The organism is Nostoc sp. DedQUE09, assembly GCF_034530915.1.
Taxonomy (GTDB): domain Bacteria; phylum Cyanobacteriota; class Cyanobacteriia; order Cyanobacteriales; family Nostocaceae; genus Nostoc.
The window spans coordinates 161-41,728 of the sequence record NZ_JAVRCE010000068.1; the positions used below are offsets into that span (position 1 = coordinate 161).

Below are 41,568 nucleotides of genomic sequence, written 5' to 3' on the forward strand. Positions count from 1 at the left end.
AGTCTTTGATATTCGCAGACGAGTCTTTGATATTCGTGAACAACTATAAAAACTCTACTTGCTCCAATACCCAATGCCCCATGCCCAATACCTATTAAATTTTAGGCGAATCGAGGGCATTTAATAATAGCAGTGACCACGGCAGTTTAATATCAGGTATGAGCCATGAGTACTTTCTCAGTATAGGCAATGCAGCCGGTAGTACAAAACGCAGAGAGCGTAATGATGCAGGCTGATCGCCATTTTCATCTACAAGATTATATTTTTTAGCTAATTCGGCAACAATCTGCACGCGTCCTGTACGGCGGATTATATTTGGCTCACCAGCAAGTGCAGCGATCGCTCGTCCAGTAAATAAGGGAGTTTCCCAGTTGTAGCGATCGCTTAAAAATGAGTTTTTCTGGTCAGTAGCATTAGTTTGATTCATTTCCGAAGCAAAACTGGAAAAAAGCTCAGTACCAACAATACCCGGCCAAATTGAAACAGAAGTGACGTTATGAGGCTTTAACTCAACAGCCATATTAGCAGCTAGGCGATCGCAAGCTGCTTTACCAACACCATAAACTGTATTAAATAGATAAAACACACTACCCCACGAGGAAATGGTGCAAATGAGTCCAGACTTACGCTTAGTCATCATCCGAGCCGCAAAAACACTTGCAACATAGTGGCTCCGAAGGCCAACGTTGTTGCTAGCATCCCAAAGACTTGGTTCAGAATCCCAAAAAGGCTGTCCCTGAGCGTCTTTTAATGCCTGAACTCCTGAGTAAGCATTATTTACCAGTAGGTCGAGTTGGCCATTCTGCTCATCTTGAATGCGATCGAAAAGCAAACGCACCTGCTCATCGTCGCTGTGGTCTACTTGGACGGGAATGCATACACCACCGACTTCCTCAATGGCTGATTTCGTTTCACTAAGGCTTCCTGAAACCCCATCACTGGAGGAGTTGTTGAGGCTGCGACCCGTAATGTATATAGTTGCACCTGCTTCACCAAGGCCAATGGCAATTCCCCTACCAATTCCCCGCGTAGCACCAGTTACTAAAGCCACTTTACCTTCAAGATGTTTCATGAGCGCTCATTTCTAATCTTTTAGCGTTAAATATTGATTATTACAATATTCTTTCGTCGCTGTGACTGAAACAACTTCTACTTCTATCGGTTTTTCTTTAGTTCCGTCAATCAGAAACTCACTAGCTCCTTCACGAGGTTTTTTGGGATTTCCCCAATCATAGGTGTAGCCTAAACCTGTCCAAGGATAATGTTCTTGGTTAGCAATTGCATAAGAAGTTGTATATATCTCTTGCAAAATTGGATAACTAGCAGGAATCGGAATCTCAAAAACATTACAACTAGAATCATTAATTTCTGGATCGACACATGGTCTACTTAAATCTTCAGCTTTCACCCACATTTCTACAAAATGCGTCTTATTTGAATTTCTATTTAAAATTAAGCCTAAATACTGCTGTAACCTCAGAGAAAGCATAATATTACCGGGAATATTTATACCGATTCCCTTACAATTTTGACAAAATTCTTTAACTTGAGGAACAGCTGTTAACCAAGTCCGTGCTTCTATGCTTTTTTTTGTACCTACTTTCCAATCCTCAGTTGGGTTTTTGACATATTTCCAACTCGCCATCAGATATTCAATTTTGCCGTTATTTTCTCTCCACTTTATTTGAGGATTAGTTTTTGACAATGGCCAAAGGTTTTTTACTACTTTATGTTCACTCGGTCTTTTTGCATCCTCAATCGCTGCATCTAACTGCCTTTTCAGAGCGTTATAACTTTCTGGTTTATTTTTCTCCAGATACTCATTGACATTCGGGTTAGTTTCTGACTGTGCTAATAAATCCTTTCTCAGGTTTGATGTACTCTGTATGGGAATTTCTCTAGCCAGCAAACTGGAGTATCCGACTGCCAAAAATGCACCTATCAAGCCTAAAAATACTTGAGTATTTAATTTTTTCATTAAAATAATCCTGTAGATTTCCAATAATAGGGTGAATGTTCTAGCCCATGTAATATATGGGTTAAATTCAAAGATTGAATCTGATTTTATATTTATGTTTGGCTGAGATAATATTGTGCTTAATATTTTTAATTAACTCTATCCGTATAAAAATAAATATCTATGAGCTAGTAGTACTCTGTCAATACTAAATTGATTGATAAGCAGTTGGTAGTAAGGACTTTAGTCCTTAAAGGCTATTTATAAAGTAAATATAAAGGTGGTGGGTTAAGGGAAATCGCAAAGATAGGATACTTTGAAGACAGTGTATGTACATAGAATAAATCTCTTGCAAAAATATATTTTTGCACTCTTAGGGAAAAGGAAAAAGGTTAAAGGGAAAGGATTTTGAGTTTCTTTACCCTTTTCCCCTGCCCCTTATCCCCTTCAGGGGCCCCACCTTCCCCTTTACCCCGACAAATGCCAAGAAGTCTAATATGCTTCCTGGAGACTTCCCACCCAGTTCAACAGTTTACAGATACTGGCTCAATCAGTATCATCGTCTCAGCAAGCATTACGAACGCCTTTGTGAAATGAGTAAGGCTACTATATATGTCGTTATGGCTCGCATTATCCTACATCGTCTAGCCGCTTAAAAATTTACTGTATAAATGGTCTCTCTTTCTCACTATTCCCTAAGATAGATTTTTTCCTCGCAAAACGTAATAAACCATTTAGGATTTGTATTCAACTCTGAATAGTCAAAACTATTACAACGAACAAGAAATTACTGTGACTTAAAATCACGAGTTTAATAACTGCCGAATCGATATGATTGATGGCACTTACAATGAGTCAAGAAAGATAGATTGTATTAAAGCAGATAAGGATTTTAACCAAATGGGTCGTCATTAGACTCAATGTATTTGCATGAAGATTACTTCTGATAACTAGAGTAAATTTTTTTTATTTTCAATGTTTAAAGTTAAATTAAAAACCTATCCAAATAATTAAAAATTAACGTTATGTCCAATACACCTAAGAAACCAGTCCCGAATTCTTCTAATACACCAGTCCCAAGTTCTTCCAATACACCAGACCAAAATTCTTCTAATACACCAGACCCAAGTTCTTTTAATACATCAGACCCAAATACTTCTAATACATCAGACCCGAATACTTCTAAGCAAAGTAATGTTTTTTATAACTTATTTAATAGTATTTTTCCTAACTCTCCTTATTTTAAGTTTATAAATAGTACATTTTTTGCACATTTTTTAAGTAATCATCCTTTTATTGCTAATTCATTAATATTTTTGATTGTATTCTTAACTAGTGGAAATTTGTATCAAAATTTTATAATCAATAGAATTTCCGATTCTACTTACCAAAATAAAATATGTCAAGAAACCATAAAACTGATAGAAGAAGAATTAGAAATAAAGAAAAAATCAGGTACTGTAACTGGTTCTTATAAAGCGTTCGAGGATAGTAAGAATGTGAATTTGTTACCATTTAGTTGTGAATACTCAATAGAAGATGAAAATAAAAATATATCTAAAAGGGAAGTTTATTTGAGATATACGCCTGTTTTTGGTGAATACATTAATGAAGAGTACAATAAAAAAGGTGCTGATAAAAAAATGGAAATAAACGAAGTATGTAAGCACAGTACTATAGTAGTGCAAATGGAAAAATATGCTAAAAATAACTCTCTTTTTGACAAGAGTAAAGGAGATACTATAAAACCAGGAAGGGCTGAGATTTTAACAAACAAACCACATGCTTATCCAGTACATCGATGGGTTTGTCATTTTTCAGTTTCAAAAAAAACCAAAGAAGTTAAACCTTCTTTAGGAGGTGGTAACGATTATATGATAGACCTCAATTTAGAACCATATTGCCGAATAAAAGCTTCTGAAGATAATAATAAGTTTACAGTACCTCACTATCGTGATTATGATAATCCTTATTCTTTCTATTGTACAAATCCTTTTTCGAGTTCTGATTCTGAATGATTTTATGTAAACAAGGGAGCGACTAGACCAAAAACATCGATGCAAAAATGTGCTTTTATATGTTTAGTTTTTATTAGGAAATAAGATGCGTTTGCTCTGGTAGTCGGATACAGGCATCACAACAGACAAATAGAGTGGTTTATTACCGCCGACCTGTACTATTATTTTTTACTCAGCACTTCTTTTTCCGGCTGACATATATATCTGCGATAGGAAGCGATCGCAGTTGAGCCAGAGGTCATACAATAACCGTATAATTACTTATAAAATACAGCATTTTTCAGATAAATCGACTATATCTTACGGATACAGCAATGCTCATTAGTGTGCCCTTGCAAAAACTTACAACGCAACACTAACAATCAGTCCTCTACGGAAAACATTGTTTTCTCGTTTATATGAGGGGTCTGACCCTCTATTTATCATCTGTATCCACCAAGGGGAAGGGGTTTTGCTCAAGCCATGCTTGTTGGTAATCAGCTTGAGCGTTTATTCACAGGATGACGCTGGCTAAACAAGCGATTAAACTATGGATAATGTCAAGCAATTGTTGCTTTTAACACCACTTACATAAATTTAATCTCATTGTTAAATCTAAAACCTCATTCTGTTATATAAAATACCAGTTATGTCAGCGTATCAAGGAAGTTGTGGGGAGACCACCGATTTGATTATTGGTGTTCACAACCAAGAAAACCTCGAATTACCAGCAAAATCTGCTCCTGTGGGTGCTCTTGCCACAAGACAAGGAACTTTTTCTACGTTTCTTGCTCCCCTGACTCAGGATACTTTTAAACAGGTCGTTAAGGATGTCGAGCAAAAATTACAGATTGTTCATCAAACCCTATCAATGCTTGATTCTCAAGGGTTTGAAACCATTCTGCAAGAAATGTTGCATTCGATTACCTTGAAAACCGGGGAATTACTGGGGGCAGACCGGACGACGATATTTTTATTGGATGAAGAAAAACAAGAACTTTGGTCAATTCTAGCTGAGGGTGAGGGCGGTCGCTCTTTAGAAATTCGCATCCCCGCTAATAAAGGTATTGGTGGTGAAGTCGCCACTTTTAAAGAAGTTATTAATATTCCCTTTGATTTTTATAACGATCCGCGATCGCATTTTGCCCAAGAGCAAGAAAAGAGAACTGGCTATCGCACCTACACCATGTTAGCTTTGCCACTCTTAAATGAACATGGGCAATTAGTTGCAGTAGTACAATTACTGAATAAATTAAAATCTGTAAATAATCACGATGCTCCACTTGCAGAGCGCATTGATACCAAAGGTTTTACTTCTGCCGACGAACAATTATTTCAAGAATTTGCCCCTTCGATTCGCCTGATTTTAGAGTCTTCGCGCTCTTTTTATGTAGCCACCCAAAAACAAAGAGCAGTGGCGGCGTTGATGAAGGCAATCAAGTCTCTCTCTCAAAGCAGTCTTGACTTAGAAGACACCCTCAAACGGGTAATGGATGAAGCCAAGGAACTGATGAATGCCGATCGCAGTACACTATGGTTAATAGATCGCGATCGCCATGAATTGTGGACGAAAATCACTCAGGATGATGGTTCAACAAAAGAGTTACGAGTCCCTGTAGGTAAAGGCTTTGCTGGGATAGTAGCGGCTTCTGGCAAGAAACTGAATATTGGCTTTGATTTATACTACGATCCTGACTCAGAGACAGCCCAAAAACTAGACCAGCAAAATGGCTATCGCACCTGTAGCTTGCTTTGTATGCCAGTATTTAATGCCGATCAACAACTGATTGGCGTTACCCAACTCGTAAATAAAAAGAAATCCGGGGATTTTCCCCCTTATAATCCAGCTGATTGGCCAAAAGCTCCCGACTGCTTCCAAGCTAGCTTTGACCGCAACGATGAAGAGTTCATGGAAGCTTTTAATATTCAAGCGGGAGTCGCGTTGCAAAACGCCCAGTTGTTTGCCACAGTCAAGCAACAAGAACAAATGCAACGGGATATTCTGCGTAGTCTTTCCAATGGAGTGGTTTCCACTGATAAAACTGGGTTAATTATCGCCGCCAATGAAAGCGCCCAACGTTTGCTAGGACTGGGAGTAGATGACCGTTTAGAAGGTAAATTAGTTAATGATGTCATTGGCATCAAAGAAGGCGACTTTAGCAAGTGGTATCAGGATGCTTTACATGCAGTTGACTTAAAAGGTCGCCAGCAATATTACCCCGATCGCACACTTCTCAGCACTGGTACAGAACAACATAGTATTAATTTATCGATTAACACTATTGCCGATGCTAGCGACCAAGAGCAAGTCCGTGGGGCGCTGGTGGTGATGGAAGATATTAGTGATGAAAAGCGGCTCAAGAGTACGATGTACCGCTACATGACCCAGGAATTAGCAGAAGAATTGCTGAAATTAGATGACGCTAAACTAGGAGGCGATCGCAAAGAAGTTTCGATTTTATTTTCCGATATTCGCGGCTACACCACACTAACAGAAAACTTGGAAGCAGAAGAAGTGGTGAGTATGCTCAATGAATATTTTGAATCAATGGTGGAGGCAGTTTTTAAACATAAAGGCACTCTTGACAAATATATCGGCGATGCCATCATGGCTGTATTTGGTTCTCCTCTACCATTAGAAGAACACGCTTGGATGGCAGTACAAACATCCTTAGAAATGCGCGATCGCTTGCACGAATTTAATCAACGTCGCCATACAGATGATAAGCCCAGAATTAAAATTGGCATTGGCATTAACTCAGATACCGTGATTAGTGGGAATATTGGCTCTAGTAAACGGATGGAATTTACCGCCATTGGTGATGGCGTTAATCTTGGCTCCCGATTAGAAAGTGTTAGTAAACAGTATGGTTGCGATATTATTATTAGCCATAACACTTTTAAACCTTGCCAAGATAATATTTGGGCTAGGGAACTAGATTACATTCGTGTCAAAGGTAGAAACGAACCAGTAGCCATATATGAATTACTGGGTTTGCGTTCCAATCCAATTGAAAGCGAAAAATTGCAGGTGATTGAGCATTATCACAAAGGACGCGAATATTACCTCAAACGCGATTTTAACCGTGCTAGAGCTGAATTTGCTCTAGTTTTGGCAGCAGACAGCCAGGACAAAGCTGCTATGTTGCATCTGTTGCGTTGTCAGCATTGGTTACAATCACCCCCAACAGAATCAGATTGGGATGAAGGAGTCTGGACATTTCAGGAAAAATAAACCTACCAACTTTTAGGTTAATCACTTATAGCCGTAGTCACATAGGTTAGGACAGTGTTGATTGCTCAAAGGCTTGAAACGACCGGGTTCTTACTCAGCACTCAGCACTCAGCACTTTGCTATACAATATGTCATTGCGAGTGGAACAGAGTGGAACGTTCGCAAAGCGTCTCTAAGAGTTGCAATCACTTCGGATGCGATTACTTTACTCCGTGATCGCTGCGATCGTAATGACAAATGACAAGTATTTAGCTGGACATGATATAAGCTGTTTACGGACGCGCTTGCTTCCGTTATAGATGGAAGAAACAAGTCAAATCTTCTTTCCTTCTGCCTCCTGGCTTATTTCTTAGGAGAGAATGACTAATTAAATTTAACTCACTTAGATAATATTCTATAACTATAATGATAGGGAAGCAGATAATATTCAACCTTAAATATCTAAAATAATAGGCTGTTTAAATGAAGTGACTTGCTATATTAGGAAATTAAACAATATGTTGAAAAATAACTTTTAGTAAATCTCCTTGTTTAAAAGGCTTAGTTAAATAGCCTGATGCTCTCACCATCTTAGCTTTAGCTCTATCTAGAAATCCTACTTTTTCTGACACCATAATCACAGGTGTATTTTTAAAATATGAGTGTTTACGCAGCAAAGAGCAGAGTTCATACCCATCGAGATTAGGCATTGATATATCCAACAAAATTATGTCGGGTTTTATCCGGATAATCTGCATTAGAGCTTTTAAGGAATCAGTGACTCCGATAACAGAAAAAGTCTGCTCATCTAAATAACTTTTAATAACATTCAATACCGTAGGACTGTCATCAATACACAAGATTGTGTAGATTTTTCTGTCAGCAGGCGGTTGGATTATTTGCTGACCTCTGTATTCATGGGTATTAATCGAGTAGGCTGCTGGTTTAGATCCGTGTATTTTAGGCAACTTTGGCGTAGTTTTGGCTTTAGATTGTAGCTCATTTATTTGGAAAAATTGTGAGGTATGTGATTGATAATTTTGTGATGTTTGACGATAAACCGCATCTGTTTCAGAGACGCTAACGCGAACATTTCGGGGCGTTAAACACCGTTCAACTAATAAACGAACATTTAGATGACAAAACTTTGGCATATCATCCAGAAAGCTCTCAGGAATAAATTCATAACTTCCCTCCTCTAAATTCAGAAATGACTCTATAACTTCTAGCGCCAATTGCTCTATCAGCATTGCTGCTTGAGAAGAACTAATATATTTCTGATTAACTAACCAACAAATCGCCAGATAATCTGGGTTCGGTATTGCCTGATTTTCAATACCAGTTTCAAATATCGCCCGCAACTGGTCTTTGATTCCGTCAGGGAGAGTAGAAATTTGCTGACTCAAGCGTTGCAAATTTCTGTAAAGCGGCTCAAACATTTTCTCTGAGTAGCTGGCATAAATTAATTTCCCTTCATCTACATATATTGACCAAGAGCCTGATGTGCTAAACACCTGTAAACACCCAGTAACCGACTTACCAGTGATTTTTTTCAACAAAGTTAGGGGCTGGAGCTTTTGAAAAAATCTGTATCTACTAATCGGAAGTGTTTTCATTGCGATCGCTCTGGAATAAAATTAATATTTGCAGGTAAAATTAGTGAATTACCTTTTCGGAATTCACCGTGACTTTCTTGGAAGCACTTTTCAGATAAATATAGCGGTCATATTTGAGTTAGTACAGAGATTCCACACCCCCCAACTCTTAGTTCCCCAATCTCTGTTAAGCTATAATCCACAACTTACAACTAAACCAATTCATGCTACTGACCAATAGCAAAATTGCCCGACTAGTTGCCAGGATATAGTATTTCAAAAATTAGATTGGTTTTCTGTATCTTTAACTAATCTAGCCAATCTAACAGTAACTCAAGTGCCACACAAAGACCATTGGCTCTCGCCCATCAGTCACAAAAGTATCATTGTTATCCGTATTTTGTAGCCTAAAATTATAGATACTTTAGTTCTCTTGCAAAAGTTTTTTGTCCCTAATCCTAAAGTCTGGAGCAACCTAAATTTACTTTAATGTAAACGTAAATGCTTCCCCATCAAGGCTTGTAGGCATTAAGTCCGCGCTGAGAAAGTATGTTTTTATATCCGTGACGAAAGTCATTGGGTACTTTTTCAAGAAGTTTATTCTTGAGGATAACTTCATAAGAGAAAAAGTATTATTGAAAACTAAGCATTCCAAAAGTTCAATATCTTACTTAAGTTTGTGATTGTAGAGCAACTCTTAGTGTCGGGATTCGGCAAAATTATCACTTGCACAAGAGAATGGCAAACTTCCGGCCAAGAATGAGCTTGCTGATAATTGTCGCCATGATGGTGTGTGGTGAGATGCACAGGCGACCAAATCAGCAGAAGGGAATCTCTTCATAAGTACTGGAAACGGGTTCTAATGTTATGTGGGGCTAAATAGTCATCCTGCACAAATTGGAGTGACAAATTCAAGAACTACAGAACAATTCTTGATTAGTAGTAGATACCTGCAAAATAGCTGTTTTCAGCTAGATGGTAGATAACAAGTAACATACTCACTAAAACTTAGGTTACTATAATTTTCAAAAAAAGTTAGCAGAAATATGTAAACTTCATGATAAATCAGTAAATTAAACATGAAAACTAATTGATATCATTTTCCAGAAAATTGTTATAAATATTTATTTGTTTAAATGTCCGGGAAAGCTGAAAATGTATAGTAAAAGATAATTATATGTCTGCTTATTGAATTACATTATAAAAAACTGAATCATTTTTATGGTAGGAATTTATCCAAAAAATCCCAAGTTTGAAAAATCACAAACATAAACACGAAATTGTACGCATAAGTGTAGCCCGTCGTAAACATCACATTCATTAACTCATAAGATATATGTAGCAAAAAGACGCAAAGAATTTCTTTGCGTCTTTGGCGTGAGATTTATAAGTGGAAACTCTCACCGTTATACTTCTCCATCTACTTAAAATTGCTCCCGCCAGCACCAGCTTAAAAGTGTACCACCAGCTACCAGCTTCACTACTTCCAGTACCCAATAACTAGCGTGTAGTAAATTCATTGTCGACGGAATAGCAGCAGCAGCTTCAAATAGGTTGAGTTGAACTCCTATAGCGCACATCTGCGGAGTTAAGAAATAGGTGTCAAGGACAGCTATAGTTAGCAGCAGTACAGATAAAACAATACTGCCAATACTCCAGTGATATCGGGTTTTGCTTAAAGCTAGTGTCCCAGTCAGGACTACAGCAGCTGATAATAATTCCATCCGATTGAAGTTCCAAAAAATCGTATAGCCTGCTGTCGTAAAACCAGCTTGACTCATCATCCCAGAAAGATAAAGGCTAGGCATAATTACCCAGTCTAAAACTAGACTAGCACTGAGCCAAAAGCCCAAGGTCAATATGATCGCGGTTTGCCAAATTGGTCGTTTGAATTCTAGGTTAGAAATAGCAGTCATAAAATAATTGCGTGTGTTGTATTTCTTTAGTTTCTAACTTCACCAGCGGTTTGACAACTAATATCAACTAACCTTTACAAAGCGATGCTCTTATATTCTGAAGCCAATACCAAGATTATTTAAACTAAGTTAAGAAATCTTAAGTTTTTATAAAAAGTAATTTATATCATGTCCGCTTGATTGCTTATTAAACCCGAAGAACCCCACCCCGCCAAAGCTATGCTTTGTCTCCCCTCCCCGCCTGCGGGGAGGGGCTGGGGGTGGGGTGCAATGACTGTGGAAATCATAACTAATTATACGGACATGATATTAAATAGGTTTTGTCTGCTTAGAAATACTCAATTTTTTCTATCGAAATTAACTTGTCAAGCAATATCGGATGTTGAAGCAGACACTTCAGTTATTTTGTACCTCATCTACTTGAAAACAGCTGTATAAAAATTCTTATTTGATTAGCTTCCTATTGGCTGATAGAGTAACCAAGAATATTCATCCATGAATTATCTCTGGGCCGACGATAATCCTACTATCACCCACAATAGTATTTTGGAACAACGCATTGTTTATATAGCCGAAATCACTAAGGTAAGACCCTTTGAGGTTGGCATTTTCAAATCTGACGCCAACTATGTCAGCATCAGTCACATTAGCACCCTCCAAATTAGTACCAATAAAACTAGTCAGACTCAATTTAGCATAACTAAGATTAGCCCAACTCAAATTAGCCTCACTCAAATTAGCCGCCAATAGATTAGCTCGACTTAAGTTAGCCCCGCTCAGATTAGCTCCACTCAAGTCAGCCTCGTCAGTTTTCAACGCAGATATGATACAAACACAGCGTGTGTTCCATGATTTCTTAAACTATACCAGTTGCGATCGCATATTGTGGCAATATTTTGCTATCTGTGTGAATTAGTGTACTGTTGATTTCATCCGCTAAACTGCGATCTTTTACCCGTGAACTATGTCCACGAAGGTGAAACATTGTATGTATGTGCATCTAGAACCGACAAAGCGACCGATTTCGGGCAACGCAACGCATAATTAAATTCACCAAATGTTTCTTAGTATAGATTCTGCACAAAATATCTTGTTGTATAAAATATCTATCTTCAGACATATCTTTTTGTCGATGTCTGGTTATCCAGTACCCTTCGTATGGTGGATTGACTTAAATATATTTACAAATGTTATGATTTGTATTAATGTAATGTTATGATTTGTGTTGAACTTTTCAGTAACCAACTAGTAAACTATTTGCTAGTTTAGCCTGAAAAGGCTTAATTTAGGACTAAGAAAGCAATTTAAGCAAACTTGGAAACCTTTAACACACACAACTGTTCCTTAAAAAAGTTAAAATTTTGTTACTAGTAACTCAGATATATTTAAATTCTGAATTTTCAGGAGTTGCTGAGGTAAGTATGTCAAATACTGAACACTAAATTGACTTAATAAGGAAGTACTCTACTGCTATTCTGAATAGAATGCAGTAAGTCATTTTTGTTTTGAGCCATTTTATGGTTTGAGACTAATGCAAAAAAACAGCGAGATGAGGATTAATCATGCCTGTAATATCAAGTGTCAGCCTGGAGATAGATAATGATAAAGAATATGAGTAGTTTACTAGGACATAAGTTTTGTAAAGTCTAATGCTTGGAAAGCTGCTAGAGACAAATATATTGGAGTTAATAAAAACTCAGATAAACTTCAGTTAAACTTCCTAAAAGTCCACTGTTATTCTGAAGCAAATAGAATGTAGCGAGTTTAGTAATATAAGGTTTGAGACTAATGCTAAGAAACAGCCAACTAACGATTAATCAAGGTTCTAATCTCAAATTAAAGCTTGGAGAGCAACTATATAATCAGTTGTCTCGGCTAGAATTCTTACGGAATCGTACAGTTGGAAAGCCACTATATTTAAATATAGTGGAATAAATCTGAATTCAGATGAATTTCCCAAAATTAAAGTCAATAATCCACAGAAGAAGCAGGCAAGTATTATGCCAATATATTGCTAGTGGATCAAGTTGTCTTGCTTGAGGTTATGCCGAATTAAAGGTTAACCCATCTATAGAATTTACTCAAATGAATGATGTTGTTTAATAACATTACCAGTCAGCAATAAACGTTAGCTTTTTATTAAAAGCTAATTTTGGTCTGTCTTTTATCTGAAAGAGTGAAAGGCGTAGTTATTTGCTGGCATACATTAGGGTAAATCGCAATTATTACCTAAATCTCACAATTTTGTAATTGAAATAAGGTCAACACACATGAATAAAGTTCAAGCATCATTTGAAGCTACTGAATCTGCGTTTCACGTGCAAGGTTACGAAAAAATTGATTTTAGTCTTGTCTATGTCAACGGTGCATTTGATATTGAAAACAGAGAAATTGCAGATAGCTATGCAAAATTTGGTCGCTGTCTGACTGTGATTGATGCCAATGTCCATGAACTTTATGGCGATCAAATCAGGTCATATTTTAGACACTATGACATTGAACTGACGGTATTTCCAATCATCATTACAGAGCCAGCTAAAACCCTGGCAACGTTTGAAAAAATTGTTGACGCTTTTTCGGATTTTGGCTTAGTTCGTAAAGAACCAGTCTTAGTTGTCGGTGGTGGTCTAGTTACTGATGTGGCTGGTTTTGCTTGCGCTTCTTACCGTCGCAAGAGCAACTATATCCGCATTCCTACTACGTTGATTGGTTTGATCGATGCAGGTGTAGCGATTAAGGTAGCAGTTAATCATCGCAAGTTGAAAAATCGCTTGGGAGCATATCATGCACCTTTAAAAGTAATCCTGGATTTCTCATTCTTGAAAACCTTGCCAACGGCTCAAGTTCGTAATGGAATGGCAGAGTTAGTAAAAATTGCGGTAGTGTCTAACTCTGAAGTTTTTGAACTGCTATACGAATATGGCGAAGAACTGCTGTCCACTCACTTTGGACACGTGAATGCAACACCGGAAATTAAAGAGATTGCCCATAAAGTCAACTACGAGGCAATCAAAACTATGTTGGAGTTAGAGACTCCTAACTTGCATGAACTAGACCTCGATCGCGTCATTGCCTACGGTCATACTTGGAGTCCTACCCTAGAATTAGCACCTCAAATACCTCTATATCATGGTCATGCAGTCAATATAGATATGGCTTTGTCTGCAACCATTGCAGCACAACGCGGCTATATTTCAACAGGAGAGCGCGATCGCATCCTAGACTTGATGAGTCGCATCGGTTTATCACTCGATCATCCTCTACTGGATGGGGATTTGCTCTGGGATGCTACTCAGTCTATAAGCTTGACACGAGATGGCAAACAACGTGCAGCCATGCCTTGTCCGATTGGTGAGTGCTTCTTTGCTAACGATCTGACTCGTGAAGAACTTGATGCTGCCCTAGCTGAACACAAACGTCTTTGTGCTAAATACCCTCGTGGCGGAGAAGGGGTTGACGCATACATTGAAAGTCAAAAAGGCAAGCTAGTAGGGGTGTGAAGATATGACGAGTGTTTTAGGACGAGAAACAGCTAGACCGATAACGCCACATAGCATCTTAGTAGCGCAGCTACAGCAAACCCTAAAATTAGCAGAAGAGAAGAACATTCCCGTAGAGATATTAGATTCTTTGCGGCAGGGAGTTCAATTAGCGGCGGGTTTAGATCCCTACTTGGATGATTACACCACCCCCGAATCGAGCGCATTGACAGCATTAGCGCAAAAAACAAGTATTGAAGACTGGAGCAAACGCTTCAGCGATGGTGAAACAGTGCGCCAACTAGAGCAGGAAATGCTCTCAGGACATTTGGAAGGACAGACATTGAAAATGTTTGTTCATATCACCAAAGCAAAGCGCGTTCTAGAAGTAGGAATGTTCACAGGGTATTCAGCTTTAGCAATGGCAGAAGCATTACCAAGTGATGGGCAACTTATCGGTTGCGAAGTAGATCCTTATGTTGCTGAATTTGCTCAAGCTTGCTTTAGTGAGTCTCCCCACGGCAACAAAATCGTTGTAGAAGTAGCACCTGCCTTAGAGACACTCCACAAGCTGGCTGCGAGAAAAGAAGTATTCGATCTGATCTTCATTGATGCAGATAAAAAAGAGTATGTAGATTACTTCCAGATCATTTTGGATAGTAACTTACTGACTCCCGACGGGTTAATCTGTGTGGATAACACTTTGTTGCAGGGACAAGTTTACCTACCACCCGAACAACGTACTGTTAATGGTGAAGCGATCGCTCAGTTCAACCGTATTGTCGCCGCCGATCCTCGTGTCGAGCAAGTTCTATTACCCATCCGAGATGGTGTAACCCTAATTAGACGCGTGGTGTAGCGAAGTTTGTAGAGACGTTGCAATACAACGTCTCTACAATAAACACAAAGGAAAGACTTATGGCACAATCAATTTCTTTATCTCTACCTCAATCTCCAACGTCATCAACAGGTGTTAGCGTAAAGGTAGTAGCTCTATTCAAGACTCTCGGTACTCTGACATTATTACTAATAGCCTTGCCGTTCAATGCTTTGATAGTATTGATATCTTTGCTGTGGGGCATTGTGCGCTCGCCGTTTACGAAAAAAGCTGTCGTAGCTGCTCATCCTCAAACTATCTTGGTAAGTGGAGCCAAGATGACTAAAGCGTTGCAACTTGCTCGCTCTTTCCATGCCGCAGGACACAGAGTTATTTTGATTGAAGGTCACAAATACTGGTTGTCTGGTCATAGATTTTCAAAGGCGGTAAGTCGTTTTTATACGGTTCCGGCTCCACAAGAAGATCCTGAAGGCTATATCCAGGCGCTAGTAGAAATCGTCAAAAAAGAAAAGGTTGACGTTTACGTACCTGTATGCAGTCCTGTCGCTAGCTATTATGACTCTTTAGCAAAGCCTGTATTATCAGAATACTGCGAAGTTTTCCACTTCGATCCAGATATAACCAAAATGTTGGATGATAAATTTGCCTTTACCGATCGGGCGCGATCGCTTGGTTTATCTGTCCCCAAATCGTTTAAAATTACCGATCCTCAACAAGTTATCAATTTCGATTTTAGTCAAGAAACCCGCAAATATATTCTTAAAAGTATTGATTACGACTCCGTTCGCCGCTTAAATTTAACCAAACTTCCCTGCGACACCCCAGAAGAAACAGCAGCCTTTGTCAATAGTTTACCCATCAGTCCAGAAAAACCTTGGATTATGCAAGAATTTATTCCTGGTAAGGAGTTATGCACACATAGTACAGTGCGCGATGGGGAATTAAGATTGCATTGCTGTTCAAACTCTTCTGCGTTTCAAATCAACTATGAAAACGTCGAAAATCCCCAAATCCGTCAATGGGTGCAACACTTCGTCAAGAGTTTGGCACTGACTGGGCAAGTTTCTTTCGACTTTATCCAAGCTGAAGACGGTACTGTTTACGCCATTGAATGCAATCCCCGTACCCATTCGGCAATTACAATGTTCTACAATCACCCCGGTGTTGCAGATGCCTATCTTAGTGAAACTCCCCTAGCTGCACCTCTAGAACCTCTAGCAAGTAGCAAACCGAGTTACTTCCTCTATCACGAAATCTGGCGACTAACTGGTATTCGTTCTTGGAAACAACTGCAAACATCGGTTAATACTTTAGTGCGGGGCACTGATGCTATTTACAGTCTTGATGACCCTATACCATTTTTGACTTTGCATCATTGGCAAATTCCTTTACTGTTACTGAAGAATCTGCAACAACTCAAAGGATGGGTAAAAATAGACTTCAATATTGGCAAACTAGTGGAATTAGGTGGCGATTAAAATAATTCGTAATTCGTAATGACGCTCTCTACGAGACGCTAAAAGCGAACGTGGACTCGCTAACGCTACGCTAACGTAATTCGTAATTGAAGAATTCAGTAGATCATAGCCCCCTCTTCGCTTGCGGGGAGGGGGTTGGGGGTGGGGTTCTTATAGCCCACTCAACTAATAACCGCTATATAAATACTAACAATACATAGGAAGATGAATTATGCCAGTACTTCGTATCCTTCATTTAGTTGGGTCTGCATACAATAATTTTTACTGTGATTTATCACGCCTTTATGCCCAAGACTGTCTCGCGGCAACGGCAGATCGATCGCAATATGATTTTCAAATTGCATACATCACACCCGATCGCCAATGGCGATTTCCTCCCTCACTCAGCCCGGAAGATATTGCTGACACCAAACCGATGACTCTATCCCATGCCATAGAGTTTATAACAGCGCAAAACATTGGCCTCGTGTTACCACAAATGTTTTGTATTCCTGGAATGACTCACTACCGCGCCCTATTCGACCTGCTGAAGATCCCTTATGTCGGCAATACTTCAGAGATCATGGCGATCGCGGCACACAAAGGCAGAACCAAAGCAATTGTTGAAGCCGCAGGGGTAAAAGTGCCTCGTGGAGAACTGCTTCGCCAAGGAGACGTTCCGACAATTACACCTCCAGCGATCGTTAAACCTGTAAGTTCCGATAACTCTTTAGGGATGGCCTTAGTCAAAGAGGCTATTGAATATGACGCTGCTCTCAAGCAAGCATTTGAATATGCTTCGGAGGTTATTGTAGAAGAATTCATCGAACTCGGTCGAGAAGTCAGATGCGGCATCATTGTCAAAGATGGGGAACTAGTGGGTTTACCCCTTGAAGAGTATCTGTTAGACCCTGACTCCAAACCCATCCGCAACCATGCTGATAAACTCCAACAAACGGACGATGGTAACTTGCGTTTCGCCGCTAAAGATAATAAGAAGTCTTGGATTGTAGACCCTAACGATCCGATCACCCAAAAGGTTCAGCAAGTAGCTAAGAAATGCCATCAGGCTTTGGGTTGTCGTCACTACAGTTTATTTGACTTTCGCATCGACCCAAAGGGAGAACCTTGGTTTTTAGAAGCTGGGTTGTATTGTTCTTTTGCCCCCAAAAGTGTGATTTCCTCTATGGCGAAAGTGGCGGGAATCCCTCTAAATGAGTTATTAATTACAGCTATCAATGAAACTTTGGGCAGTAATCAAAAGGTGTTGCAGAATTGCTCGTGAATTTATCACCATAGGTTTTCTGCTTGTAGTGGGTAGGAGAGCGATCGCTATATTAAAAGTCGGTTGAGACTGCGATCGCTCTCCAATCGTTATTTGAATATAGCTAAAACCTTATTTAAATAATCACAAATATTTATTTATATAAATATACATATTTTAAAATATTTTCAATCTATACAACTTAAGCAAATGTCTGACTCCTCCAGAAATCCGATAGGTTTTATTTTACTAACTCATACAAAACCTCTACAAATTTATAGACTAATAAATAAGTTAAATAGTATGTTTAACTTTCCTCCAATTGTGTGTCATCATGATTTTTCAAAATGTAATTTATCTGTAGATGTTCTATCAAAGAATGTTTTATTAGTACACCCTCATCTTCAAACAAAGTGGGCAGATTTTACTTTAGTAGAAGCCACAATACAAGCACTTCTATTAATGTATGAGGTTCCAAATCCACCGGATTGGTTTGTATTACTCAGTGGCGCAGACTATCCCATTAAAACTGCAAAGCAAATATTGGATGAACTAGCCTCAAGTCAATATGATGCTTATATTCAATACGAGCAAATCACATATAAAACTTATAAATCTGATGTAAGCCCGAATATGTTGTGGCTGAAAAATTCTTATCAACGATACTGTACAAAATCGTTTTCTTTTCATTACTCAAAAAAACATCTGGCACATCTGAATGTAGAAATATGCTTGGAACATCCGTTATTGACAAAACCATTCCTTCCTTTTTCCAAAAAACTTGCTTGTTTCAGTGGAAGTCAATGGTTTTGTGCTAATAGCAAAGCTGCTAAGTACATTATCGATTTTCACAGCAATAAAAATGCATTAACCTTGTACTACAGTAAGCTTAAGTATACAGATGAGTCGTATTTTCAAACTGTACTTGCTAATGCATCTCATCTGAAGCTGCAAAACGACCGACGACGCTATATCGATTGGTCAGATGGAGGCTGTCATCCCAAAACATTACTTATGGAAGACTTGCCAAATTTACTCGCATCATCTGCTCATTTCGCTCGAAAATTTGATATTGATATAGATAGCAACATTCTTAATGAACTTGATAGGATTACATCCTAGCTGACTTTTCACGCTATCTGAAAAATTCTCTCTTTCTAGGAGAGAGACTTTAAATTTTGTCAAGCTAGTAATGAAAAGTTTGTAGTAAGCACTTTAGTGTTGAAAAAATAAGGACTAAAGTCCTTACCACAAACTTGCTTATCGATTAATTTAAAGTTGATACAGTAGTAGCGATTTCTCCAACTAGCGATGCAGTTCAACTCTAGGAAATATATCGCAGTCTATCGGCTCACCAGGTTTTTTGGCTTTGAATGAATTTAATTCTGGTAGATCAATTTCTTCAACAGGTCGGAAAGGCCATGCTTTCGGGCGTTCATAGTAAGTAACATCATCACCAGTCCAATTCGTTACTACTGCACGTCGTTGTGTGGAAGATATGTTGGTTACTGAATGATGAATTGTCAGAAAATGATGAATCAAGCAATCTCCAGGCTCCATATCCCAAGATAAAATTTCCTGCGGTTCTGGCTCTACAAACCAAGAGGGGTTTGATCCTTCACGCAACTCTTTGCCCCATCGATGAGAGGCTTTGATATACTCTAATCGACCATTTTCTTGGTTGACACTATCTAAAGCCAGCCAAATTTTACAACACTGCCAGCCTTGTATTGGCCAGTAAGGTAGGTCGTTATGCCACCCAACACGGCTGTTTGTTTTCGGCTTTTTAACAAAGAAACCGTCAGTCAAAAAGTTCAGTTTTTCTGATTTCAAGACTTGAGCAGCGAGCGTTGCTAGCGGAGATTCAAAAGCCAAAGCACGGAAATCAGCATCAGTGAGCCATAAGCTACTGGTATGTTCCACATGACCTTCCGATCTGGGAATGCCCTTAACTTCTAAAGGGCCAGGGATTAATACATTCTTGTCAACGGCTGTTCGCATCCGTTCTACCCAGATGTCATCCAAAACATTTTTGACGCAGATAACACCGTCTCGCTCGAAAGCTTCAACTTGTTGGGTGGTGATTTTTGATGTGTATACCTTAAGCATTACGAAAAAATGAATAAAGTCAGATTTATGTAATAACAGATTTCTATAATCTGCTTTACTGACATTAACTTGGTCACTATGTTATGAATCTTTTTTACTGTAGAGTAAAGATGTAAGTTAGCAATTCTTCCTATAGGTGGATAAATCTCCAGGTTGAATACAACATTTTTTGCTCATCTCTGTAACAAAGAAATTTCATGTTAACTACCCAAATCTTTTTTAACAATGAGTGGGACAAGTGAAGCTAATCGTAATACACCAGATACAATAAATACTTCTGCTATGCCAAAAGACCCAGCAAATTGAGCAATGAAGCCACCGATAGTTGCTCCTAAAGCACCACTTGCTCCAGCGACAGCTGCTGCTGTGGCAAAATATATAGACTGATTTTTTACAGGTGCAATCTCTATCTGAAGATTGTTGTTACACAAGTCAACTCCTCCCCAATTAGCCCCAATGAAAATGTGTAACAGTGGCAACCACAGCCAGAGGTCGAGAGGACTAGAACCCATCTTCAGCCACAGCCAAGGTATAACTGCAATGAGAATTCCATTAAAAATTAGAATCGGACGATTGCCTATTTTATCTGCTAATCTACCCCACACGATGAGCATGAGCATGTGTGCCCCTGCTCGCAGGCTGTTGTAGAAAGTTACCCAACTCACATCCAAGTTCAGCGTATCTAGCAAGTAGAGATTAAAAAATGGGGCACTCAGGTTAACAGCAAACGTCCATAAGCCGAAATAAAGCAGAAACACCAAAAAATTAGAGTTTTTCCAAATGCTGCTATCTATCTGGTTTTGAGGAGTTGGCATTTGCGGCAGAGAGATTGGTTCAGATATCTCACTAGGTTCATTTGATGCCGAGTCTGATTGAATCTCACTGGTTTGAGATGAGTTAGCATAATAAGTATTTTCTAATTGAGGATTTATATCAACCTGGAAATACTGACACCCCAAGCTTACAATTCCAAAGATAATGCCTAAGAGCAAAATCACCCCATAACCTTGGATAGGCCCCCCGTACCAATGTGATACAGCTAGACCCGCGATTGGCAAACCGACCAACTCGGTTAAGTTGGCAAGGCTATTGCGTAGCCCGAAATATCTACCTCGTAATTGCCGTGGGACTAACATTGCTATCCAACTCAACCAAGATGCGGCTCCTAGTCCTCCTAAAAAATGGCTGCATACGAGAATCAAAAGCGACAATATCACTAATTGGTTGGAATTCAGCCCTCCCCAACTAAAGCTAATAATGCCAATTACTAAAATCAGCCATAGTAGCCGACCAATCCCATGAGTGCGAAGGGAATACTGAAAGCGGCTAGTGCTGCGTTCAGACAAATAAGCACCCATCGGCTGAAAGAGATTCACCAACATGGGGATAGAACTCACCATGCCAAATACCACTGGACTGGCATCCAACCCCACCAAGAAATTACCTAGCAAAATTCCACCAGTACCAATAGAGAAAACTGCTGCGAAAACACCATCGACAGTAGAAGCCCTCAAACTCCTGCGAATACCATCTTTAGAAATACGAGGGCTGAATGTTGAAGTAGGAGAGAGTGTTGTTGATGGTGAAGCAATCTGAGCAATTTCTATAGAAAGAGGCGCACCTGTTTCAATTTGAGAAGAATCCATAAATCTGTATTTCAGAAAATAATTAGGATTTACGCATCATACATATGTACTATACTAACTTTGGGCTTTTGATCTGTGTCTAATACCCAAAAGAGTTACAGTCAGCACCTGATTAAATCTATTCCCACTTCTTCTTTTGCTTCTCTGACTACAGCCTGCACAAAAGTTTCATTTCCATCTACTAGACCGACAACACTATACTTTCCATCTTCATAGCCTGTGTTAACACGTCTAATAAGTAATATTTTCTCATTCTTAATCAAAATTATGTAAGAAGCTGGTATCAGCTTAAATGGATTATTTTTCATCAGATTCATTATGAATGCTTTTTATAAATTGTATGAGACTTAGTATCTGCATTTCTTATTAAAAATGAAACGCGCTTCAGATTCTAAGTTCTCTAAAGGTTTGACCTAATTATTTAATAGTTATTTTGGCAGTTTTTGACTCCTTTTTTCTCAGGTTTTGTATCAATCTGGGGTTAGAATATTACGAATTGATCTAACGTTTGTAAACTAAGAAACCCGCGATCGCATCCAAAAGTGCTTCTGGCTCATCTGCGCGGATCAAATGACTGCTATTCTCAAAAATTCTCAAATCTGCATTAGGAATTGCCTGAGCAATTTCTTCAGAAAATTCTGGGGCGCAAATCCAGTCATGCCGACCTGCAATCACTAAAGTAGGTGCAGTAATTTTGTGTAACTGGTCAAGAATATTGTAGTTGCGGAGGAAACCGCCAAAAGCAACGTTAATCGCATCAACTGAGAGAATATTCCGCTGCCAAGCAATGGCTGAGGTGGTGGGATTATATTTTAGCGAATACATTGATCCCAACACTTGAAAATATTGTCTTAACTGTTCCTCATTTTCAAAATTCCCATCCCAAAGCCGTTGAGCGCTTGCTTTTTGTTCTTCAGTTCCCTTTGATGCAAGGATTTCCTTAGCCCGTTCTAAAAAGCCACTATGGGCTGCCGTGGCAATCACAATCAGATGAGAGACATTCTGAGGATAGCGGACTGCATAAGTCAGAGCCACCATACCACCGTAAGAACCGCCAATCACAACGATTTTGTCCAGACCAAGGTGTTGGCGCAACGCTTCCATATCTTCAACATTATTGTCTAGAGTATAGGTTTCTTTAAGTCCACGGGCAGACCTTCCTTGACCGCGATGGTCAAAATAGACTAGTTGAAGTTTTCGGCTTAAAGCCGAGAAGGTTGGTTTGAAGGAAGTATGATCTGCACCAGGCCCCCCGTGAATTAGAAAGGCGACAGGTTTAGAGCAGATGTTTGCACCATCTACTACTAATGCAGAACCTTCCACATCAAAGAAAATCTCTGTATTTCGTATTTTCGCTCGCATTTTTGGAATTGTATAAAATTACATGACCTACGCATAATATGAATTAGGAAAAAAGGCAAGAGAAGTAAGAAAATGAAAGTTATCAGCTTTTCAAATCATACTTCCCACATTTAGCATAGACCTTGGAACGCTGATCACAACAATCTTTGTCACATTTGATCAGTTCTTTGTCTTGGTTGGATAGTTCAGCATGGGAAAAGCGACCCCTTGCAGATATCTTGAAGCGCTCGCCCATATTCAAGTTAGTAGTTATTGGTTGCTATTTTCTTACATATTGGGACAGGTTGGCATATCATCTCCAACGAGTAGCCTTGCGAGACTGGGCAAAGCCTCACCGTAAGTTGGGTGAATATGAACCGATTGTTAGAGTACCTGCCACGTTGCTTTAGCTTCCATCAGCGACAAAAAGACATGCACGAGTTCAGCCGCTTCGTATCCAACCAGCGTTGCTCCTAAAATCAAATTCGTCTGGGTGTCGATGACCATAATGGAATGGCACTAAGTTAAGATACAGCCCTTGCCCTGACTGGTTCCCAGCCTCCAGGCTGGGAACCCATTCTGGGAGGCTCTGCCTCCTCTTTCTTGACGAGAGGCAGAGCCTCTCTGAATACATTCCCAGTCTTAAGACTAGGAACGAGACTAAACAAGCCTTTGGGCTTTTCTTAGTGCCATTCGACCATAATGTTTTGGGCTATTTTATTTGTTTTTTTGGCGTTGCATAATTATGAACAAAGGGTGCTGAAACATGAATTGTCCTTAATGCGGCTCGAATCATATCCGTAAAAATTTCTAATTACGTAGCTTTTACACCTAATAGCGGTATTATAAATTACGAATTATGTAACTTGCTTCTTGCATGATTGCACTCCCAAGGAATGTTTCCTAAAAAATGAAAGTTCAAAAATCTGACTTAACGCAGATTACTGCTCAAGCTAGCTGTTTATCTGAACGTCTGGGCAAACAGTTACAAGTTACTGATAGTGAACAACAGCTAACATCACGTCTTCACCGCTGGTGTAAGGTAAGTGCTCACGGAAACTGGGAAAAATTCCAGAAGCGGCTACTTTGGGATGGGTTAGATGTTGAGCAAGTACAGCAGGCTTTGCGATCGCTCCCTGTGGTGGATAGTCAAATTTTACCAGTTTGGTCAGAGACTTTGAGGGCAATGATTGAAACTGCTTCTAATTTTCATCCCCCATCATTGACTCCGATTAATCCGCAAACCTTAGCTTTTCAAGAACTATTGCTACCGGCAATCTTTGTGGCGCGACAGCAGTTATTAATTCGTTTGGGTACTAATTCCCTATCTAATGAACATCTACCTTTAAAAATACTCTCTGAGTCTTCTTACCTCACTTTTGAGTGTAGCTTGTTGGAAAAACTACTCAATCTCAGTGCCAAAACTTTGACAGCAGAATATTCCCGTTTTGTTGCCTTGGAGCAGAAATTTCCTGATCGGATGGGAATAGAATCACAAAATCAGATTAATCCTCAAGATAAATACAATACTTTTGTGGAGAAACTCTTAGGGGATGGAATGTTAGGGTTTTTCCAGCAATATCCTGTTTTAGGACGCTTAATGGCAACTGCTGTTGATTTTTGGGTTGAAGCAATCGCAGATTTCCTGCAACGTCTGCAAGCAGATATTCCAGCAATTCAGCAAATATTCTCATCATCCCAGCCTCATCTAGGAAAAGTCATTGACATTCAGCCTTCCCTTTCCGATCCCCATCATCAAGGAAGAACGGTAATTGCCCTCACCTTTAAATCGGGACTAAAACTAGTATATAAACCCAAAGGCTTAAGGGCAGAAGTAGCTTTTACTCAGTTCTTAGATTGGTGCAATCAGCAGGATATTTCCTTACCTTTCAAAGTTCTGAAAATATGCGATCGCTCTGATTATGGTTGGGTAGAGTATGTTGAGCATCTACCCTGTATGGACAAAGCAGCAGCACAGCGATTTTACCAGCGATCGGGAATGCTATTGTGTTTACTGCATATCTTAAGAGTAACTGACTGCCATCATGAGAACTTAGTCGCCAATGGGGAACATTTTGTCCTGGTGGATATGGAAACCCTCATGCAACCAGAGGCGAAACTGATGGCAGACTTTCCCCAAGCAACGAAAGTCGAGAAAATAGTAGGTAAACAATTCTGGGATTCTGTATTACGTACCGGATTTCTGCCTCGTTGGGATTTTCTAGAAAATGGCTGCATTGCTTATCAAAATAATGCCCTCAGCAGATGTCAGAATCATCCCTCTCCTGCACTAACGAACATACCCATGTTAGATGGTATTCCTCTGGAAGGTGGGGACTATCTTGATGAAATCGTGTGGGGATTTGAACAGATGTATCGTCTGTTAATTTCCCGTAAGCATATTTTACTAGCTGAGGATAGTCCTTTGGCGGCATTGAAAAATGTGCAAGTACGATTTATGTTTAGGATGAGTCAGGTTTATGCAAAAATTTTACAACATATTCAATCCCCCAAATGGCTGCATAATGGAATTGATAGAAGTATAGAAATTGATCACCTAAGTCGAGCATTTCTGGTTGTTGACGAAAAACCCCATTATTGGGGGATTTTATCAAAGGAACTCCAAGCAATGGAGCAGTTAGATATTCCCTATTTTAGTGCTTGTCCTGGCAGCGCTGAACTAGTGTTAGATCTGGGGAAATCTATTGCAGAGTATTTCCAGGAGCCAAGTTATAAAACTGTGCAGACTCAGCTAGAAAACTTGAGTGAAGCAGATTTGGCGCGACAAGTAGAAATTATTAAAGGTTGTTTTTATGCCGAAGGAAAGGCAGTAAATTTACAGATAGCTTCATTCACTCAAGATTCCGTAAAAAGTCAGAGCCAAAGCCTGCTTCCTTTGACAAAAGAACAGTTACTTCAAGAAGCAACGCGAATAGCAGAGGAAATTCAAGCACGGGCAATTTGGGGAAGTGATGGTAGTGTGAAGTGGATTGGTTTTAACTACTTTCCCAATGCTAAGTGTTTTCAGTTTGAACCTTTAGGTGACAATCTCTACAATGGTAATAGTGGTATTGCTCTATTTTTGGCAGCTTTAGATTATGTGAGAGGAACAAACCAGTTCCGAGAATTGGTGATGGGAGCGTTGTTTTCTACCCGCAAGTTTTTACAGACATTTGATTTTGAGTCCCATCGCAGATTTGTCCGACAGGGAATTGGGGGTGGTATGGGTTTAGGTTCCCTTATCTACGGTTTGGTGACAATTAGCCAATTTCTTAGAGAACCTGCACTTGTGGAAGATGCAACGGGGATTGCTAATTTCATTACCCCCGAATTGATTGCGACTGACCAGCAATTTGACATTATTTATGGGGCATCAGGGGCTATTTTGGGGTTATTGTCTCTTTATCACCACACTCAAGAGCCAAAGATTTTAGAACGGGCTATTAACTGCGGTCAGCATTTATTAAAGCATCAAGTGAAGGTGGCAGGAATACCCCAAGCTTGGAATATTTTACAGCAAGGGCAACATCCGGGTTTCTTTCATGGTGCAGGGGGAATTGCTTATGCTCTACTCAGGCTCTATGCTGTCACCGCAGATTCCGCCTTTTTAGCAGCAGCAAAGGCAGCAATTACTTATGAGCGGAGTGTCTTTCTACAACAACCAGAAGAAAATATTCAATTCAGTAGGTTTGATCTTGCAGGGGAAATTCTTTTAGCGCGTTTAGCTAGTTTATCTATTTTAAATACAGATGATGTTTATCAAGAATTAGAAATAGTTTTAAGAACTACACACACAAATGATTTGATTGATGTGGATTCTATTGAGTGCGGTAATTTTGGCAAGATAGAGATGCTATTACTAGCTGCACAAAAACTTAACCGACCAGAGTTACGAGAAGAGGCACTTATCAGAGCTTCTCATATAGTCAATCATGCTCAAATTGCTGGAGGTTATCAGTTTTTGCAATTGCCAATTTCTGTGTTTAATCCTGGTTTATTTCAGGGGACTGCGGGGATAGATTATGAGTTATTGCGGTTGGTTGAAGATTCGCTTCCTTCAGTATTATCCTTTGTGCTTTGATGAATCTAGATGTTGTTGGAGGCCTGTCAGCTATAGTTACAGCCGTATCGGTAGCCAATGTCACTATACCCAAAATTCGTCAGTATGAACAGACCCAAAAGTTGTCAGGGTCTGGAAGTATAAGCTCGGATTTAAGTGTAACTTTAAAGGATCTTAAAGGATAAAGTAACCGTTCTTAAATCATAAAGTGGCCGCAGTCCAAAACTAAGGTATTCGTGTATTTGAGAGATTTGAATATGATCGCTTGCAAATCATGTACAGCCGGACAATAAGCGTTATAGCTTCCTTGGGGCGGCCATTTTATCCTTTAAGTTACAGACAAAAAGGACTTTACCTGTTCTTCTTACCACCCTATTTTTCCGAGATGAATCGAATGAAGGATGAGTGGTATCAACTTAAAAATCATGAGATTGCTGGACAAACTTTTGACAATAACTATGATTTAGCGATTGCAATTATTGATGGCATAGAAGCTAGAAGCGTCAAGGGTGGATATGCCCTTGAGTTTCTTATATTTAATTGTGCCTAACTAAGTACCCATTTTATAGTACAACCAGGAGTATCAAGATAACATAATTTACCACTACGAAGGTTAAAAATAAAGCCTTGATGTTGAGCTTTTCCCACTCTGGGAGCTTGGTGTCTAAGTTGCTGCGATAGTTCTCGGGCTGCTATATCTGTAATATGTCTCCCAAATCGGTTCTTGATGAGTTGAATTAGTCCCTCGTGGTTTTTCTCATAATACAGAACCTCATTAAGAGATATTATTCTTCTGTTACCTACGATGACATCTGAACGATAACTTTTGGCAACTATTGAAGGACCAGCTATTAATTCTAACTCTTCATCATTTAATTCTACATCTACATTCTCATCTAAAACTGTTGTTCCATACACTTGCTGCAATAAATGATTGGGTGTAAATCCTTCAATATTAGACATAGCCACTGATCTCACTTGATTAGTCGATAGAGACATGGGGAGATCGGCAGTTGGGGAGGTAAGTACAAATAAAACGATGTCTAGCATGATTTTTCGTATTTGGTATTAATTTGCAGTAGTTATCTTCTGAATTTACACCGATCAATAGGAGTTTAGTTAGAAAGAAAATCTAAAGAAGGAAGCTTTGTCCAAAGTCCAATTGCCAATTATCACCTAGCCAAGCAGTAATGTTAGTGATATGTGGCTGAAGTTTTGCGATCATAGAAGCAAACCCTTCAGCTTTCTTTGCATAGTCAAAAGCTCGGTCTAATGCCTTACCCACCTCGTCTTTATCTGGTTGTGGCTTATTTAGCTCCTCCTGAGCATCTTCAAAGGCATTGTCAATTTTATGACGGTCTGAGGTTTCTAACTTCGCTATGATCTTACATAAGGCATTGAGTTCTGCTTGTATATTGACGCTTGCAGGAATGCCTACACCGTCGCACAGATGCTTATCGCTTTCATTATCAGGGGGATTGGTTTTAAAGTACTCACGCATAAAATTGCGCCCTTCTTCGAGTAAATAGTCAAAATCCCATCTCCACAGTTTCACTGTATTGTCAGCACTTGCAGAAGCCAGCATTTTTCCATCGGGGCTGAAACTGACCCCCAAAACCCAGTCTGTATGACCAGTTAGGGTTTTAATTTCTTTGCCTGTGGAAGTATCCCACAGTTTTACCGTGTTGTCAGTACTTGCAGAAGCCAGCATTTTGCCATCGGGGCTGAAGCTGATCCTATTAACCTCCTTTGTATGCTCAGTCAGGGTTTTAATTTCTGTGCCGATGGAGGTATCCCACAGTTTCACTGTGTTGTCAGCACTTGCAGAAGCCAGCATTTTTCCATCGGGGCTGAAACTGACCCCCCGAACCTCATCTCTATGCCCAGTTAAGGTTTTAATTTCTTTGCCGATGGAGGTATCCCACAGTTTCACTGTGTTGTCAGCACTTGCAGAAGCCAGCATTTTGCCCTTGGGGCTGAAGCTGACCCCCCAAACGGCATCTCTATGCCCAGTCAGGGTTTTAATTTCTTTGCCGGTGGAAGTATTCCACAGTTTCACCGTGTTGTCATCACTGGCAGAAGCCAGCATTTTGCCATTGGGGCTGAAGCTAACCCACTTAACCCATTTTGTATGTCCAGTTAGGGTTTTAATTTCTTTGCCGGTGGAAGTATTCCACAGTTTCACCGTGTTGTCATCACTGGCAGAAGCTAGCATTTTGCCATTGGGGCTGAAGCTAACCCCCCAAACCCAGTTTGTATGCCCAGAAAGGGTTTTAATTTCTTTGCCGGTGGAGGTATCCCACAGTTTTACTGTGTTGTCAGCACTTGCAGAAGCCAGCATTTGACTATCGGGGCTGAAACTGACCCACCCAACCCCTTCTGTATGCCCAGTTAGGGTTTTAATTTCTTGTCCGGTGGAGGTATCCCACAGTTTTACCGTATTGTCAACACTGGCAGAAGCCAGGATTTTAGCATCGGGGCTAAAGCTGACCTCCCAAACCTCGTTTGTATGTCCAATTAGGGTTTTAATTTCTTGTCCGGTGGATTTATCCCACAGTTTCACCGTCTTGTCATTACTGGCAGAAGCCAGCATTTTCCCATCGGGGCTGAAGCTGACCCCCAAAACGCCTTCTGTATGACCAGTTAGGGTTTTAATTTCTTGTCCGGTGGATTTATCCCACAGTTTCACCGTCTTGTCATTACTGGCAGAAGCCAGCATTTTCCCATCGGGGCTAAAGCTGATCCCCCAAACCGCATCTCTATGCCCAGTCAGGGTTTTAATTTCTTTACCCGTGGAAGTATTCCACAGTTTCACCGTCTTGTCATGACTCGCAGAAGCCAGAATTTTACCATCGGGGCTAAAGCTGACCCCCCAAACCTCCTTTGTATGCCCAGTCAGGGTTTTACGTTCTTTACCGATGGAGGTATCCCACAGTTTCACCGTCTTGTCTTTACTGGCAGAAGCCAGCATTTTCCCATCGGGGCTGAAGCTATTCCTATTAACCTCATTTGTATGCCCAGTCAGGGTTTTACGTTCTTTACCGATGGAGGTATCCCACAGTTTCACCGTCTTGTCTTTACTGGCAGAAGCCAGCATTTTCCCATCAGGGCTGAAACTGACCCCCCAAATCCAGTTTGTATGCCCAATCAGGGTTTTAATTTCTTGTCCGGTGGAGGTATCCCACAGTTTCACCGTGTGGTCATCGCTTGCAGAAGCCAGCATCTTACCATCGGGGCTGAAGCTGACCCCATTAACGGAGTTTGCGTGTCCTCCCAAAGTGTTGGGTGCGGCAACATTGTGAACTGTATTTAATAACGCCAGTTCTACCTGGATGCGGGTATCTGCATCTACGTAAGGTAAACCAAGCATTTTTTCAGCAGCCATTACACTTGATTTGACAGCTTTCCGTCTATCTGAGTACAAAAATCCATCAGAAACTTGAGCTAAGGTATTAATTTGATTGATTTCCTCACTCCACCTTCTGCGTTCTTGCTCCTTTTGTTCGCGATCGCGCAGTGCTACACTAGCTTGGATAAATTCTTGCTCCTCTTCGCATAGATACTCTCGGCGTTGTTTCAGCTTTTCTTCCGCCTCCACCAATGCTGCACCGCGTAGCAATGCCCCTTCATCTTGCTGCGTCTGTTTCCATTGATTGATTCCTATCCGCAACCAATCTTGCCAAGCGCGAAAACTACGGTCTGTGTCCATCCATTGTCGTAATTCACTCCAATTACGAATCAGCGCTTCATGGACAACCTCCACTGTTTCTTGATCTTCAGGATTACGACTAGTAACTACTAATCGCGCATCTGCCAATTGTTTCACCAATCCCCAGCTTGCTTCACCCAATTCGGCTTTCGTCGCCAATCGCCGCGTATCTTCCGTTCCTTCCCCTGGATGCACTAATTGGATGAAGATTCGCCGTACTTTTTTCTTCTCGTCATCTGTCAAGTTGCCATATTTTTTATCAGCATGGCGAGCTAGGGCACCTTTTACTTCACCAATGTCCTCATAAGCTGCATGAGTTAACTGTTTTCCCTTGCGCCGTTTCCACAATTCCGTTAATGCAAACTCCAACAGAGGTAAATTACCTGGTTCTGACTCTACATCATCCAAAATGCGTTTTACCAGTCCCTCTTGAAAAGTTACCCCTAACTTCTCAGCAGGCTTGACAATTACCTGTTCAAGTTCTTCATAATTCATCGACCTAATAAGCTTGATATCAGTTTTCAATAAATCTCCAAAAGGGGGATATAACAGCGCATTTCCCAAGAAATCTGCCCGCATTGTTGCAACAAGTATATGCTTGTAGTGTGATTGAGAAGGGCAAGATGGAAAGCTAGCTAATAAAGTGTCCAGGAAACTACGGCGAATTTTCTGATCCGTACATAGAGTGTAAATTTCTTCAAATTGATCGGCAATTAGCAAGACCTGATGCGTGGGATGATTTTGGTGAATCTGGCCAAATACATCAGCTAGAAGCACATCCCTATTCTGCAAGTATTTTGCTAACTGACGAGCTTGAGCTATCCGTTGAGTAGCATTCAAATCTAGAGTATAAAGTGGAACTAGCGCCAAAGCCAGGGCATGGAAAGGATCTGAATCGGGACGGAAGTGAGTAAATAGCCAGTGACCTTCATTTTGAAGTTTGGGCACCAGTCCCGCCAAAACTATCGAAGATTTGCCGCTTCCAGAAGCACCCAAAACTGGTATAAAATTGCAGCTTTGAGTTGCTGCGAAAAGTTCTCCTGTACATACGTCACGTCCAAAGAAAAACTCCGCATCATTGGGACTAAAGTGAAACAAACCGCGATAAGGGCAGGGAAGAATTTTGTCAGCAGCATCAGTCGATTCAACAGGTACTACCTGAGTACCTTCACCGTAATGGTAGTTGTATATTATTGATATACTGCCTTCGACTGTACCAAATGCAGTACCGCCACTCATATCTCCAATAGCTTGGTTCTTATTACCTCCCAAAACTTGTTGAATTTCACTTGAAGGCTGTTTCGGTTGAGGTGTTGGCTCAGTTGACATAAGTTATAGCTACCTTCATTACATACTTACGTTGCCGTGTACTTTACCAATTGCCTTGGCATTACCCTCCATTTTTCCAATCACTTGGTTGCCACTTCCACTGACATCTTGCTGGATATTATCACCACCAGTCTCTGTAGTGGATTTTTCTGATAAAATTTGAGCGATTTCTGCTGCTAGTGTGGGTTCCCCTTCTAAAATTTTCTTCAGTTGTACCCGCAATGCAGTTTGTAAATCTCCGTCTTCTGGATCATTTGCTACATCCTTAGCTGCTTCCAAAGCCGCTGCTTTACCTTCTACCTTTGGTTGCAATTTACTCCAAACAACAGTCGCTTTTCGCCAAACATCTTCACCAAGCTTCTGGGATGCTCCTTCCACCGCCTTATTGCCCACATTCAGTAGAAATGGCAGACAGGGCGTTAAAAATTTTACTAATAAAGAAATATCCATTGGTTTATGTGGTTTATCTATATTGATTCTTGTTGTAATAACTGGAATCTCGGCTTGGGAAAGGTTTTCTAGTTTAATCGCCACTAAACCTTCCTGAAAGGCTCTTGGAAATACATCTTGAATTTTTGAAGTTGCGTAACCCAATCCATCATAAAAACCTTGAGCGAACTGGATTGCGGATTGATCCTGAATCTCCTGGTTCATGCCAATGGCATAATTAATATATTTACTAATTGCCTCAGCAGATTTGACAGAGTGACAAGCATTTAATAGCACACAGTTTACATAATCTGCGTGTAATTCAAAAAGAGATGCCAGCCCTTCTGGTGGCACAGCTTTGTTCTGTCCCCCATTATCTTCTAACAGCAAACTTCCATCTTCTAAACCGTGTCCGCAGAAATGCACAATTTGGGGTTTTTCTTCTGCGATCGCCCTGCGAATATCCTGGGGTCTAACAGCAGTCCTAATATCAACATCAAATATATCCCGTCTTACAGCACGTCGGATACATTCTTCAACTTCTCTAATTTCTTTATCCAAGCGCAAACCGTGGGGAATTGCTGCCAGAATCAAAATTTTTTGTGGCTGAGTAGCTTGTTCCTTAACCATCTCCCACCCTTGATGAATGTATTAAACCCTGCCAGATTGGCAAGGGATAAATGCTACTCCAAAGCTAAACTTAAGAATTCCGGAAAGCTGTTCTTTAGGACTTACGCATTGACAGATTGCTAAGATAATGCAGTTAAAAATGAGTGTCGTCAAAAGCAGGTATCGGACAATTTGTGACAATTCCTGATACTCATTGGAGAATTGAAATTTTTCACAGAACGATAAAACAAGAGACCTCTTGCATAAGTCGAATCGACCCCCCTTAATCCCCCCTTATAAAGGGGGGAAACTTGAAATCTTGCTCCCTCCCCGTATGTATTGGGGAGGGTTGGGGAGGGGTGATTCAACGATTTTTGCAATAGGTCTAAGTATGTGGTATTTGTCTATTCATGGTTAGAGATAGCCATGCAATTAAAACACACATATTTTGTTCACTTCAAGCATTTTTTTGTTGAGAAAAAATGCGTTCTGAAAATATAATTTTCAATTAGTTATGAGTTGCAAAGGAACTTATTCACTTTAGTGGTGCGTGAGTATATTGTGGACAATCCCACTAATACTTATGCTGCTTCGTACACATGGGTAATATTTTTTGTCAATTTGTAAGTCCTAATCTTAATAAAATAAATATAATAAAACTTATTCAGTCTTGCCCTATTGGCAGATATTGGAGAAAATTTAACGTCTCAAGCAATAACCAGAGTCGCTGATAAGCCTACTCAGTAATGCTTGCAGTTCAGTGTAAGAATATATCACGATTAAGAATTTGGAGGGGCAATTGACTGATATCGTAGTTGGCTTAGACTTGGGTACAGAAGGAGTACGAGCGATCGCAGTTAATCTGCAAGGGCAAATTATCGCTCAGTCAACTAGAAGCTATCCTTTGCTAACTCCACAACCCGGTTGGACGGAACAGAACTCATCGGATTGGATCGAAGCAAGTTTGGATGCTCTATTTGATGTCACTCAACAACTAAACGGACATCGACCGATTGCCCTCGGTTTGTCTGGACAAATGCATGGTATGGTTCCTCTCGATGTGGAGGGCAAAGCAATCAGACCGGCAATTTTATGGAATGATCAGCGTACAGGTAAAGCTGTTGCTGAGATTGAAGCCACGATTCCCCGTCAGGAGTTGATCCAGCGAACTGGAAATCCAGCAATTACCGGGTTTCAACTGCCGAAGCTCTTGTGGTTGCGGACTGAAGAACCACAAGCATACACTCGGTTGTGGCAGATTCTTTTGCCCAAAGATTATCTGGGATATGTGCTAACGGGCGAAGCAGTGACAGAACCATCTGATGCTTCTGGTGTGGGCTGTCTGAATTTGGGTAATCGGCAATGGGATACAGATATTCTCCATGCTCTCAATATAAAACCAGCGTTGTTCCCTCCGGTAATCGAATCTACCGCGATCGCTGGACGGCTAAAATCAGAAATAGCCGCGCGCGTGGGATTACCTGTGGGATTACCCGTAATCGTCGGTGGAGGTGATAATGCCGCAGCAGCGATTGGCTTGGGCATCTCATCAAGCAACCTGAGCCGGGGTAGTTTGAGTATTGGCACATCAGGAGTGATCTTTGCACCCTGCGATCGCCCAATTCCCGATCCCGAAGGTCGGGTACATTTGTTCTGTCATGTAGATGGTGGCTATCATTTGCTAGGAGTAACCCTAGCGGCAGGTGGTTCTCTGCGTTGGTATCGAGATTCATTTGCACCGCATATATCCTACACCGAGCTAATGGATATGGCAGAGCGATCGCAGCCTGGGGCGCGTGGTGTTCTATTTCTACCCCACCTCGCAGGAGAACGCAGTCCCCACCTCGATCCAGATACTCGCGGTGCTTTGGTGAATTTATCATTAGCTCATACGCAAGCAGATATAATTCGCGCTGTGCTGGAGGGAGTTGCATTTAGTCTGCGAGAAGCTTTGGAGGTAATTAGTGCGATCGCTCCGGTTGATCAACTCTTAGCAACGGGGGGAGGCGCACGTTCTCACATCTGGTTACAAATTTTGGCAGATGTTTTGCAAACAAAACTCATTGCTCCCAAAGCTGAAGAAGGAGCTGCTTACGGAGCGGCTATTTTGGCAATGGTGGGGATTAGTGTTTATCCCAATTTAGCAGCTGCACTCAAGATTTTACCGCAGGCTAGTAATGTAGTACAGCCGCGGGCAAATCCTTTGTATGAAGCAGGGTTTAAGCGCTACAAGTTACTTTACGATACCCTGAAAGCTGTGCGTTGATAACTGCTGAAGACCAGAGCGATCGTTTCGCTCTTTGTCAGGTGGAAAAAATATTGAGCCAAACTCAGTCATAGAGGCACGACCCTAGTAGATGGAGAAACTCATGCCAAGTGGATATATTAAACGAAAGAAGCTACTAAGTAGGTAGACATAATTAAATATAAAATAAACTCCTAGTTTGTAGTGAGCGATTTATCGCTCAGAACAAGGATTATCAGGACTAAAGTCCTTACTACAAACTTTAAATTTATTTATGCCTCGATACTTAACTACAATAAGCCAGACTGCTTAATCCAGGAGTATTCACTAAGTCAGTATTGACCATCCAACCATTACCAGATAACTCTCCAGGAAAACTTCTGGAAAGGTCGATTTCTACCCAAATATAATTTTCAGATTTATATGACTTAACGACATTACCTGTAACCAAGTTCACAAACACAACTGTGTTTGGATAAAGTGTTGTAATAAAAGGTTCTTTTGTAGTTGGTTGGCGACGTATAGTTTCCTGTCGTACAATTTGCCGACACACACTGCCAATAGTAGGTTTACTCCATAGATTTTGAGCGTTGTTATTCGGCTGACAAAATCTCAGCGCAGCAGTTTGAATAAACCCTGAAGTCGGAGCTTTGATTCTGACAAATCTATCTCCACTAACTGGTATATATGCTAAAGTAACTCTTGTTTTTGCCGACAATATTCTGATAGCGTTGGATGATGTTGAAGGTTCTTTGAAAATTGGAGTATTTACTTTAGTTGCACGACAATTTGACTGTGCAGAATTAAAGGGAGTCTGCGCGATTTGAGCAAATACAGGTACACCCAGAGTAAATGTAGCAATATTTACTAGAGTAAAAATATACAATAACTTCTGAAATTCCACGTTTTTTCCTCAATATCATTTACGAAAAACTGTACATCAGATTCGGAACTTAATAAACTCTGATATTAAAAGAGCATAACCAAATTATTTTTAACTATTAGAATATCATATAATGACTTATTACTACTAATTATCAACTACGCGCCATCTCTTAATTATGAATAAATCAAAGAATACTGGAATAGTTGAACAGTTTGTTAATACAGTGATGGGGGTAAAATCTGGGAATCAACAACAGTCTCTAAACACATCAATAGCTACTACACAAGAACTAGATATTAGAGCAGTTTTAGTTTATACACTAGGGACTATCCTACAAATAGCGGTCATGATTCTCGTGTTACTGGGAATGGAAAAATTAGTAATGTTGATTAATAACAATTCTTCTTTTCCCAGTTGGGTTAGCACTTCATTGACTGGATTATTTTTTGCTCTATTAAGTATCCGTTCTCGAATTTTTTCTCTTTTAGATAATACCCGTTCTCGTCAGACCTATGACCAGGTAATCAGACCAAGATGGTCGCCTCCACCTTTAGCATTTCCCATAGTTTGGATGATAATTGCTGTTTTGCGAGTAATTTCTTCTGTATTGGTTTGGCAGCAAATGAATCACCAGTTTTTAGTGTTGCCTTTAATTTTGTTTGTGGTACATCTGGCTTTAGGGGATACTTGGAATACGATTTTTACTGTAGAACGGAGATTAGGTGCTGCTGTACCTGTAGTTATTTTAGGCCCTTGGTTATCTGCTGTAGTGGTGACGGCAATTTATTGGCAAACTAATGCTGTAGCAGGAATGACTTTATCATTTTCTTGTGTGTGGTTAACTGTAGCTGCTGTTTTGGTATTTAGAATTTGGCAGTTAAATGGATCTGAGCCATTGTATCCTTTAAAATTAGCACCTGTGGATCAATAAATATCCAAAGTTAACCTTGAGACGAAAGCCAATTCAAGATACATAAAAAACGATAGAGCAGTTAACCATAGACCTCTTGCAAAAATCGTTGAATCACCCCTCCCCAACCCTCCCCTTCACAAGGGGAGGGAGCAAGATTTCAAGTTTCCCCCCTTTATAAGGGGGGATTAAGGGGGGTAGATTCGACTTATGCAAGAGGTCTAATCTACCGTTTTTTAAACTCTTTCAGGGAGTTAGCTTCTAAAGCAATTTTATCTAAATCTTTTTTTAATCATAATGAGAAGCATCGCCAAGTTCTAAATAGTGCCGAAAGTAACACCCTGTTGTTTGAGCCACTTCCGGTATGCTATGGAATAGCGATCGCTCGGTAAATGTACTTCTGATTGCAAATCTAAAGGTAAGCGTCGGGGTTGCTGGGACTCGACAATGGCAATATCTTGACTAGCAACTTGATTTTGAATATCTAGATACACTTCCACTTTTACTTCACGGACATTCTTTACCATTAACCAATATTGCGCCACGCACTCATCTTCATCGACTGGCGTAATTGTATAGAAGATATTTAAACGATGATCTCCAGGCCCAAGTTTAAAGTATGCCACTAGCGGACGAAAAATGCGGTAATCGTAAGTGTTGAAAATCATTGGTGCTGACAGAGGATTACCGGAATTAAAATCTAGTTCCCACAAACCACATTTGAAACTAATCCCATCTGGAAGAGACTCTAATTCATAGTGCGTCAACTCAGGACGACTGGCGTGGGCAAATAATCCCGAATGCATAATTGGGAAGTGTGCCGGATCGATGAAATTTTCCAGCACCCGCAGAGGGCTAGAGTGATAGTAGTAAGGGCCACAGAAAATCTTTTGATAGACCGGATCGTACCACTCAGAAAAGGGAGCTATGTCTTGTTTTGGTGTCCCTAAACAAACCCAGAGCAGATCGTAACGCTCTTGAATTTGGTAAGTTTTAACACAAGCTTGGGCGGGGGGCGATTGTTCGGGATTAGCCGGAACTTGTAGACATTTTCCCTCGCTATTAAAGGCTAAACCGTGGTAGGGACAAACAAGAGTCTCTTTATTAACATATCCTAGAGAAAGACGGGCACCACGATGAGGGCAAAGGTCTTGCCAAGCTAAAACTTTGTCGCCATTATGCCAAAGTACTAGATTTTCGCCTAATAAGCGCTTGTGCAGGACTGTTCCAGGTTGGAGGTCTTGCGATCGCGCTATTACATGCCAATCATTCAGCAAAATCTGGTCTTGAACCATGAGTATCGACACCCGTCAGGTCAAATACCTATATCTTAATTATCCTGTGGAAAAACTATCAAAGCACTTTTAGATTTGTTAACAGATAAATGTGCGATCTCTATGTATGCAAAAACTCAAAGTGGCGGGGAATTCAGGTTAATGCATAAGTCTTAAAAGATATGCCAACTGAAGATTAGCTCGAAAAACTTAGGCAAATACTTGCTCTTCTACGTGAGCATACTGACGAGTAACTTGATGAGTGCTGTAATTGAGCGTCAGACAACCTAATTACCCCCCTTAATCCCCCCTTGTAAAGGGGGGAAATAAGAAAAATCTGGTTCCCTCCCCAATACATACGGGGAGGGTTAGGGTGGGGTAAAATATGTACTTAGATGCAAAATGCTGTATGCCATCATTGTTAATTTAGAATAGGTTGCATCGCCCGTGGAGTGAGAAAAGTCTATTTACCAGAGGGAAGCTTTAGTTCGATATTTAATTTGTTTCCTATTTCCATAACATTATTTGTAAAGTCTGTCATACCTGCGATCGGGGCAGCGACTACACTAGCAGCAGTTAGTAAAGCTACTAGACGCTTTTTGAGTTTGGGTAAATTGCGTTCTTTTTCTGGCTTTTGAATTTCTGCTTCTACATCATCAATATCAATGATCATGTCGTCGCGGGTTTCTGGTGGGAATTGGGCGGCAGTTTGGCGCAGGTTGCCGATCAGTTGTAGAATTTCGCTGATGTTTGCACCGCTTGTTTGGTTGAAGTTAGAGGCTTGCTGTCTGGCGTTGTCTTTGACTTCGTTGGCAAAGTTGCCGATGTTTGCGCCTTGAAAGTTGTTTGTGTTTTCTGTCATGGGTTTATATTCTCCTTGGTGATTGTTATTGTAAATCTGGTTGACAATTGTAAAGCGATCGCTTTCTGGATCTACTTTTTGTGATTTTCGACGCGATTCTAGGGATTCATAGCCATCTAAAAGTTGACGCAGATCGAGTTTTAATTTTAGTTTGCCAATGGTGATTGTGCTTTCACCCATTGCCTCAAGTCCGAGTAGTTCTTGGTAGTCGAGGGGCGGGTGGTTGGGGTGGTTGGGGACGGGAACCCATTCGGTGATTTCGAGATTGGGGAGACTTTTGTGGATTTTTTGGAAGACATCGCGGAGGATGCCGAGAAATAAGCGGCGGGTTTCTTTGCGTCTGCTAATGGTGATGAAGATTTTTTTGTCTTCGGGATCGGCTTTGATCCGAGCGATGTTGTAGATTTCGTTGTTTTCTTGATATTGCAGCATTACGCCACTGCGCCAATAGATTTGGTTATGAATTTTTTCGTGGGTGATGACGATGAAGCGAGAGATGATGCTTTCGGGGAGAACTTTGTAATGGTATTGAAATTCCAGGGTTTCGCCTTCTAGTTCTGTTTCGTCTGGTTGGTCTTTGGGCAGAAGTCCCGCAATTAGAAATTGTGGTGGGTTACAATCTAATGCAAAGCAAAGCTCAAATTCTTTCATCAGCCCGATCAGATAGCGATGGCGCTCGGTAGGATAACGCTCTGGATTGAGGATGCGGGTGAGATCGGCGGGGGTGAAAATGCCTTTGGTTTTAGTTTTGAGGTTTTCATCGCTCAGGAGCGCGTAAATGCCTTCTGTAACCCAGTTGGGTTTGAGGACGTTGGTATCTTTGAGGATGGGATGCTCGCGGAAGTTGAGAACTAAGCCAAGTCGATGGAGGAGATCGATGAGTTGATCTTGGTTTTGTTCTTCGGGAATATTGTTTTTGTAGCAGATGCCGATATAGCTGCTGTAGGTGATGAAGTCTTCAGTCATGGCTTCGAGTTGTTGTTTAACCTCAAACCATGAGAGTGGTAGAAGGTCGTAAACTTCTTTGAGTTTGGCGATTTGCTGCAAAATGGCGGTGCGAAGTTCATCAATGCCGATATTCTCTTGGCAGGAGGTTTCGATAATCGCTTGGATGTTAGGATATTTTTCGCGTAACGCCTTGCGGTTGATGTCGAGGGGTTGTTCGTCTTTTTTGTTGCCAACGATAATCACGGGGGACTCTCCGCCGAAGCTTTCGATTAGTTTTAGCCAATATTCGATGCGGTTTTCTTCTTCGCTAGTGCGACAATTACAGACTAGGAGATAGAGGCTGCGCTTAGTCAGAAAAAACTGATGGGTGGCATGATAAATTTCCTGCCCGCCAAAGTCCCAAACATTGAGGCGGATGTCTTTACTATTGACCTGCACGTTCCAAGTTTCTACATTGAGTCCGTCGGTTTGAGGTTGATTTTTATCATATTTATTGTGGATTAGTCGCTCGATGAGGGATGTTTTGCCGACGCTACCTTGTCCGATGAGCAAGAGTTTGGCTTCGTTGAGTGGACGCACTTCACCGCTACGGAGTAATCGCAAGTAATTAAAAATATCCTTAACTGAACCAACATCATCAGAAGATCCTAAAATCTCTGGTGAAATAGGAAGCGGATTTCCCCGTAAATCTAGTGTTTCCAATTTCAGCAAACTTTCGATCACCTCTGGAATCTGGGTTATTTTGTTGTAACTGAGGTGAAGCTGCGTCAGATTGGTTAAATTCGCGATCGCCTCTGGAATCTGGGTTATTTGGTTGTCACTGAGGTGAAGCTGCGTCAGATTGGTTAATTTAGCGATCGCCTCTGGAATCTGAGTTATTTCGTTGTAACTGAGGTGAAGCTGCGTCAGATTGGTTAATTTAGCGATCGCCTCTGGAATCTGGGTTATTTTGTTGTAACTGAGGTTAAGCTCCGTCAGATTGGTTAAATTAGCGATCGCCTCTGGAATCTGGGTTATTTGGTTATCACCGAGGTAAAGCTCTGTAAGATTGGTTAAATTAGTGATCACCTCTGGAATCTCGGTTATTTGGTTGTAACTGAGGTTAAGCTCCGTCAGATTGGTTAAATTAGCGATCGCCTCTGGAATCTCGGTTATTTGGTCGCCACTGAGGTGAAGCGAAGTTAAATTGGTTAATTTTGTAATCGCTTCTGGAATCTCTGTAATTTGGTTGCTACTGAGAAAAAGGGTAGTCAGATTGATTAAATTCCCTATCACCTCTGGAATCTGCGTAATTGGGTTCAAACTGAGTAGAAGCGAAGTCAGATTGGTTAAATTCGCTATCACCTCTGGAATCTGAGTAATTTTGTTGTTATAGAGGTAAAGCGAAGTCAGATTGGTTAAATTCGCGATCGCCTCTGGAATCTGTGTTATTTGGTTGTTACTGAGGGAAAGCACAGTCAGATTGGTTAATTTAGCGATCGCCTCTGGAATCTG

The 41,568-nt window shown here is 40.5% G+C and carries 29 protein-coding genes and 1 pseudogene; 13 read left to right on the top strand and 17 right to left on the bottom strand.

Going from position 1 to position 41,568, the window contains the following annotated elements; all coding sequences use genetic code 11:
• Positions 1-94: 94 nt before the first annotated feature.
• Positions 95-1,072 (bottom strand): SDR family NAD(P)-dependent oxidoreductase, encoded by a 978-nt coding sequence (locus RMY27_RS29435; protein WP_322668377.1) that lies wholly within the window; start codon positions 1,070-1,072, stop codon positions 95-97.
• Between the two features lie 12 nt (positions 1,073-1,084).
• Positions 1,085-1,978: a hypothetical protein gene (locus RMY27_RS29440; protein ID WP_322668378.1), complete on the bottom strand. Its 894-nt coding sequence runs from the start codon at positions 1,976-1,978 to the stop codon at positions 1,085-1,087.
• Positions 1,979-2,982: 1,004 nt separating this feature from the next.
• On the opposite strand from RMY27_RS29440, the gene RMY27_RS29450 reads away from it, so the two are divergent.
• The 3 genes from RMY27_RS29450 to RMY27_RS29460 all read left to right on the top strand — a co-directional run bounded on the left by RMY27_RS29450 (position 2,983) and on the right by RMY27_RS29460 (position 7,430).
• Complete coding sequence (locus tag RMY27_RS29450; protein WP_322668379.1) at positions 2,983-3,975, top strand: hypothetical protein; 993 nt, start codon at positions 2,983-2,985, stop codon at positions 3,973-3,975.
• Positions 3,976-4,603: 628 nt separating this feature from the next.
• Positions 4,604-7,189 (top strand): GAF domain-containing protein, encoded by a 2,586-nt coding sequence (locus tag RMY27_RS29455; protein WP_322668380.1) that lies wholly within the window; start codon positions 4,604-4,606, stop codon positions 7,187-7,189.
• A 73-nt stretch (positions 7,190-7,262) separates the two neighbouring features.
• Positions 7,263-7,430, top strand: coding sequence for a hypothetical protein (locus RMY27_RS29460; RefSeq protein ID WP_322668381.1), 168 nt, complete (start codon positions 7,263-7,265; stop codon positions 7,428-7,430).
• Between the two features lie 247 nt (positions 7,431-7,677).
• Here the strand turns inward: RMY27_RS29460 and RMY27_RS29465 are convergent, their stop codons facing one another.
• The 4 genes from RMY27_RS29465 to RMY27_RS29480 all read right to left on the bottom strand — a co-directional run bounded on the left by RMY27_RS29465 (position 7,678) and on the right by RMY27_RS29480 (position 11,664).
• Positions 7,678-8,784: a response regulator gene (locus tag RMY27_RS29465; protein ID WP_322668382.1), complete on the bottom strand. Its 1,107-nt coding sequence runs from the start codon at positions 8,782-8,784 to the stop codon at positions 7,678-7,680.
• 1,403 nt (positions 8,785-10,187) lie between these two features.
• Entirely contained in the window at positions 10,188-10,679 is a 492-nt protein-coding gene (locus RMY27_RS29470) for a hypothetical protein (RefSeq protein WP_322668383.1), read from the bottom strand.
• 489 nt (positions 10,680-11,168) lie between these two features.
• On the bottom strand, positions 11,169-11,495 hold the full coding sequence (locus RMY27_RS29475) for a pentapeptide repeat-containing protein (RefSeq protein ID WP_322668384.1): 327 nt from the start codon (positions 11,493-11,495) through the stop codon (positions 11,169-11,171).
• Positions 11,496-11,535: 40 nt separating this feature from the next.
• The gene (locus RMY27_RS29480) at positions 11,536-11,664 is read right to left on the bottom strand and encodes a hypothetical protein (RefSeq protein WP_322668385.1); all 129 of its coding nucleotides are present in this window, start codon (positions 11,662-11,664) and stop codon (positions 11,536-11,538) included.
• Between the two features lie 1,285 nt (positions 11,665-12,949).
• Between RMY27_RS29480 and RMY27_RS29485 the strand changes: the two genes are divergently transcribed.
• The 5 genes from RMY27_RS29485 (at position 12,950) to RMY27_RS29505 (ending at position 18,839) form a co-directional block, all read left to right on the top strand.
• Positions 12,950-14,179: a sedoheptulose 7-phosphate cyclase gene (locus RMY27_RS29485; RefSeq protein ID WP_322668386.1), complete on the top strand. Its 1,230-nt coding sequence runs from the start codon at positions 12,950-12,952 to the stop codon at positions 14,177-14,179.
• Between the two features lie 4 nt (positions 14,180-14,183).
• The gene (locus RMY27_RS29490) at positions 14,184-15,017 is read left to right on the top strand and encodes an O-methyltransferase (protein WP_322668387.1); all 834 of its coding nucleotides are present in this window, start codon (positions 14,184-14,186) and stop codon (positions 15,015-15,017) included.
• A gap of 59 nt (positions 15,018-15,076) precedes the next feature.
• Entirely contained in the window at positions 15,077-16,474 is a 1,398-nt protein-coding gene (locus RMY27_RS29495; protein ID WP_322668388.1) for an ATP-grasp domain-containing protein, read from the top strand.
• Between the two features lie 211 nt (positions 16,475-16,685).
• Positions 16,686-17,738 carry a D-alanine--D-alanine ligase gene (locus RMY27_RS29500; RefSeq protein ID WP_322668389.1) on the top strand — a complete coding sequence of 351 codons (1,053 nt, stop codon included), beginning with the start codon at positions 16,686-16,688 and terminating at the stop codon, positions 17,736-17,738.
• 282 nt (positions 17,739-18,020) lie between these two features.
• Positions 18,021-18,839 carry a beta-1,6-N-acetylglucosaminyltransferase gene (locus RMY27_RS29505; protein ID WP_322668390.1) on the top strand — a complete coding sequence of 273 codons (819 nt, stop codon included), beginning with the start codon at positions 18,021-18,023 and terminating at the stop codon, positions 18,837-18,839.
• 183 nt (positions 18,840-19,022) lie between these two features.
• On the opposite strand, the gene RMY27_RS29510 is transcribed toward RMY27_RS29505, so the two are convergent.
• From RMY27_RS29510 to RMY27_RS29530, 5 genes are all read right to left on the bottom strand, one after another.
• Complete coding sequence (locus tag RMY27_RS29510; RefSeq protein WP_322668391.1) at positions 19,023-19,826, bottom strand: phytanoyl-CoA dioxygenase family protein; 804 nt, start codon at positions 19,824-19,826, stop codon at positions 19,023-19,025.
• 200 nt (positions 19,827-20,026) lie between these two features.
• Entirely contained in the window at positions 20,027-21,472 is a 1,446-nt protein-coding gene (locus RMY27_RS29515) for an MFS transporter (protein ID WP_322668392.1), read from the bottom strand.
• 101 nt (positions 21,473-21,573) lie between these two features.
• Positions 21,574-21,780 carry an NUDIX domain-containing protein gene (locus tag RMY27_RS29520; RefSeq protein WP_322668393.1) on the bottom strand — a complete coding sequence of 69 codons (207 nt, stop codon included), beginning with the start codon at positions 21,778-21,780 and terminating at the stop codon, positions 21,574-21,576.
• A gap of 193 nt (positions 21,781-21,973) precedes the next feature.
• Positions 21,974-22,834: an alpha/beta fold hydrolase gene (locus tag RMY27_RS29525; protein ID WP_322668394.1), complete on the bottom strand. Its 861-nt coding sequence runs from the start codon at positions 22,832-22,834 to the stop codon at positions 21,974-21,976.
• 363 nt (positions 22,835-23,197) lie between these two features.
• On the bottom strand, positions 23,198-23,320 hold the full coding sequence (locus RMY27_RS29530; RefSeq protein WP_322668395.1) for a hypothetical protein: 123 nt from the start codon (positions 23,318-23,320) through the stop codon (positions 23,198-23,200).
• Positions 23,321-23,723: 403 nt separating this feature from the next.
• Between RMY27_RS29530 and RMY27_RS29535 the strand changes: the two genes are divergently transcribed.
• Positions 23,724-26,894 (top strand): type 2 lanthipeptide synthetase LanM family protein, encoded by a 3,171-nt coding sequence (locus RMY27_RS29535; RefSeq protein ID WP_322668396.1) that lies wholly within the window; start codon positions 23,724-23,726, stop codon positions 26,892-26,894.
• Positions 26,895-27,147: 253 nt separating this feature from the next.
• The gene (locus RMY27_RS29540; protein ID WP_322668397.1) at positions 27,148-27,423 is read left to right on the top strand and encodes a hypothetical protein; all 276 of its coding nucleotides are present in this window, start codon (positions 27,148-27,150) and stop codon (positions 27,421-27,423) included.
• On the opposite strand, the gene RMY27_RS29545 is transcribed toward RMY27_RS29540, so the two are convergent.
• The 3 genes from RMY27_RS29545 to RMY27_RS29555 all read right to left on the bottom strand — a co-directional run bounded on the left by RMY27_RS29545 (position 27,420) and on the right by RMY27_RS29555 (position 32,970).
• Positions 27,420-27,836 carry a hypothetical protein gene (locus RMY27_RS29545; protein WP_322668398.1) on the bottom strand — a complete coding sequence of 139 codons (417 nt, stop codon included), beginning with the start codon at positions 27,834-27,836 and terminating at the stop codon, positions 27,420-27,422. The two genes, RMY27_RS29540 and RMY27_RS29545, sit on opposite strands and share 4 nt — an antisense overlap.
• Positions 27,837-28,005: 169 nt before the next feature.
• A complete protein-coding gene (locus tag RMY27_RS29550) occupies positions 28,006-31,821 on the bottom strand; it encodes a WD40 repeat domain-containing protein (RefSeq protein ID WP_416212377.1) in 3,816 nt (1,271 codons plus the stop codon).
• 108 nt (positions 31,822-31,929) lie between these two features.
• Positions 31,930-32,970, bottom strand: a complete 1,041-nt coding sequence (locus RMY27_RS29555) for a CHAT domain-containing protein (RefSeq protein WP_322668400.1) — start codon at positions 32,968-32,970, stop codon at positions 31,930-31,932.
• Positions 32,971-33,338: 368 nt separating this feature from the next.
• On the opposite strand from RMY27_RS29555, the pseudogene RMY27_RS29560 reads away from it, so the two are divergent.
• Both RMY27_RS29560 and xylB read left to right on the top strand, forming a co-directional pair.
• Positions 33,339-33,576, top strand: a pseudogene (locus tag RMY27_RS29560) (hypothetical protein); the annotation flags it as partial.
• 172 nt (positions 33,577-33,748) lie between these two features.
• A complete protein-coding gene (gene xylB / locus RMY27_RS29565) occupies positions 33,749-35,215 on the top strand; it encodes a xylulokinase (protein WP_322668401.1) in 1,467 nt (488 codons plus the stop codon).
• Between the two features lie 265 nt (positions 35,216-35,480).
• Here the strand turns inward: xylB and RMY27_RS29570 are convergent, their stop codons facing one another.
• Complete coding sequence (locus RMY27_RS29570; RefSeq protein WP_322668402.1) at positions 35,481-36,098, bottom strand: hypothetical protein; 618 nt, start codon at positions 36,096-36,098, stop codon at positions 35,481-35,483.
• A 157-nt stretch (positions 36,099-36,255) separates the two neighbouring features.
• Between RMY27_RS29570 and RMY27_RS29575 the strand changes: the two genes are divergently transcribed.
• A complete protein-coding gene (locus RMY27_RS29575) occupies positions 36,256-37,011 on the top strand; it encodes a TspO/MBR family protein (protein WP_322668403.1) in 756 nt (251 codons plus the stop codon).
• Positions 37,012-37,307: 296 nt separating this feature from the next.
• Here the strand turns inward: RMY27_RS29575 and RMY27_RS29580 are convergent, their stop codons facing one another.
• Positions 37,308-38,285 carry an aromatic ring-hydroxylating dioxygenase subunit alpha gene (locus RMY27_RS29580; protein WP_322668404.1) on the bottom strand — a complete coding sequence of 326 codons (978 nt, stop codon included), beginning with the start codon at positions 38,283-38,285 and terminating at the stop codon, positions 37,308-37,310.
• 442 nt (positions 38,286-38,727) lie between these two features.
• A partial coding sequence (locus RMY27_RS29585) for a leucine-rich repeat domain-containing protein (RefSeq protein WP_322668405.1) occupies positions 38,728-41,568 on the bottom strand: 2,841 nt, incomplete at its 5' end.

What these genes read in the sequence shown, in the direction of transcription:
- RMY27_RS29450 (WP_322668379.1), top strand. Translation starts at nt 2,983, where the DNA reads ATGTCCAATACACCTAAGAAACCAGTCCCGAATTCTTCTAATACACCA.
- RMY27_RS29500 (WP_322668389.1), top strand. Translation starts at nt 16,686, where the DNA reads ATGCCAGTACTTCGTATCCTTCATTTAGTTGGGTCTGCATACAATAAT.
- RMY27_RS29470 (WP_322668383.1), bottom strand. Translation starts at nt 10,679, where the DNA reads ATGACTGCTATTTCTAACCTAGAATTCAAACGACCAATTTGGCAAACC.
- RMY27_RS29455 (WP_322668380.1), top strand. Translation starts at nt 4,604, where the DNA reads ATGTCAGCGTATCAAGGAAGTTGTGGGGAGACCACCGATTTGATTATT.
- RMY27_RS29545 (WP_322668398.1), bottom strand. Translation starts at nt 27,836, where the DNA reads ATGTCTAATATTGAAGGATTTACACCCAATCATTTATTGCAGCAAGTG.
- RMY27_RS29525 (WP_322668394.1), bottom strand. Translation starts at nt 22,834, where the DNA reads ATGCGAGCGAAAATACGAAATACAGAGATTTTCTTTGATGTGGAAGGT.
- RMY27_RS29520 (WP_322668393.1), bottom strand. Translation starts at nt 21,780, where the DNA reads ATGAAAAATAATCCATTTAAGCTGATACCAGCTTCTTACATAATTTTG.
- RMY27_RS29485 (WP_322668386.1), top strand. Translation starts at nt 12,950, where the DNA reads ATGAATAAAGTTCAAGCATCATTTGAAGCTACTGAATCTGCGTTTCAC.
- RMY27_RS29555 (WP_322668400.1), bottom strand. Translation starts at nt 32,970, where the DNA reads ATGGTTAAGGAACAAGCTACTCAGCCACAAAAAATTTTGATTCTGGCA.
- RMY27_RS29490 (WP_322668387.1), top strand. Translation starts at nt 14,184, where the DNA reads ATGACGAGTGTTTTAGGACGAGAAACAGCTAGACCGATAACGCCACAT.
- RMY27_RS29515 (WP_322668392.1), bottom strand. Translation starts at nt 21,472, where the DNA reads ATGGATTCTTCTCAAATTGAAACAGGTGCGCCTCTTTCTATAGAAATT.
- RMY27_RS29505 (WP_322668390.1), top strand. Translation starts at nt 18,021, where the DNA reads ATGTTTAACTTTCCTCCAATTGTGTGTCATCATGATTTTTCAAAATGT.
- RMY27_RS29435 (WP_322668377.1), bottom strand. Translation starts at nt 1,072, where the DNA reads ATGAAACATCTTGAAGGTAAAGTGGCTTTAGTAACTGGTGCTACGCGG.
- RMY27_RS29495 (WP_322668388.1), top strand. Translation starts at nt 15,077, where the DNA reads ATGGCACAATCAATTTCTTTATCTCTACCTCAATCTCCAACGTCATCA.
- RMY27_RS29535 (WP_322668396.1), top strand. Translation starts at nt 23,724, where the DNA reads ATGAAAGTTCAAAAATCTGACTTAACGCAGATTACTGCTCAAGCTAGC.
- RMY27_RS29540 (WP_322668397.1), top strand. Translation starts at nt 27,148, where the DNA reads ATGTACAGCCGGACAATAAGCGTTATAGCTTCCTTGGGGCGGCCATTT.
- RMY27_RS29575 (WP_322668403.1), top strand. Translation starts at nt 36,256, where the DNA reads ATGAATAAATCAAAGAATACTGGAATAGTTGAACAGTTTGTTAATACA.
- RMY27_RS29530 (WP_322668395.1), bottom strand. Translation starts at nt 23,320, where the DNA reads ATGGTCATCGACACCCAGACGAATTTGATTTTAGGAGCAACGCTGGTT.
- RMY27_RS29550 (WP_416212377.1), bottom strand. Translation starts at nt 31,821, where the DNA reads ATGAGTGGCGGTACTGCATTTGGTACAGTCGAAGGCAGTATATCAATA.
- RMY27_RS29440 (WP_322668378.1), bottom strand. Translation starts at nt 1,978, where the DNA reads ATGAAAAAATTAAATACTCAAGTATTTTTAGGCTTGATAGGTGCATTT.
- RMY27_RS29480 (WP_322668385.1), bottom strand. Translation starts at nt 11,664, where the DNA reads ATGTTTCACCTTCGTGGACATAGTTCACGGGTAAAAGATCGCAGTTTA.
- RMY27_RS29580 (WP_322668404.1), bottom strand. Translation starts at nt 38,285, where the DNA reads ATGGTTCAAGACCAGATTTTGCTGAATGATTGGCATGTAATAGCGCGA.
- RMY27_RS29510 (WP_322668391.1), bottom strand. Translation starts at nt 19,826, where the DNA reads ATGCTTAAGGTATACACATCAAAAATCACCACCCAACAAGTTGAAGCT.
- RMY27_RS29465 (WP_322668382.1), bottom strand. Translation starts at nt 8,784, where the DNA reads ATGAAAACACTTCCGATTAGTAGATACAGATTTTTTCAAAAGCTCCAG.